At 64.2% G+C, this 48,693-nt stretch carries 53 protein-coding genes, 1 pseudogene and 1 riboswitch; of the genes and pseudogenes, 28 read left to right on the top strand and 26 right to left on the bottom strand.

What is annotated here, in order from left to right:
* The first annotated feature begins 1 nt into the window (after nucleotide 1).
* Nucleotides 2-1,105, top strand: coding sequence for a glycoside hydrolase family 172 protein (locus Q2941_RS32740; protein WP_458194992.1), 1,104 nt, complete (start codon nucleotides 2-4; stop codon nucleotides 1,103-1,105).
* Between the two features lie 188 nt (nucleotides 1,106-1,293).
* Here the strand turns inward: Q2941_RS32740 and Q2941_RS32735 are convergent, their stop codons facing one another.
* Nucleotides 1,294-2,235, bottom strand: a complete 942-nt coding sequence (locus tag Q2941_RS32735) for a helix-turn-helix transcriptional regulator (protein ID WP_458194991.1) — start codon at nucleotides 2,233-2,235, stop codon at nucleotides 1,294-1,296.
* Between the two features lie 90 nt (nucleotides 2,236-2,325).
* On the opposite strand from Q2941_RS32735, the gene Q2941_RS32730 reads away from it, so the two are divergent.
* The 5 genes from Q2941_RS32730 to boxB all read left to right on the top strand — a co-directional run bounded on the left by Q2941_RS32730 (nucleotide 2,326) and on the right by boxB (nucleotide 8,764).
* Nucleotides 2,326-3,867: a benzoate-CoA ligase family protein gene (locus tag Q2941_RS32730; protein ID WP_254109289.1), complete on the top strand. Its 1,542-nt coding sequence runs from the start codon at nucleotides 2,326-2,328 to the stop codon at nucleotides 3,865-3,867.
* A gap of 112 nt (nucleotides 3,868-3,979) precedes the next feature.
* Nucleotides 3,980-4,816, top strand: a complete 837-nt coding sequence (locus Q2941_RS32725) for an alpha/beta fold hydrolase (RefSeq protein ID WP_254109288.1) — start codon at nucleotides 3,980-3,982, stop codon at nucleotides 4,814-4,816.
* Nucleotides 4,817-4,837: 21 nt separating this feature from the next.
* On the top strand, nucleotides 4,838-5,359 hold the full coding sequence (locus tag Q2941_RS32720) for a DUF309 domain-containing protein (protein WP_027521529.1): 522 nt from the start codon (nucleotides 4,838-4,840) through the stop codon (nucleotides 5,357-5,359).
* 119 nt (nucleotides 5,360-5,478) lie between these two features.
* Complete coding sequence (boxC, locus tag Q2941_RS32715; RefSeq protein WP_254109287.1) at nucleotides 5,479-7,167, top strand: 2,3-epoxybenzoyl-CoA dihydrolase; 1,689 nt, start codon at nucleotides 5,479-5,481, stop codon at nucleotides 7,165-7,167.
* 145 nt (nucleotides 7,168-7,312) lie between these two features.
* Nucleotides 7,313-8,764: a benzoyl-CoA 2,3-epoxidase subunit BoxB gene (gene boxB / locus Q2941_RS32710; RefSeq protein WP_027521527.1), complete on the top strand. Its 1,452-nt coding sequence runs from the start codon at nucleotides 7,313-7,315 to the stop codon at nucleotides 8,762-8,764.
* 216 nt (nucleotides 8,765-8,980) lie between these two features.
* Here boxB and Q2941_RS32705 read toward each other — a convergent pair whose 3' ends face one another.
* Both Q2941_RS32705 and Q2941_RS32700 read right to left on the bottom strand, forming a co-directional pair.
* Complete coding sequence (locus Q2941_RS32705) at nucleotides 8,981-9,790, bottom strand: SDR family oxidoreductase (protein ID WP_254109286.1); 810 nt, start codon at nucleotides 9,788-9,790, stop codon at nucleotides 8,981-8,983.
* Nucleotides 9,791-9,913: 123 nt separating this feature from the next.
* A complete protein-coding gene (locus tag Q2941_RS32700) occupies nucleotides 9,914-10,972 on the bottom strand; it encodes a polysaccharide deacetylase family protein (RefSeq protein WP_254109285.1) in 1,059 nt (352 codons plus the stop codon).
* Nucleotides 10,973-11,136: 164 nt separating this feature from the next.
* On the opposite strand from Q2941_RS32700, the gene Q2941_RS32695 reads away from it, so the two are divergent.
* The 10 genes from Q2941_RS32695 (at nucleotide 11,137) to phoB (ending at nucleotide 21,120) form a co-directional block, all read left to right on the top strand.
* Nucleotides 11,137-12,531 carry an OmpA family protein gene (locus Q2941_RS32695; RefSeq protein WP_458194989.1) on the top strand — a complete coding sequence of 465 codons (1,395 nt, stop codon included), beginning with the start codon at nucleotides 11,137-11,139 and terminating at the stop codon, nucleotides 12,529-12,531.
* 1 nt (nucleotide 12,532) lies between these two features.
* Complete coding sequence (locus Q2941_RS32690; protein ID WP_027521523.1) at nucleotides 12,533-12,829, top strand: hypothetical protein; 297 nt, start codon at nucleotides 12,533-12,535, stop codon at nucleotides 12,827-12,829.
* A gap of 474 nt (nucleotides 12,830-13,303) precedes the next feature.
* Nucleotides 13,304-14,359 carry a putative bifunctional lysylphosphatidylglycerol flippase/synthetase gene (locus Q2941_RS32685; protein ID WP_027521522.1) on the top strand — a complete coding sequence of 352 codons (1,056 nt, stop codon included), beginning with the start codon at nucleotides 13,304-13,306 and terminating at the stop codon, nucleotides 14,357-14,359.
* A gap of 34 nt (nucleotides 14,360-14,393) precedes the next feature.
* Nucleotides 14,394-15,692: an ATP-binding protein gene (locus Q2941_RS32680; RefSeq protein WP_027521521.1), complete on the top strand. Its 1,299-nt coding sequence runs from the start codon at nucleotides 14,394-14,396 to the stop codon at nucleotides 15,690-15,692.
* Between the two features lie 142 nt (nucleotides 15,693-15,834).
* Complete coding sequence (gene pstS, locus Q2941_RS32675; protein ID WP_027521520.1) at nucleotides 15,835-16,845, top strand: phosphate ABC transporter substrate-binding protein PstS; 1,011 nt, start codon at nucleotides 15,835-15,837, stop codon at nucleotides 16,843-16,845.
* Nucleotides 16,846-17,015: 170 nt separating this feature from the next.
* Nucleotides 17,016-18,005: a phosphate ABC transporter permease subunit PstC gene (pstC, locus tag Q2941_RS32670; RefSeq protein WP_027521519.1), complete on the top strand. Its 990-nt coding sequence runs from the start codon at nucleotides 17,016-17,018 to the stop codon at nucleotides 18,003-18,005.
* A 4-nt stretch (nucleotides 18,006-18,009) separates the two neighbouring features.
* Complete coding sequence (pstA, locus tag Q2941_RS32665) at nucleotides 18,010-18,855, top strand: phosphate ABC transporter permease PstA (RefSeq protein ID WP_027521518.1); 846 nt, start codon at nucleotides 18,010-18,012, stop codon at nucleotides 18,853-18,855.
* On the top strand, nucleotides 18,852-19,670 hold the full coding sequence (gene pstB / locus Q2941_RS32660) for a phosphate ABC transporter ATP-binding protein PstB (protein WP_027521517.1): 819 nt from the start codon (nucleotides 18,852-18,854) through the stop codon (nucleotides 19,668-19,670). The genes pstA and pstB overlap by 4 nt, the downstream gene beginning before the upstream one ends.
* An 11-nt stretch (nucleotides 19,671-19,681) precedes the next feature.
* Nucleotides 19,682-20,398 (top strand): phosphate signaling complex protein PhoU, encoded by a 717-nt coding sequence (gene phoU / locus Q2941_RS32655; RefSeq protein ID WP_027521516.1) that lies wholly within the window; start codon nucleotides 19,682-19,684, stop codon nucleotides 20,396-20,398.
* A 14-nt stretch (nucleotides 20,399-20,412) separates the two neighbouring features.
* A complete protein-coding gene (gene phoB, locus Q2941_RS32650; protein WP_027521515.1) occupies nucleotides 20,413-21,120 on the top strand; it encodes a phosphate regulon transcriptional regulator PhoB in 708 nt (235 codons plus the stop codon).
* 82 nt (nucleotides 21,121-21,202) lie between these two features.
* Here phoB and Q2941_RS32645 read toward each other — a convergent pair whose 3' ends face one another.
* Complete coding sequence (locus Q2941_RS32645) at nucleotides 21,203-21,715, bottom strand: GcrA family cell cycle regulator (RefSeq protein WP_027521514.1); 513 nt, start codon at nucleotides 21,713-21,715, stop codon at nucleotides 21,203-21,205.
* Between the two features lie 457 nt (nucleotides 21,716-22,172).
* On the opposite strand from Q2941_RS32645, the gene Q2941_RS32640 reads away from it, so the two are divergent.
* The 3 genes from Q2941_RS32640 (at nucleotide 22,173) to Q2941_RS32630 (ending at nucleotide 25,533) form a co-directional block, all read left to right on the top strand.
* Nucleotides 22,173-23,381 carry an aspartate aminotransferase family protein gene (locus Q2941_RS32640; RefSeq protein ID WP_458194988.1) on the top strand — a complete coding sequence of 403 codons (1,209 nt, stop codon included), beginning with the start codon at nucleotides 22,173-22,175 and terminating at the stop codon, nucleotides 23,379-23,381.
* Nucleotides 23,381-24,304: an ornithine carbamoyltransferase gene (gene argF, locus Q2941_RS32635; protein ID WP_027521512.1), complete on the top strand. Its 924-nt coding sequence runs from the start codon at nucleotides 23,381-23,383 to the stop codon at nucleotides 24,302-24,304. The genes Q2941_RS32640 and argF overlap by 1 nt, the downstream gene beginning before the upstream one ends.
* Nucleotides 24,305-24,525: 221 nt before the next feature.
* Entirely contained in the window at nucleotides 24,526-25,533 is a 1,008-nt protein-coding gene (locus tag Q2941_RS32630; protein ID WP_027521511.1) for an Hsp33 family molecular chaperone, read from the top strand.
* Nucleotides 25,534-25,671: 138 nt separating this feature from the next.
* Here the strand turns inward: Q2941_RS32630 and apaG are convergent, their stop codons facing one another.
* On the bottom strand, nucleotides 25,672-26,067 hold the full coding sequence (gene apaG / locus Q2941_RS32625) for a Co2+/Mg2+ efflux protein ApaG (RefSeq protein WP_027521510.1): 396 nt from the start codon (nucleotides 26,065-26,067) through the stop codon (nucleotides 25,672-25,674).
* A gap of 178 nt (nucleotides 26,068-26,245) precedes the next feature.
* On the opposite strand from apaG, the gene Q2941_RS32620 reads away from it, so the two are divergent.
* Genes Q2941_RS32620 through Q2941_RS32610 form a run of 3 tightly spaced genes read left to right on the top strand, consistent with a single transcriptional unit; the run spans nucleotide 26,246 to nucleotide 29,304 of the window.
* Nucleotides 26,246-27,505 (top strand): OpgC domain-containing protein, encoded by a 1,260-nt coding sequence (locus Q2941_RS32620; protein WP_027521509.1) that lies wholly within the window; start codon nucleotides 26,246-26,248, stop codon nucleotides 27,503-27,505.
* On the top strand, nucleotides 27,505-28,284 hold the full coding sequence (locus Q2941_RS32615) for an SGNH/GDSL hydrolase family protein (RefSeq protein ID WP_027521508.1): 780 nt from the start codon (nucleotides 27,505-27,507) through the stop codon (nucleotides 28,282-28,284). Before Q2941_RS32620 ends, Q2941_RS32615 begins: the two co-directional genes overlap by 1 nt.
* A gap of 12 nt (nucleotides 28,285-28,296) precedes the next feature.
* On the top strand, nucleotides 28,297-29,304 hold the full coding sequence (locus tag Q2941_RS32610; RefSeq protein ID WP_027521507.1) for an SGNH/GDSL hydrolase family protein: 1,008 nt from the start codon (nucleotides 28,297-28,299) through the stop codon (nucleotides 29,302-29,304).
* A gap of 118 nt (nucleotides 29,305-29,422) precedes the next feature.
* Here Q2941_RS32610 and Q2941_RS32605 read toward each other — a convergent pair whose 3' ends face one another.
* Nucleotides 29,423-30,619, bottom strand: coding sequence for an O-succinylhomoserine sulfhydrylase (locus Q2941_RS32605; protein WP_458194987.1), 1,197 nt, complete (start codon nucleotides 30,617-30,619; stop codon nucleotides 29,423-29,425).
* Nucleotides 30,620-30,689: 70 nt separating this feature from the next.
* Nucleotides 30,690-30,769: riboswitch (SAM riboswitch) on the bottom strand.
* 79 nt (nucleotides 30,770-30,848) lie between these two features.
* On the opposite strand from Q2941_RS32605, the gene Q2941_RS32600 reads away from it, so the two are divergent.
* Complete coding sequence (locus tag Q2941_RS32600; RefSeq protein ID WP_156944108.1) at nucleotides 30,849-31,985, top strand: 2'-deoxycytidine 5'-triphosphate deaminase; 1,137 nt, start codon at nucleotides 30,849-30,851, stop codon at nucleotides 31,983-31,985.
* Between the two features lie 339 nt (nucleotides 31,986-32,324).
* Nucleotides 32,325-33,626 carry a site-specific integrase gene (locus Q2941_RS32595; RefSeq protein ID WP_458194986.1) on the top strand — a complete coding sequence of 434 codons (1,302 nt, stop codon included), beginning with the start codon at nucleotides 32,325-32,327 and terminating at the stop codon, nucleotides 33,624-33,626.
* Between the two features lie 12 nt (nucleotides 33,627-33,638).
* On the opposite strand, the gene Q2941_RS32590 is transcribed toward Q2941_RS32595, so the two are convergent.
* The 17 genes from Q2941_RS32590 to Q2941_RS32510 form a co-directional block, all read right to left on the bottom strand.
* Entirely contained in the window at nucleotides 33,639-34,025 is a 387-nt protein-coding gene (locus Q2941_RS32590; RefSeq protein WP_458194985.1) for a hypothetical protein, read from the bottom strand.
* 498 nt (nucleotides 34,026-34,523) lie between these two features.
* Nucleotides 34,524-34,871, bottom strand: a complete 348-nt coding sequence (locus Q2941_RS32585) for a hypothetical protein (protein WP_458194984.1) — start codon at nucleotides 34,869-34,871, stop codon at nucleotides 34,524-34,526.
* A gap of 12 nt (nucleotides 34,872-34,883) precedes the next feature.
* Nucleotides 34,884-35,249, bottom strand: a complete 366-nt coding sequence (locus tag Q2941_RS32580; protein ID WP_458194983.1) for a P27 family phage terminase small subunit — start codon at nucleotides 35,247-35,249, stop codon at nucleotides 34,884-34,886.
* Between the two features lie 125 nt (nucleotides 35,250-35,374).
* Entirely contained in the window at nucleotides 35,375-35,626 is a 252-nt protein-coding gene (locus Q2941_RS32575) for a hypothetical protein (RefSeq protein ID WP_458194982.1), read from the bottom strand.
* A 13-nt stretch (nucleotides 35,627-35,639) separates the two neighbouring features.
* The gene (locus Q2941_RS32570) at nucleotides 35,640-35,864 is read right to left on the bottom strand and encodes a hypothetical protein (RefSeq protein ID WP_458194981.1); all 225 of its coding nucleotides are present in this window, start codon (nucleotides 35,862-35,864) and stop codon (nucleotides 35,640-35,642) included.
* Nucleotides 35,861-36,334 (bottom strand): hypothetical protein, encoded by a 474-nt coding sequence (locus Q2941_RS32565; protein WP_458194980.1) that lies wholly within the window; start codon nucleotides 36,332-36,334, stop codon nucleotides 35,861-35,863. Before Q2941_RS32565 ends, Q2941_RS32570 begins: the two co-directional genes overlap by 4 nt.
* Before the next feature lie 4 nt (nucleotides 36,335-36,338).
* Complete coding sequence (locus Q2941_RS32560) at nucleotides 36,339-37,271, bottom strand: phage major capsid family protein (protein ID WP_458194979.1); 933 nt, start codon at nucleotides 37,269-37,271, stop codon at nucleotides 36,339-36,341.
* A gap of 127 nt (nucleotides 37,272-37,398) precedes the next feature.
* The gene (locus tag Q2941_RS32555; RefSeq protein WP_458194978.1) at nucleotides 37,399-37,656 is read right to left on the bottom strand and encodes a hypothetical protein; all 258 of its coding nucleotides are present in this window, start codon (nucleotides 37,654-37,656) and stop codon (nucleotides 37,399-37,401) included.
* 10 nt (nucleotides 37,657-37,666) lie between these two features.
* Nucleotides 37,667-38,011, bottom strand: a complete 345-nt coding sequence (locus Q2941_RS32550; protein WP_458194977.1) for a hypothetical protein — start codon at nucleotides 38,009-38,011, stop codon at nucleotides 37,667-37,669.
* A gap of 152 nt (nucleotides 38,012-38,163) precedes the next feature.
* The gene (locus Q2941_RS32545) at nucleotides 38,164-39,582 is read right to left on the bottom strand and encodes a primase-helicase family protein (protein WP_458194976.1); all 1,419 of its coding nucleotides are present in this window, start codon (nucleotides 39,580-39,582) and stop codon (nucleotides 38,164-38,166) included.
* Nucleotides 39,579-40,445 carry a DUF7146 domain-containing protein gene (locus Q2941_RS32540; protein WP_458194975.1) on the bottom strand — a complete coding sequence of 289 codons (867 nt, stop codon included), beginning with the start codon at nucleotides 40,443-40,445 and terminating at the stop codon, nucleotides 39,579-39,581. The genes Q2941_RS32545 and Q2941_RS32540 overlap by 4 nt, the downstream gene beginning before the upstream one ends.
* A gap of 140 nt (nucleotides 40,446-40,585) precedes the next feature.
* A complete protein-coding gene (locus Q2941_RS32535; protein WP_458194974.1) occupies nucleotides 40,586-41,119 on the bottom strand; it encodes a hypothetical protein in 534 nt (177 codons plus the stop codon).
* A gap of 72 nt (nucleotides 41,120-41,191) precedes the next feature.
* Nucleotides 41,192-41,389, bottom strand: coding sequence for a hypothetical protein (locus Q2941_RS32530; protein WP_458194973.1), 198 nt, complete (start codon nucleotides 41,387-41,389; stop codon nucleotides 41,192-41,194).
* A 17-nt stretch (nucleotides 41,390-41,406) separates the two neighbouring features.
* Nucleotides 41,407-41,706 (bottom strand): hypothetical protein, encoded by a 300-nt coding sequence (locus Q2941_RS32525; RefSeq protein ID WP_458194972.1) that lies wholly within the window; start codon nucleotides 41,704-41,706, stop codon nucleotides 41,407-41,409.
* A gap of 71 nt (nucleotides 41,707-41,777) precedes the next feature.
* Entirely contained in the window at nucleotides 41,778-42,101 is a 324-nt protein-coding gene (locus Q2941_RS32520; protein WP_458194971.1) for a hypothetical protein, read from the bottom strand.
* A 126-nt stretch (nucleotides 42,102-42,227) separates the two neighbouring features.
* A complete protein-coding gene (locus tag Q2941_RS32515; RefSeq protein ID WP_458194970.1) occupies nucleotides 42,228-42,503 on the bottom strand; it encodes a MerR family transcriptional regulator in 276 nt (91 codons plus the stop codon).
* 106 nt (nucleotides 42,504-42,609) lie between these two features.
* Nucleotides 42,610-42,957: a hypothetical protein gene (locus Q2941_RS32510; RefSeq protein ID WP_458194969.1), complete on the bottom strand. Its 348-nt coding sequence runs from the start codon at nucleotides 42,955-42,957 to the stop codon at nucleotides 42,610-42,612.
* 227 nt (nucleotides 42,958-43,184) lie between these two features.
* Between Q2941_RS32510 and Q2941_RS32505 the strand changes: the two genes are divergently transcribed.
* The 4 genes from Q2941_RS32505 to Q2941_RS32490 all read left to right on the top strand — a co-directional run bounded on the left by Q2941_RS32505 (nucleotide 43,185) and on the right by Q2941_RS32490 (nucleotide 47,276).
* Nucleotides 43,185-43,607 carry a PAS domain S-box protein gene (locus Q2941_RS32505; protein WP_458194968.1) on the top strand — a complete coding sequence of 141 codons (423 nt, stop codon included), beginning with the start codon at nucleotides 43,185-43,187 and terminating at the stop codon, nucleotides 43,605-43,607.
* Between the two features lie 105 nt (nucleotides 43,608-43,712).
* Nucleotides 43,713-44,765, top strand: coding sequence for a hypothetical protein (locus Q2941_RS32500; RefSeq protein ID WP_458194967.1), 1,053 nt, complete (start codon nucleotides 43,713-43,715; stop codon nucleotides 44,763-44,765).
* Between the two features lie 208 nt (nucleotides 44,766-44,973).
* Nucleotides 44,974-46,440, top strand: coding sequence for an MATE family efflux transporter (locus Q2941_RS32495; protein WP_458194965.1), 1,467 nt, complete (start codon nucleotides 44,974-44,976; stop codon nucleotides 46,438-46,440).
* 143 nt (nucleotides 46,441-46,583) lie between these two features.
* Nucleotides 46,584-47,276, top strand: coding sequence for a hypothetical protein (locus tag Q2941_RS32490; protein WP_458194963.1), 693 nt, complete (start codon nucleotides 46,584-46,586; stop codon nucleotides 47,274-47,276).
* 96 nt (nucleotides 47,277-47,372) lie between these two features.
* Here Q2941_RS32490 and Q2941_RS32485 read toward each other — a convergent pair whose 3' ends face one another.
* From Q2941_RS32485 to Q2941_RS32475, 3 genes and pseudogenes are all read right to left on the bottom strand, one after another.
* Complete coding sequence (locus tag Q2941_RS32485) at nucleotides 47,373-47,840, bottom strand: hypothetical protein (protein WP_458194962.1); 468 nt, start codon at nucleotides 47,838-47,840, stop codon at nucleotides 47,373-47,375.
* A 114-nt stretch (nucleotides 47,841-47,954) separates the two neighbouring features.
* Nucleotides 47,955-48,347: an SRPBCC family protein gene (locus Q2941_RS32480; protein WP_458194961.1), complete on the bottom strand. Its 393-nt coding sequence runs from the start codon at nucleotides 48,345-48,347 to the stop codon at nucleotides 47,955-47,957.
* 220 nt (nucleotides 48,348-48,567) lie between these two features.
* Nucleotides 48,568-48,693, bottom strand: a pseudogene (locus Q2941_RS32475) (VOC family protein); the annotation flags it as partial.

Below are 48,693 nucleotides of genomic sequence, written 5' to 3'. Positions count from 1 at the left end.
GATGTGTATAAGAGACAGCCTGTCGAACGCGCAGTCGCGCTCGATCAGTCCGGAAAATTTCACCGGCGAGAAAGGCAAGGGCGGCATGGCCGTCGATGGCCCGGCGGCACCTCAGGCGCGTGACCTCGGACGAGGCTGGAAGATCTCACCTTACGTCGTCATCGAGCCCGGCGCGACCTTTACGCTCGCCGACATCGAAGGCGCGGGCGCGATCCAGCAGATCTGGATGACGATTTCGCGCGGCCGTCTGCGCCGTTCCATCCTGCGCATCTATTGGGATGACCAAGCGCTGCCCAGCGTCGAATGTCCGATCGGCGATTTCTTTGCCTGTGGCTGGGAGGAATTTGCGCAGGTGTCCTCGCTCGCCGTCTGCGTCAATCCGGGCCGCGGCTTCAATTGCTATTGGGAAATGCCGTTCCGCAAGCGCGCGCGGGTCACGCTGGAGAATCGCAACGAGGAAGCGCAGACCATCTACTACCAGATCAACTACACGTTGACGGACGTGCCGGAAGATTGCGCCTATTTTCATGCCCAGTTCCGCCGCAGCAATCCGGTACCGTACAAGGAGGTCCACACGCTGCTCGATGGCATCACCGGCCACGGCCACTACATCGGCACCTACATGGCCTGGGGCTCGAACAACAATGGCTGGTGGGGCGAGGGCGAGATAAAATTCTTCATCGACGGCGACGGCGAGTTTCCGACCATCTGCGGCACCGGCACCGAGGATTATTTTGGCGGCGCCTACAATTTCGATCCGCGCGTGCCGTGGCAGCTCGCCAATCCCGGCGCGAGCGGCGGGCCGGCCTCGCGCTATCTCGAATTCACCACGCCCTATGCCGGCCTGCCTCAGGTGATCCGCCCCGACGGTGTCTACAAGTCGCAGCAGCGCTTTGGCCTATACCGCTGGCACATCCCTGACCCCGTGCGCTTCCAGAGCGATCTGCGCGTGACGATCCAGGCGCTCGGCTGGCGCTCCGGCGTAAAGGAGCCGAAATACCTGCCCCTGCAGGACGACGTCGCATCAGTCGCGTTCTGGTACCAGACGCTGCCGACGGCGCCGTTTCCGGAAATGCCGGCCGCGGATTATCTCGAGGTGGACTGAACCTGTGCTTCCTCGATGTCGTCCTGGCGAAAGCCAGGACCCATACCGCGGAATCTATCGATTGGGGACGGTAGGAGTACCGAACGACGAATCTTCGCCAAACCACTTCCTGGGCTAATGGGTCCTGGCTTTCGCCAGGACGACGATGAGGAGATGGCGGGAATTACGTCGCCGGCGCCGCCGCGCGCCTACAACGCCACGCTGCGCAGCCCAAACGACCGTGCTTCGTTCTGCAGCACAGGCCGCACCGCATCGATCAGCCGTGCGGCGGCCGCATCGACTGACAGCCCCGCGGTATCCACCACCGCAGTCGCCCGCGAATAGAGCGGCTCGCGGCTCACCAATATGTTGCGCAGCTCCGTCATCGCCGAGCGGTCGTCCGCCATCGGCCGCAGGTCGCCCTGGCGGCGCACCCGGGCCATGTGCTCCTCCGGCTCGGCCTTCAGCCAGATCGTGTAGAACGAGGACAGGATCTGGTCGAAGGTCAGCGGCTCCGAGACGATGCCGCCGCCGGTCGCGAGCACCATCAACTCGTGGCGCGCGAGGAGCTGTTGCAGCGCCGCCTGCTCCATGCGGCGAAAGCCTTCCTGGCCGTAGAGCGCGATGATCTCGGCGATCGAAAGCCCGTTCTGCTCCTCGATCGCCTTGTTGAGCTCGACGAAGCTCCAGCCGATCTTTTTCGCCAGGATCTTTCCGAGCGTGGACTTGCCGGCGCCGCGCAGGCCGATCAGCGCGATACCGCAGAACGGCGCGCGCCGCGGCGCCGACGCGCTGCCGCCGGCGAGCAGGTCCTTGGCCTGCGCGATCTGGCCAGGCGTCGCCTTGCGCAGGAGGTCGCGGAACATCTGCCAGTCCGGCACCGGCTCGATCGTCGGCAGGAGGTCTTCCAGATGCGCGCCTATCGCGTTCGACACGCGCCTGAGCAGCACGATCGAGACATTGCCTTTGCCGCTCTCGAGCTGGGCGATGTAGCGTTCGGAAATGCCGGACACCTTGGCGAGCACTTTTCGCGACATGCCGCGCAGCGCGCGCATGGTGCGCACGCGCTGGCCAAGCTGTTCGAGGAATTGGGATTCGGCGTCGGGACTTTCGGTCATTTGCCTTCTTTTAGCGGATGTCCGGCGGCGCATTTGTCGGAAACATAATGCCTGATGGCATTGACAGCAAGCCGACGGAGTGTCTTTCTATGAATTATAATTCAAAATTCGGGGGAGAAGTCCGTGAGCGAGGGATCCTACAACGCGGTGACCTGGCTGCTCGACCGTAACGTCGCGGAGGGCAGGGGTAACAAGCTCGTCTTCGACGACACCGTCTCCCGCCTGACCTATGGCGAGCTCCAGAAACAGACGCGCCGCGCAGCCAACATGCTGCGCCGTCTCGGCGTTCGCCGCGAGGAGCGCGTGGCGATGATCATGCTCGACACGATCGATTTCCCGATCGTGTTTCTGGGCGCGATTCGCGCCGGCATCGTGCCGGTGCCGCTCAACACGCTGCTGACTGCGGAGCAATACGCCTACATCCTCGCCGACTGCCGCGCGCGCGTGCTGTTCGTCTCCGAGGCGCTCTATCCCGTCATCAAGGACATCGTCGGCCGCATGCCGGATCTCGAGCATGTCGTCGTCTCCGGCAACAAGCAGAACGGTCACAAGCAGCTTGCCGAAGAGCTCGCGGGCGAGAGCGATGATTTCGCCACTGCCGCGACGCATCCGGACGAGCCGGCGTTCTGGCTCTATTCGTCCGGTTCGACCGGCATGCCCAAGGGCGTGCGCCATCTGCACTCGAACTTGCAGGCGACCGCGGACACCTATGCCAAGCAGGTGCTCGGCATCCGCGAGGATGACGTGTGTCTGTCAGCCGCAAAACTGTTCTTCGCCTATGGCCTCGGCAATGCGCTGACCTTTCCGATGTCGGTCGGCGCCACCACTGTGCTGAACACCGAGCGGCCGACGCCGGCGCGCATGTTCGAGCTGATGAACAAGTACAACCCGACCATCTTCTATGGCGTGCCGACACTGTTCGCGGCCATGCTCAACGACGAGGCCGGCAAGCAGGAACGCGGCGGCAAGAAGCTTCGCATTTGCACCTCGGCCGGCGAGGCGCTGCCGGAATCCGTCGGCAATAGCTGGAAGGCGCGCTTCGGCGTCGACATCCTCGACGGCGTCGGTTCGACCGAGCTGTTGCACATCTTCCTGTCGAATGCGCCCGGCGATATCAAATACGGATCATCCGGCAAGCCGGTGCCGGGCTATGCGGTGCGGCTGGTGAACGAGGCCGGCCAGGACGTGCCTGACGGCGAGGTCGGCGAGCTCCTGGTCGATGCACCCTCGGCCGGTGAAGGCTACTGGAACCAGCGCCACAAGAGCCGCCGCACCTTCGAAGGTCCGTGGACGCGCACCGGCGATAAATATGTCCGCGACGCCGAGGGCCGCTACACCTTCTGCGGACGCTCCGACGACATGTTCAAGGTCTCCGGCATCTGGGTGTCGCCGTTCGAGGTCGAGAGCGCGCTGATCACACACCCGGCCGTGCTGGAAGCCGCCGTCGTGCCCGAGGCCGATCCGGAGGGCCTGTTGAAGCCGAAGGCATTCGTCGTGCTGCGCCCCGGCGCAAAGACCAGCGATCTCCAGGAGATGCTGAAGGAGCACGTCAAGCAGAAGATCGGCCCCTGGAAATATCCGCGCTGGATCGACGTGGTGGAGTCATTGCCGAAGACGGCCACCGGCAAGATCCAGCGCTTCAAGCTGCGCGACGGGGCTAATTGACGAGTTCGTCATTCCGGGGCGATGCGAAGCATCGAACCCGGAATCTCGAGCGGCAAACGACAATCTCGAGATTCCGGATCAGCTCGCGTTGCGAGCAGTCCGGAATGACGGAATGAACGGGAACGACAGCATGGCCAACCTCACCCCCACAGGCTTCCTCACCATCGGCGGGGCCAGCCTCGAATACAAATGGCTCGCACCGCGCGCCGCGGATGCGCCCACCATCGTCATGCTGCACGAAGGCCTCGGCTCGGTCGGGCAGTGGGGAGATTTTCCGGAAAAACTGCAAGCGGCGACCGGCGCCGGCATCTTCCTCTATTCCCGCGCCGGCTATGGTCAGTCGAGTCCCGTGACGCTGCCGCGGCCGCTGGACTACATGCATCGCGAGGCGCTGGACGTGCTGCCGAAGCTGCTCGATGCGATCGGCTTCAAGCGCGGCCTGTTGCTCGGCCATTCCGACGGCGCGTCGATCGCAACTATTTACGCCGGTTCACATCAGGACCATCGCCTGCAAGGCATCGCGCTGATCGCACCGCATTTCATCGTCGAGGACATCTCGGTGAAGTCGATCGCCGAGATCAAGACGGTTTACGAGACCACTGATCTAAGAGTGAAACTGGCGCGCTGGCACAAGGATGTCGACAATGCCTTCCGTGGCTGGAACGGCGCCTGGCTCGATCCCAAATTTCGCAACTGGGATATTTCCGAGTACCTTGCCTATATCCGCGTACCGGTCCTCATGGTGCAAGGTGTGGATGACCAGTATGGCACCATGCGACAGGTCGAGATTGCGCAGGAAGAATGTTATTGTCCGGTAGATTTGAAAGTCATTTCAGAGGCGGGGCACGCTCCGCATCGTGAAGCGCCTGGGGCGACGCTTGACGCTATTGCAGAATTTGCCCGGGCGGCCTTGCGCGCCGACCAGGGCCTTGAGGGACATGCCGCATGAATCATCGGAGGCTCCGCTCCGATGACTGCGCGACCATCCGCGGGCGGCTCCTTGCCATGGCCGCAATGGGCCTATGTGCCCGGCGAAACCGACCTCGACGCCGATTGCGAGACGCTCGACATCGCCAAGGCGCTGGTGCCGCCGGCGTTCCGCGGCTATGTCCCGGCACGGCATCCGGCGCTGCGCTATGGGCTCGAGCTCAACGATCGCGGCTACTTCTGGGAATCGCAGGAGATCCTGGAAGCGGTGTGGGCGGCGGCTCCCCAGCGCGGCCGCGAGCGCATCCTGCTCCGCGCCTGCATCTATGTCGCCAACGCGAACTTGCGGCTGCGCATCGTCAGGCCGCATTCGGCCTCGCGCCTGTTCGGCGAGGCTCTGGAGGAACTGGGCGAGCTCCGGACACGCAAGGCGTCCGCCGGCGGGGACGGCTTCGTCGACCGCTTTCCGACCGAGGCGCTGGTTGCTCGTCTCCAAGCCAAACTCGGCCGTCCCCAGCTGTCCAAGGCTGATTGGGTCCCACTCGGGACGATTCCGCGTTCCTGAGCAATCATGAAGCAAAATGCATATATGGTCCGCGGAGGACTAGACGCGCCCAAAAAGATGCATTATTGTGCATGTAACGGTTAAAACCAGACGCGCATAATCAAGCTCAAGGGTGGCCCATGGCCGGGGAAGATCGTCGCCTCGCAGGCGGTGCGAAATTCATCGATTTCCAGACCGATCCGTCGCGCTACCGGCACTGGAAGCTCGCGATCGACGGCGACGTTGCGACGCTGACCATGGACGTCGACGAGAATGGCGGCCTGTTCGAGGGCTACCTGCTCAAGCTCAATTCCTACGACCTCGGCGTCGACATCGAGCTCGCGGATGCGATCCAGCGGCTGCGCTTCGAGCACCCGGAAGTGAAGGTCGTGCTGATGCGCTCGGCCAAGAACCGCGTGTTCTGCGCCGGCGCCAACATCCGCATGCTCGCCGGCTCCACCCACGCCCACAAGGTCAACTTCTGCAAGTTCACCAACGAGACCCGCAACGGCATGGAGGACTCCTCGGAGAATTCCGGCCAGCGTTTCATCACCGTCGTGAACGGCTCGGCCGCCGGTGGCGGTTATGAGCTCGCGCTCGCAACTGACCACATCATCCTTGCCGATGACGGCTCTTCTGCTGTTGCATTGCCCGAAGTGCCGCTGCTCGCGGTGCTGCCGGGTACCGGCGGGCTCACGCGCGTCGTCGACAAGCGCAAGGTGCGCCGCGACCATGCCGATTTCTTCTGCACCATCGAGGAAGGCGTGAAGGGCAAACGCGCCGTCGCCTGGCGGCTGGTCGACGAGATCGCACCGAACTCGAAGCTGGAAGCGAGGATTGGCGAGCGCGCCAAGGAGTTTGCAGCGTCATCCAAGCGCAAGGGCAGCGGCCAGGGCATTGCGCTCACCCCGCTCAAGCGCATCATCGACGAGACCAGCATCCGCTACGGCTTCGTCAGCGTCGATATCGATCGCACTGCCCGCATCGCCACCATCTCGATCAAGGCGCCGGAGGCTGCACCGCCAGCCGACATCGACGGCATCCTGGCGCAGGGCGCGTCCTTCTGGCCGCTCCAGGTGGCGCGCGAGCTCGATGACGCGATCCTGCACCTGCGCATCAACGAGCTCGAGATCGCGATGCTCGTGTTCAAGAGCCATGGCGAGCGCGCCCATGTGCTTGCGTCCGATGCCTTCCTCGAAGCCAACAAGGCGCACTGGCTGGTCAACGAGATCCGCCACTACTGGAAGCGCGTGCTCAAGCGCATCGATGTCACCTCGCGCACGCTGGTGACGCTGGTCGAGCCCGGCTCCTGCTTCGCCGGCACGCTGGCCGAGCTCGTGTTCGCCGCCGATCGCTCCTACATGCTGATCGGCACGCGCCAGGGCGACAACCGCCCACCGCCCTCGATCGAACTTTCCGCGATGAATTTCGGTCCCTATCCGATGAGTCATGGGCTGACCCGTCTGCAATCGCGATTCCAGGCCGATCCGTCCGATGTGGAGCGCGCGGAAGCCACCGTCGGCACCAGCCTCGACGCCGAGGAGGCCGAGGAGCTCGGCCTCGTCACCTTCGCGCTCGATGACATCGACTGGGATGACGAGGTCCGCGTGTTCCTCGAGGAGCGCGCGAGCTTCTCGCCCGACAGCCTCACCGGCATGGAAGCCAGCCTGCGCTTCGTCGGTCCGGAGACGATGGAGTCAAAAATCTTCGCGCGCCTGACCGCGTGGCAGAACTGGATCTTCCAGCGCCCGAACGCGGTCGGCGAGGAGGGCGCGCTGCGCCGCTACGGCAGCGGCCAGAAGCCGAAATTCGATATGACGCGGGTGTAACTCTCATGTCCCGGGCGCGCCGCGGCACGAAGTGACGCTGCGCAGAACCGGGACCCACGTGGACAAGACAATAGGTCCCGGCTCAGCAGCGCATCGCTTCGCGCTGCACTGCGTCCGGGACATGAGACGGACAAGGAGCACGGCCATGAACATGAACATCATGAACGTCGACTACTCGACCAAGATTCCCAACAACGTGAATCTCGCCGAAGACCGCCAGGTGCTGAAGGCGCTGGAAGGCTGGCATCCCGGCTACATGGACTGGTGGAGCGACATGGGCCCGGACGGCTTCCAGGAATCGCTGGTTTACTTGCGCACCGCTTACTCCGTCGATCCGCGCGGCTGGGCCAAGTTCGACTATGTGCGCATGCCCGACTATCGCTGGGGCATCCTGCTTGCGCCGCAGGAGGAGAACCGCGTCGTGCCGTTCGGCGAGCGCTATGGCGAGCCGGCCTGGCAGGAGGTCCCTGGCGAGCATCGCGCGATGCTGCGCCGCCTGATCGTGATCCAGGGCGACACCGAGCCCGCCTCGGTCGAACAGCAGCGTCACCTCGGCAAGACCGCGCCCTCGCTCTACGACATGCGCAACCTGTTCCAGGTCAATGTCGAGGAAGGCCGTCACCTCTGGGCGATGGTCTATCTGCTGCAGAAATATTTCGGCCGCGACGGCCGCGAGGAGGCGGACGAACTCCTGCGCCGCCGCTCCGGCGATGCGGACGCGCCGCGCATGCTGGGCGCCTTCAACGAGGCGACGCCGGACTGGCTGTCCTTCTTCATGTTCACCTATTTCACCGACCGCGACGGCAAGATGCAGCTGCACTCACTGGCGCAGTCGGGCTTCGATCCGTTGTCGCGCACCTGCCGCTTCATGCTGACCGAAGAAGCGCATCACATGTTCGTCGGCGAGACCGGCATCACCCGCGTGGTGCAGCGGACCTGCGAGGCGATGAGCGAGGCGGGCATCTCCGATCCCACCGACATCGCCAAGGTGCGAGCGCTCGGCGTCATCGACCTGCCGACCATCCAGAAGAAGCTGAACCTGCACTATTCGCTGTCGCTCGACCTGTTCGGCTCGGAGGTGTCGACCAACGCCGCCAACGCGTTCAACGCCGGCATCAAGGGCCGCTACAAGGAAACGTCGATCGAGGACGATCACCAGCTCAAGAGTGCGACCTACCCGGTCATGAAGTTCGTCGACGGCCAGATCAAGATGGTCGACGAGCCCGCGCTGACCGCGCTCAACATGCGGCTGCGCGACGACTACACCCAGGACTGTGTCAAGGGCATGCTGCGCTGGAACAAGGTGATCTCGACGGCCGGCTTTGACTTCAAGCTGACGGTGCCGCACGTTACCTTCCATCGTCACATCGGCGAGTTCAAGGATGTGCACGCGACGCCCGAGGGCATCCTGATCGACGACGCCACCTGGGCCAAGCGCAGGGACGACTGGCTGCCGTCAACAAACGACGGCGATTTCATTGCCTCCCTGATGAAGCCCGTCACCGAGATCGGCCAATTCGCCTCCTGGATCTCGCCGCCGAAAGTCGGCATCGACAACAAGCCCGGCGATTTCGAGTACGTGAAGATCGAGTCGTAAGGGCTCAGTGCCGCGCGGTCAGGGGCTAACACCCTTGCAACATTGAAGCTGTCATCACCCGCGAAAGCGGGTGATCCAGTGCTCCACAGACAGTGACGTATGCCGAGAAGCCGCGGCGTACTGGATGCCCCGGTCTATACATCAAGCCGGGGCATGACAGCGAATATTGGGTGAGCGTACGGCCCGGGCCGTAAGCAGCTTGGTCGAAAACTGCCCTCAGCTATCCCACCCGTCTCCTTTGATCCCCGCATTCGCGTAGACGATGCCGCCGTCGACCGCGATGGTCGCGCCGACCACGTAGTCGCCGGCGCGCGAGGCGAGATAGATCGCCGCACCCGCCATGTCCTCGTCGGTGCCGATCCGGCCCGCGGGCACGCGGGTTGCGACCTCGTCGCCGTGGTCGCGCGCGGCGCGGTTCATGTCCGATTTGAACGGGCCCGGCGCGATCGCCGTGACAACGATGTGATCGGGGATCAGCTTCACCGCCATCCGCCGCGTCAGGTGGATCAGCCCGGCCTTGCTCGCCGCATAAGAATACGTCTCCATCGGATTGACGAAGATGCCGTCGATTGAGGCGATGTTGATCACCTTCGCCGGCCGCCGTGCGGACGCCGCCGCACGCAAGGGGCCGGCGAGCGCCTTGGTCAGGAAGAACGGCGACTTGACGTTCAAATTCATCACCTTGTCCCAGCCGCTCTCCGGGAATTCGTCGAACTCCGCGCCCCAGGCTGCGCCTGCATTGTTGACGAGGATGTCGAGCTTGGGTTCGCGCTTCTTGATCTCGCCTGCCAGCATCTCGACGCCGGCGAGGTTGGAGATGTCGATCGGCAGCGCGATGCATTCGCCGTCATATTGCGCGGACAGCTCGTTCGCAGTCGCTTCGCAGGCCGCCGCCTTGCGCGCCGTGATGTAGACTTTTGCCGCGCCCTGGCTGAGGAAGCCTGCCGCGATCATCTTGCCGATGCCGCGCGACCCGCCGGTGACGAGCGCGATGCGGCCCTTGAGTGAGAACAGATCCGTGAACATGACGTCTCCCTTGGTTGCCGCTCGTTGTGGGCGGGGTGATGGGGGGAGTCAAGGAAGTGCAGCTGCCTGACCCGCGCTCCTTCGGAGCGCTCCTCAGGATGAGGTCGGAGTAACTGGATCAATTTAAGCCGCCGCAAACCGGCGGAAGCCGTTCCACATCGCAGTGGCGGCGCCCGAAGTCAGCACTGGCAGGATGCGGGCGTCCTGGTAATTGCCGTTGAGCGAGACGCGCGGCAGTGCGGTCGGGTGGCCGGCATTCTCGGCGAACAGCATGCCCGGGCGCGTCGTCACGGCGGTCTTGAAGCCGCTCGCCGCGGCCAGCGCGAATTCGCGATTCCCCGCGGCATGCCGGTCGCCATAGGGATAGGCGAAGTGCTGCACGGGGCGGCCGAGCGCGTGCTCGATCCGCACGCGGCTCGCCGCCATCTCCCGCGCGACGATCTCCTCGCTCTGCTTGGCGAGATTGCAATGGGTGATGGTATGGGCGCCGATCGCGACTTGCGAATCCGCGGCCAGCGCCTTCAGCTCGTCCCAGGACAGGCAGAGGTCGCGGCAGAGCGCTGGCATGCCGACATCATACCTCGCGCAGAGCGTGGTGATCTCGCGCTGGAGGTCGTGCTCGCCCGGCAACGCGCGCAGCCAGTCATGCAGGCGGTCGAATGCCGCCTGCTTCGCCGGCGCGGTCGTGGCATCGAGACGCAATGCGGCGTTGCCGATTTGCACCTCGACATGGCTCGCCTTGGCAATGACGGCCTCGAGCGCGATCCACCAGAGACGTCCGGTGCCCTCGGCGAAATCGGTCGCGACATAGATGGTGGAAGGTGCGCCGAATTCGCGCAGCACGGGGAGCGCAAAATCCCGGTTGTCGCGGTAGCCGTCGTCGAGCGTGAAGGCGGCGAAGCGGCGGGTGAACCGGCCCTGCACCAGCCGCTCATGCAATTCGTCCATCGAGACGATGTCGATGTCGTGCGAACGCAGATGGCGCAGCGTGGTGCGCAGGAAGTCCGGCGTGACCTCGAGATGCCGATTGGGCTGAAACGCATCCTCCCGGGGCGGCCGCACATGGTGCAGCATGAAAATCGCGCCGACGCCGGCGAGCAGCGGCCGCAGCAGGTGGTGCGCCCCGCTGAAATAGAGTGCTTCCAGCCCGACGCGGATGACGTTGTTGCGCAGTTGTTTCATTGAAGGCTGGTTGACCCCGGCATTCCACGGTCAACCTAGGGGGGAACCCTTGAAGAAAAAGTTAGTCCGGTTGCTCACCCCAAGCCTTCACAACGCCGCCATTTCCGGTTTGACAGCCCGCCAAGGGTTTGTTTTGTCTCCGGTTCCAGAGTTCGGGTCGTCGAATGCAGAAGCTTTTCAGGTGGGCCAGCAAATGGTGGCCGGGATTGATCCCCTTGGCCGTCATGTGGGGAATTGCGGCCTGGAATAACACCTTGCCGCTGGAGGCCGACCTCTCCGCCCGATCCGCCGCCGCCCTGAAAAATACCGTCCTGGACAAGACCCGGATCGCGGTGGCCGGCCGCGACGTCAGTTTTGCCGCCGAAGCGTTCTCGGAGGAGGGCCGCCGCGACGCCGTCATGGCGGTCGAAACCGTGCCGGGCGTGCGCCTGGTCGACGACCAGACCCGGCTGGTTCCCGAGGCCAAGCCTTTCGTCTGGAATGCGGAACGGGACGTCGTCCGGGTCACCCTGTCCGGCAGCGCGCCGCTGCCGGGGGTCAAGGGCCGGCTGATGGAGGCCGCCCGCAAGGACCTCGGCGGCATCGAGGTCGCCGATCAGATGGGATTGGCGCGCGGCGCGCCGCCGCGCTTCGAGAATGCCGCGATGCTCCTGCTCGACCAGGTCGGCAAGCTCAAGGACGGCAAGATCACGATCTCCGATACCAACGTCAGCCTGTCCGGCATGGCGCGCGAGCTCGGCGGCCGCGAAGCCATTGCGGCGGCGTTGAAGAATTTGCCGGAGGGTTTTTCGGTCGTGACCAACGACATCAAGGCGCCGCCTTACATCTTCCAGGCCTACAAGGATCCGGTCGCGGCCACCGTGACGCTGACCGGCTACGTGCCCGACAACACCATCCACGCGGCCATCGCCACGGCGGCTGGGCGAAAATTCTTCGGCGAGAAGATCGTCGACAATCTCAAGGCCAGTGTCGGCGCGCCTGCTTCGTTCGGCAATTCGGTGGTCGCCGCGCTTGGCGCATTGTCTCGGCTCTCGACCGGCACGCTGGTTGTGACGGATCGCGAGGTCAAGCTGTCGGGCGATGCGCTCTATGAGGGCGCGGCCGCCGATATCCGGGCAGGCCTTGGCAAGGATTTTCCCAAGACCTGGCAGTACAAGCCGGAAATCACGGTGAAGCCTGCCGCAGGTCCGGTCGACGGCACGGTCTGTCAGCAGTTGTTCTCCGAGCTCCTGACCAAGGGCAAGATCCGCTTCGAGCCGAAGCGCGCCACGATCGACCCGGATTCCGCAGGCCTGCTCGATCACCTCATCGAAACGGCGCTGCGCTGCCCGAACGCCATCATCGAGGTCGCCGGCCACACCGATTCCGACGGCGAGGACGCCTTCAACCAGGCGCTGTCGGAGAAGCGCGCCCAGGCCGTGATCGACTATCTGGTCAAGGCGGGCCTTCCGGCCGATCGCTTCACGGCGGTCGGCTATGGCAGCACGCAGCCGGTCGCCGGCAACGATACCGACGAAGGCAAGGCGCAAAACCGCCGCATCGAATTTCTGGTGAGATGACATGTCCTTTCTGCTGTCGTTCCATTGGGGTTGGCTGGTCGGATCGCTGCTGCTCGGGCTGGCGATGGGATGGATCTCGGTGGTCCAGCGCGGTAGCGGCACCTCGAAGGTGCTGGCCCGCTGGCTTGCGGTCCTCGTGGCCGCGTTGGTCGCGGTCTCGCTCGCCCGCGTGGTCCCCGGCCGTTTCGGCTACTGGCTCGACCTCGGCCTTGTCATGTTCGGCTGCTATCTCGTCGGCTGCACCATTGGCGCCTGCCTGCGCAACTGGGTCGTCTCGCGCAGCGCACCCGCGGCCTGAGCTTTGCGCTTGCACCCCTGCCTATCCGCAAGGCGCGTTGACTGTCCCAGTGGCTGCGCCTTGGGCGCCGCACACGGCCACGGCGCTTCGGTGCATGCCAAAACTGCGTCCCGCCTTGCCTTTCCGCCGCCGATCGAAGGCCCGAAGATTGACGCCGGCTTAAGCCGCGGTGGAACATTGCCCCGGGCGAGATCATCAAAACTTCACGGCCCGTACGCAGGATCGCGATAGAGATTCGGCAACGGCCGTCGCGGAAAAGAACCAAACGGTGCAGGGCAAACGCGGGTACCCGCCTAAAATATTGAAGAAACGCGTTTTTGTGCTTATTGGCGAATTCCACTCCGGCTCAAAACGCGCTACTGGAGGGGTGGGGGGCAAGCGCGAAACTGGAGCCGGCGCCAAGGGTTCGCCGACTGCCTGTTCGTTTGCCACTTCGCGGCCGCCACGGCCGCGGAAGCGTAGTTCGAGGTCTAGATGCTGGAAGCCATACGCAGGGCGATGACGTTGCTGCGCCAGAAGCAAATCCTGCATAAGCTTGGCGTCGTGATCAGCGTGACGGTCATCGGCATCGCTTGCTACGTGCTTTACCACATGCTGCGCGGCATCGACTTCAACGAGGTGGTCGAGGCGATCAAGAGCACCGAGCCGAGCCAGATCGCGATGGCGGCGCTGTTCGTGGCCGCCGGCTATTTCACCCTGACCTTCTACGATCTGTTTGCGACGCGCGCGATCGGCCACGCCCACGTTCCCTACCGCATCAATGCGCTCGCCGCCTTCACCAGCTACTCGATCGGTCACAATGTCGGTGCCAGCGTCTTCACCGGCGGCGCGGTGCGCTATCGCATCTACTCGGCCTGGGGCCTCAATGCGATCGACGTCGCCAAGATCTGCTTCCTCGCCGGCCTGACCTTCTGGCTCGGCAACGCCGCGGTGCTCGGCCTCGGGATCAGCTATCACCCCGAAGCCGCGGCCTCGATCGACCAGCTGCCGCCCTGGCTCAACCGGCTGGTCGCGATGGCGATCATCGTCGCGCTGGTCGCCTATGTCGTCTGGGTCTGGACCCAGCCGCGCGTGGTCGGTCGTGGTCCCTGGACGGTGGTGCTGCCGGGCGGGCCGCTGACGCTGCTCCAGATCGCGATCGGCATCGTCGATCTCGGCTTCTGCGCGCTCGCGATGTACGTGCTGGTTCCGGACGAGCCCAATCTCGGCTTCGTCGTGGTCGCGGTGATCTTCGTGTCCGCCACGCTGCTCGGCTTCGCCAGCCACTCTCCCGGCGGGCTCGGCGTGTTCGATGCGGCCATGCTGGTCGGGTTGTGGCAGATGGACCGTGAGGAGCTCCTTGGGGGAATGCTCCTGTTCCGCGTCCTCTATTATCTTTCGCCCTTTGTCATATCTGTAATCTTGCTGACGTTTCGAGAGGTTATTATCGGCGCCCGATCCAAACGCCTGCAACAGGCGGCCCTCAAGCTCGATCCCGGCCCTGCGCGCGAAGCCGCTTATGTGAGAGAGCGCAGCGACAAGAGCGCCTGACCGGCCGACAACTCCTAAGGAGAAGCCTGCCCCGATGGCGATCGACGCCCACCCTTCTCCCTCGGTCCAGCCCTGGTCCGACCGGCTGCGGCATTCTGCGATCATCCTGATCGCGGCGGCGCTGGCGCTGTCGGTGGTGGTCTCGCTCGGGGAATTGTCGGTGACGCGGGCGGTCGCGGTCTTCCTCTGCATCGCGGCCGCGGCGCTGATCCCCTGGCGACTGCACGATACCGCAGCCTCGCGCGACGACGTCCGCCGCATCAACCCGGTCGAAAGCGCAGCGGTAGCCGCGGTGGTCTCGGGCATGCCGGACCCGGCCGTGCTGCTCGACCGCGCCGGGCGCGTCATCCATCTCAATGCCGCCGCAGCCCAGCTTGCGCCGGCGCTGCGCAAGAACGAGCTCGCCCAGTTCGCGTTGCGCTCGCCCGAGATCATCACTGCGCTGCGCGAGGCGATCGCTACATCCGAGCCACGCCGCGCCGATTATCTCGATCACGTTCCGGTCGATCGCTGGATGGAGCTGATCATCACGCCGGTCCCGGTGCCGACCACGTTCGGCGGCGCCGACAAATGCATGTTGATGACCTTCCATGACCAGACGCCGCTGCGCCGGGTCGAGGAGATGCGCGCCGATTTCGTCGCCAATGCCAGCCACGAGCTGCGCACGCCGCTGGCCGCGCTCTCCGGCTTCATCGACACGCTCCAGGGCCAGGCCAAGGACGATCCCAAGGCGCGCGAGCGCTTCCTCGGCATCATGCACACCCAGGCGACGCGCATGGCGCGGCTGATCGACGATCTGCTGTCGCTGTCGCGGGTGGAATTGTCGGCGCATGTGCGGCCCGACACGCTGGTCGATGTCGTGCCGATCATCCGCCAGGTCGCCGACGGGCTCGAACCGCTGGCGCGCGAGCGGCAGGTGGACGTCGAGATCGATCTGCCGGAGACGGCGGTGATGATCGCGGGCGACCGCGAGGAGCTGTTGCGCCTGTTCGAGAACCTGATCGAGAATGCGCTGAAATACGGCGCCTCGGGCGGGCGGGTGATCGTCTCGCTCACCATGGTCACTGCGGCCGACGGCTCGCCGGAGATCCGCGTCATGGTGCGCGACTTCGGGCCCGGGATTGCACCGGAACACCTGCCGCGGCTGACCGAGCGCTTCTATCGGGTTGACGTCGGCGACAGCCGCTCGCAGGGCGGGACGGGCCTCGGATTATCGCTGGTGAAACATATTGTTAACCGGCATCGCGGCCGGCTTTTGATCGAAAGCGTGCTCAAACAGGGCGCCACTTTCACCGCCTGTTTTCCCCAGGCGAAGCCCCCGGCTTCGAGCTGAAATCAAAGTTATTTCAGTAGCTTAAACCTGTCATCCGACTGTCACGAAACCTTCGTAAAAGCACTACCGACCGCTCCTAAAGGGGCGGCGCGGGAGCGCGATCGGGCGCGCATGGCGCTTCGCTCCCCCTATGGAGACCAGCATGAATTTCATCAAAACTATCGTCGCTGCTGGCCTGGTGGCCGCATCGACGTCGGCCTTCGCTGCCGATATCACCGGCGCCGGTGCGACCTTCCCGTTCCCGATCTATTCGAAGTGGGCTGACGCCTACAAGAAGGAGACCGGCAACGGTCTGAACTACCAGTCGATCGGCTCCGGCGGCGGCATCAAGCAGATCCAGGCCAAGACGGTGACCTTCGGCGCGACCGACGCTCCGCTCAAGGCAGAGCAACTCGACAAGGACGGTCTCGCGCAGTGGCCGATGGTCATGGGCGCCATCGTTCCCGTGGTCAACATCGAGGGCGTGAAGGCCGGCGAACTGGTGTTCGACGGCGAGACGCTCGCCAGCGTCTATCTCGGCAAGATCACCAAGTGGGATGATCCGGCCATCAAGAAGCTCAATCCGAACGTGAAGCTGCCCTCCGAGGCGATCACGGTCGTGCGCCGCTCCGACGGTTCGGGCACCACCTTCAACTTCACCAACTATCTCTCCAAGGCCAGCGCGGACTGGAAGAGCAAGGTCGGCGAGGGCACTGCCGTCGAATGGCCGGTCGGCGTCGGCGCCAAGGGCAACGAAGGCGTGTCCGGCAACATCAGCCAGACCAAGAACTCGATCGGCTATGTCGAGTACGCCTATGCCAAGCAGAACAAGCTGACCTACACCGGTCTCGTCAACAAGGCCGGCAAGCCGGTGCAGCCGACCGTCGAGGCGTTCCAGGCGGCCGCGTCCAACGCCGACTGGTCCAAGGCGCCCGGCTATTACGTGATCCTGACCGACCAGCCCGGCGACAAGTCCTGGCCGATCACCGCGGCGACCTTCATCCTCATGCACAAGGATGCGACCGACAAGGCGGCCTCGCAGGAAGCCATCAAGTTCTTCCGCTGGGCCTTCAAGAACGGCGGCAAGGCGGCCGAGGAGCTCGACTACATCCCGATGCCGGACAGCGTCGTCCAGCTGATCGAGAAGACCTGGGCTGCCGAGATCAAGAGCTGAGATGCTTGTGTCCCGGACGCGGTGCGGCATGAAATGCCGCGCCGCTGAGCCGGGACCATCACAACTTCGGCCCCGGATCAGCGTCGCACCGCTTCGCGCTGCGCCGCATCCGGGGCACGAGACCGACAACAGGCGCAACTAAATTGGTGCAGGGGATCGGCGTGGCAGAGATGGCCGTTCAGAGCGATATCGTCGACGACGCCGGACCATATGACCGCGCCAAGGCCTTGAGCGCGTTCAAGCTCGGCGACATGACCTTCTACTGGATCACGCGGCTCAGCGCGATCTCGGTGCTCCTGATCTTAGGGGGCATCATCCTGTCGCTGATCGTCGGCGCCTTCCCGGCGATCAGGGAATACGGCCTTTCGTTCCTGTGGACGCAGCGCTGGGCGCCCTCGGCCGATCCGCCCGTGCTCGGCGCACTCGGGCCGATGTACGGCACGCTCGTTACCTCCTTCATCGCGATGCTGATCGCCATCCCCGTTGGGCTCGGGATTGCGATCTTCCTCACCGAGCTCTGCCCGCAATGGCTGCGCCGCCCGATCGGCATGGCGGTCGAGCTGCTCGCCGGCATTCCCTCGATCATCTACGGCATGTGGGGTTTCTTTGTGCTGGGTCCGTTCCTGGCCAACACATTCCAGCCCTTCATGATCAAGCTGTTCGACGGCGTTCCCGTGCTGGGCGCGATCTTCGCCGGCCCGCCGTCCTATCTCAGCCTGTTCAACGCCTCGCTGATCCTGGCGATCATGGTGCTGCCCTTCATCACCTCGATCTCGGTCGACGTGTTCAAGACCGTGCCGCCGGTCCTGAAGGAAGCCGCCTATGGCGTCGGCTGCACCACCTGGGAGGTCGTGCGCAGCGTGGTGATCCCCTATACGCGTGTCGGCATCATCGGCGGGGTCATGCTGGCACTCGGCCGCGCGCTCGGCGAGACCATGGCGGTGACCTTCATCATCGGCAACTCCTTCCGTATCTCCTCCTCGATCTTCGCGCCGGGCACCACGATCTCAGCGGCGATCGCATCCGAGTTCGCCGAAAGCGACGGCCTGCACCAGTCCGGCCTGATCCTGCTCGGCCTCCTGCTGTTCGTACTCACGTTCTTCGTGCTGGCCGGTGCGCGGCTGATGCTGCTGCGGCTGGAACAGAAGGCGGGGAAGTGACGCCATGAACCCGATCTACGCACGCCGCCGCCGCAAGGACATCGTGATCCGCGGGCTCTGCATCGCAGCCGCCGCCTTCGGTGTGACCTGGCTCGCGCTGATCCTGATCACGCTGCTCTACAACGGCCTCACCGGTCTGAACCTTCAGCTCTTCGTCGCGGACACTCCGCCTCCGGGCTCGACCGAAGGCGGCCTGCGCAATGCCATCATCGGTTCGATCATCATGACCGTGATCGGCGTCGGCATCGGCGCGCCGCTCGGCCTGTTCGCCGGCACCTATCTCGCCGAGTACGGCCGCAACGACAAGCTGACCTCGGTGATCCGCTTCATCAACGACATCCTGCTCAGCGCGCCCTCGATCATCATCGGCCTGTTCATCTATGGCGCGGTGGTGGTGCCGATGCGCGGCTTCTCCGCGATCGCCGGCTCCCTCGCGCTGGCCGTCATCGTGATCCCGGTGGTGCTGCGCACGACCGAGGACATGCTGCTGCTGGTGCCGAACGCGCTGCGCGAAGCGGCCTCCGCGCTCGGCCTGCCGCGCTCGCTGGTGATCAAGCGGATCGCCTACCGCGCGGCGCGCTCCGGCCTCATCACCGGTGTGCTGCTCGCGACCGCCCGCGTTGCCGGTGAGACCGCGCCGCTGCTGTTCACCGCCTTGTCGAACCAGTTCTTCAGCCTCAGCCTGAACAAGACGATGGCGAATCTGCCGGTCACCATCAACAATTTCGTGCAGAGCCCCTACGCCTACTGGAAGCAGCTGGCCTGGAGCGGGGCGCTGCTGATCACCCTGACCGTGCTTGCCCTGAACATTGGCGCGCGCATTCTTGGCGCCGAGAGGACTGCAAAATGAGCGATCTGTCCGTTTCCGTAAGTTCCACCGGACGTCAGGCGTCGCCGACGCTGCCTGAGGCTCCGGCCAAGGTGACGGTGCGCAACCTCAATTTCTATTACGGCGAGCACCACGCGCTGAAGAACATCAACCTGACGCTCGGCACCAACCGCGTTACGGCGTTCATCGGTCCGTCGGGCTGCGGCAAGTCGACCCTGCTGCGCATCTTCAACCGGATGTACGATCTCTATCCGGGCCAGCGCGCCACCGGTCAGCTCATGCTCGACCAGACCAACATCCTCGACACCAAGCTCGACCTCAATCTGCTGCGCGCTCGCGTCGGCATGGTGTTCCAGAAGCCGACGCCGTTCCCGATGACGATCTACGAGAACATCGCCTTCGGCATCCGCCTCTATGAGAAGATCTCCAAGTCCGAGATGGACGACCGGGTCGAGAAGGCGCTGCGCGGCGGCGCGCTGTGGAACGAGGTCAAGGACAAGCTCAACGCCTCCGGCCTGTCGCTCTCCGGCGGCCAGCAGCAGCGTCTCTGTATCGCCCGCACCGTTGCGGTGCGTCCTGAGGTGATCCTGTTCGACGAGCCCTGCTCGGCGCTCGATCCGATCTCGACCGCCAAGGTCGAGGAGCTTATCCAGGAGCTCGCAGAGAACTACACGATCGCGATCGTCACCCACAACATGCAGCAGGCGGCGCGCGTCTCCGACAAGACCGCCTTCATGTATCTTGGCGAGTTGATCGAGTTCGACGAGACCAGCAAGATCTTCACGTCGCCCAGCGACCGGCGCACCCAGGACTACATCACCGGCCGCTTCGGCTGAGGAGACAGGAAATGGCTTCTGAACATACCGCAAAGGCCTTCGACACCGACCTCCAGGAGCTCACGCGACTCGTTGCGGAGATGGGCGGCCTTGCCGAGCGCATGATCGTCGATTCCGTCGATGCGCTGATCCGCCGTGACGTCGCGCTCGGCCAGCGCGTGGTGGCGACCGACGCCGAGATCGACGCGCTCCAGAAGAAGATCGAGGAGCGCGCCGTGCTCACGATCGCACGCCGGCAGCCGATGGCGGTCGACCTGCGCGAGATCGTCGGCGCCATGCGCGTTGCGACCGATCTGGAGCGGATCGGCGACCTCGCCAAGAACATGGGCAAGCGCGTCGCCGCGCTGGAGACTGATTTCCATCCGCTGAAGCTGTTCCGCGGCCTGGAACACATGACCGACCTCGTGCAGCAGCAGGTCAAGTCGGTGCTGGACGCCTATGCCGCGCATGACCTGCCGGCTGCGATGATGGTGTGGAAGGGCGACGAGGAGGTCGACGCGATCTGCACCTCGCTGTTCCGCGAGCTCCTCACCTACATGATGGAGGATCCGCGCAACATCTCGTTCTGCATCCATTTGATGTTCTGCGCCAAGAACATCGAGCGGATCGGCGACCATGCGACCAACATCGCCGAGACCGTCTTCTACATGATCGAAGGTCAGGCCATCGCGGACAAGCGGCCGAAGGGCGATATGACGACCTTCGCCACGACCGTGCCGAACACTTAAGGAGCGACGACGCTATGGGCGCACGCATTCTGGTTGTTGAGGACGAGGAAGCGCTGACCGAGTTGTTGCGCTACAACCTCGAAGGCGACGGCTACGATGTCGAGACGGTGATGCGCGGCGACGACGCCGACACCCGCCTCAAGGAGCACATTCCCGACCTGATCGTGCTCGACTGGATGCTGCCGGGACTGTCCGGCATCGAGCTGTGCCGCAGGCTTCGCGCCAGGCCCGAGACCAAGCAGCTGCCGATCATCATGCTCACCGCGCGCGGTGAGGAGAGCGAGCGGGTGCGCGGGCTTGCGACCGGCGCCGACGACTACATCGTCAAGCCGTTCTCGGTGCCCGAATTGCTCGCGCGCGTGAAAGGCCTGCTCCGGCGTGCAAGCCCCGAGCGGCTCGCGACCATACTCGCCTTTGGCGACATCGAGCTCGACCGCGAGAAGCGCCGCGTGGCGCGCTCCGGTCGGCCGATCGACCTCGGCCCGACCGAATATCGCCTCCTGGAGTTCTTCCTGGAGCATCCCGGCCGGGTGTTCTCGCGCGAGCAGCTGCTCGACAGCGTCTGGGGCCGCGACATCTATATCGACGAGCGCACCGTCGACGTCCACATCGGCCGCCTGCGCAAGCTGCTCAATCTCGGTCGCGAGCAGGACCCGATCCGCACCGTCCGTGGCGCCGGCTACGCGCTGGATGATCGTTTCGCGAAGGCGGAGCAGACGTAAAAAAGCGCGCCGGATGGCGTGCTGACGTTTCTCGATCAAGCGTCCCGGCCTTGCACCGGGACGTTGTCGTTTGTGGCTGAACTCAGCGCGTGCCGGGCTTGGCCGGTGCGCGGCGGCGGTCGGCGGCCGGCTGGTAGGCGACGCGCGAGTGCTGTGCGCAGTAGGGCAGGCCCGAGAGCGACTTGCCGCCGCAGAAGAAGAAATCCGGGCTCGAGGGATCGCCGACCGGCCAGTGGCAGGTCGCCTCGTTGAGCTCGAGCAGCGACAGGCGCTGGCTCATCGGAACGACATTGTCATAGGTGATCGGATCGGGCTCGACCTCGACCTCGAAGGCCTGGGCGAGGGCGGTGTTGCCGCGCGAGATCGGGCGGCTCACCCGCATCATGTGCTGCGCCGGGCGCGCCTTGCGCGGCCGGGGAGCCGCCGAGGACGGGCTCTTGGCGCGGCCGGACAGGCCCAGCCGGTGCACCTTGCCGATTACGGCGTTGCGGGTCACATTCCCGAGTTCGGCAGCGATCTGGCTGGCCGAAAGCCCGGCTTCCCAGAGCTTTTTCAATTGCTCGACGCGATCGTCGGACCAGGTCAAAACCGTCATTGCACCCTTCCCCTCGCCGCGCGCCTGCCAATCCCTTGGGGCCGCGTGGCGATGTCTAAGCCTCGAAAAACCCGTGCCGCCAGAATCCCTTAAGGCTCGCCGGGCGCGAAAACGCACCTGAACGCTACGCCGGTACATGAGGACTAAGAGGATCAGAACTGCTGCACGAGATGTCGTATCTGACAGGGGAAACGCTACAATATGGCGTGACTCCCGCGCAAGAGTCTGCGGCTCCGCGTCCACATGTTCCGTCGCTAAAAGAACTCAAAAATGCCACCGCAAGACTACGGCCGCACGCCTTGCAGGGCCTTCTGGCGGCATTGACAGCGGTTTTTCCAAGCATAAAATGGTGACACGTGCCGCCCTTAAAAGGCGGCACGTTTCGTTTTCCGGGCAGGTCAACGATGCGCTGCGCAAGGCAGTCTCGTGAGCCAGCCTCAACATTCAAGTGACCGTCATGACCAAAAGCGCCGCGACGCATTTGCTTCCCGTTTTCGCCAGGGCCGAGCTCGGCTTCGAGCGCGGCGAAGGCTGCTGGCTGGTCGCGACCAATGGCGAGCGCTATCTCGATTTCACCTCGGGTGTCGCCGTGAATGCGCTGGGCCATGCACATCCCGCTTTGGTCAAGGCCTTGCAGGAGCAGGCCACGAAGCTCTGGCACATGTCGAACCTGTTCCAGAGCCCGGACGGCGAGAAGCTGGCAGTCAGGCTCTGCAACGAGAGCTTTGCGGACTTCGTGTTCTTCTGCAATTCGGGCGCCGAGGCGATGGAATGCGTAATCAAAGTGGTGCGCCGCTATCACGCCTCCAAGGGCCATCCCGAGCGCTACCGCATGATCACTTTCGAGGGCGCCTTCCATGGCCGCACGCTGGCAACGCTCGCGGCGACCGGCTCGGCAAAATATCTCGAAGGTTTCGGCCCGCAGCTCGACGGCTTTGACCAGGTGCCGCATGGCGACCTCGAAGCCGTCAAGAAGGCGATCGGCCCACAGACTGCAGGCATCCTGATCGAGCCGATCCAGGGCGAGGGCGGCGTACGCTCGGCTCCTCCCGCCTTCTATCGCGCGCTGCGCCAGCTCTGCGACGAGCATGGTCTTCTGCTTGCCTTCGACGAGGTGCAGACCGGCATGGGCCGCACCGGCGATCTCTTTGCCCATCGCCGTCTCGGCGTGACTCCCGACGTGATGTCGCTTGCGAAGGCACTCGGCGGCGGCTTTCCGATCGGCGCGTGCCTTGCGACCGCCGAAGCCGCCTCAGGCATGACGCCTGGCTCGCACGGCTCGACCTTCGGCGGCAATCCGCTCGCCGTGTCCGCGGCGAACGCCGTGCTCGACGTCATGCTCAAGCCCGGTTTCTTCGATCACGTGCAGAAGATGTCGCTGCTGCTCAAGCAGAAGCTGGCCTCCGTGATCGACCGCCATCCCGATGTCGTCAGCGAGGTGCGCGGCGAGGGGCTTTTGATCGGCCTCAAGGCCGTCGTGCCCTCCGGCGATCTCGCCACCGCGCTGCGCAACGAAAAGCTGCTCACCGTCGGCGCCGGCGACAATGTGGTGCGCTTCCTGCCGCCTTTGATCGTCACCGAGGCGGAGATCGAGGAGGGCGTCGCGCGGCTCGAGCGCGCCTGCACGGCGATCGAATCAAATCTCAAGGCACGGGCGGCAGGCTGATGAGCAAGACGCCCAAGCACTTCCTGGACATCAACGAGCTGCCGCTGTCGGAGCTCAAGAGCATGCTCGCCGCTTCCTCCGCCATGAAGGCGAAGCAGAAGGCGCATCAGCCGGTCAAGCCGCTCGAAGGCAAGACGCTGGCGATGATCTTCGAGCGTCCGTCGACGCGGACGCGGGTGTCGTTCGATGTCGCCATGCGCCAGCTCGGCGGCGAGCCCATCATGCTCACCGGCGCCGAGATGCAGCTCGGCCGCGGCGAGACCATCGCCGACACCGCGCGCGTGCTGTCGCGCTATGTCGATGCCATCATGATCCGCATCCTCAATCACGATGCGCTGCTCGAGCTCGCGGCGAATGCGACCGTGCCCGTCATCAACGGGCTGACGCGGCGTTCGCATCCCTGCCAGGTGATGGCCGACCTCATGACCTATGAGGAGCATCGGGGGCCGATCGAAGGAAAGACGGTGGCCTGGACCGGCGACGACAACAACGTTCTCGCCTCCTGGGCGCATGCCGCCGAGCGCTTCAAGTTCAACCTCAATGTCGCGACCCCGCCGGAGCTCGCGCCGAAAAAGGCCATGCGCGACTGGGTGAAGGCGACGGGCGCTCCGATCATGCTGGGTACCGATCCGGAAGCCGCGGTGCGCGGCGCCGATTGCGTCGTCACCGATACCTGGGTCTCGATGGGCGACAAGGAAGGCGAGCGCCGCCACAACGTGCTCAAGCCCTACCAAGTCAACGCCAAGCTGATGTCGCTCGCCAAGCCCGATGCGCTGTTCATGCACTGCCTGCCCGCCCATCGCGGCGAGGAGGTTACCGACGAGGTGATCGACGGCCCGCAATCCGTCGTGTTCGACGAGGCCGAAAACCGCCTGCACGCGCAGAAGGGCATTTTGGCCTGGTGCTTTGACGCGGTGAAGTAGGTTTGGATCGTCGTCCTGGCGGACGACAGTGCCGTGGCGATGGCGGCGTGGCGCTGCTTTCGCCCTAACGTTGGTCGTCGTCTCGGACAAGCGCAGCGAAGCGGAGCGCAGATCGGGGACGACACCGAATATGGTGTGCTGTGTACGATCCATTCTGCATCCGAAACGGAGCGTCTCGTCACCCCTTCCATTTCACCTCCTCCGACCCCAGATAGAGCGCCATGGTCTCCCAATCCCCTGACATCAAAGCCGGGCCCGAAAGCCCGGTTCGCGCGCCGTCTTCCGTTCCCGTCGACGATGCCGTGCTGCCCTTCGAGGTCGATGCGCTCGACGTGCGCGGGCGCTTGACCCGGCTCGGGCCCACGCTCGACGATATCCTCACCAAGCACGATTATCCCGCGCCGGTCGGCAAGCTGCTTGGCGAGGCCATCGTGCTGACGACGCTGCTCGGCTCGGCGGTGAAATTCGAAGGTCGCTTCATTCTTCAGGCGCAGACTGACGGCCCGGTGTCATTCCTGGTGGTCGACTTCAAGGCACCCGACCGCCTGCGCGCCTATGCCCGCTACGACGCCTCGCGGCTCGGCGAGGCGAAGGACTCCGGCTCGCTGCTCGGTCGCGGCCATCTCGCCATGACCATCGACCAGGGCGCGGATATGAGCCGCTACCAGGGCCTCGTCGCGCTCGACGGCGGCAGCCTGGAAGACGCCGCGCATGAGTACTTCCTGCGCTCGGAGCAGATCCCGACCCAGGTGCGCCTCGCCGTCGGCGAGGAATGGCGCTCGAGCGACGGCGGCAAGCACCGCTGGCGCGCCGGTGGTCTCTTGATGCAGTTCTTGCCGAAGGCGCCGGAGCGCGCGCGACAGGCCGACCTGCATCCCGGTGACGCGCCCGAAGGCACCACGCCGCATACCGTCGCCGAGGACGATGCCTGGGTCGAGGCGCGCTCGCTGATCGGCACGGCCGAGGACGTCGAGCTGATCGATCCCGATCTCTCCGGCGAGCGGCTGTTGTACCGCCTCTTCCACGAGCGCGGCGTGCGCGTGTTCAAGCCGCACGGTCTGAAGGCGGAATGTTCCTGCTCGCGCGATGCGGTGGCAGCGATGCTGAAGAGCTTTTCGCCGGATGATCGTGCCGCGATGGTCAAGGACGACAAGGTCGTCGTGACCTGCGAGTTCTGCAGCTCGGTGTATCAATTCACGCCGCACGAGGCGGGCGTGGAAAACGCGTAGCCAAGCGCTCGGAAATCGTAGGTGGGCAAAGCGAAGCGTGCCCATCAACTTCTGTCGCATGATTGGAGAGATGGTGGGCACGCTTCGCTTTGCCCACCCTACGGCAGCTACAGTCGCGATACCGCAGCTCGCCGCCCCTCAATTCAACACCCGCTTGCCGCCGTCCGGGCTGTCCAGCGAGAACGTCGGCACGTCGATCTCAAATCGCTCGCCGCTTTCGTTGACCATCTGGTAGCGGCCGGTCATGAAGCCCGAGGCGGTCGAGAGCGGGACGCCGGAGGTGTATTCGTAGCGCTCGCCGGGCGCGAGGATCGGCTGCTCGCCGATCACGCCTTCGCCTTTAACCTCCTGCTGCCGCCCCGTCGCGTCGGTGATGATCCAGTGCCGCGTCTTGAGCTGCACGGTCTCGTCGCCGGAATTGGTGATCACGATGGTGTAGGACCAGAAGTAGCGCGAGCGCTCGGCCGACGACTGCTCCGGGACAAAGTTCGGCTCGACGGTCACTTCGATCTGGCGGGTCACGGCACGGTACATGGCTGCCATCATAACGAAAAGCTTGCCGGGAACCAATCGTGGCTCGCGGCGTCAGCGACATCGTGCCGCCCGAATTGGCACCGTAGTTACACCCCAATGTGATCCGATCGCTTTGCGAGCAGGCCACCGGCCCGGTACACTCCTCAAACGCTGCGATTTGCGCAAGGGTTTTGGCCCGATGACCATTGCCGACCAAGTGACGGGATCACCGGTCGCCGGAACCGCGGATGCCAAGTCCACCGTGGAGGCGAAGCCGCGCGCGGCGGCGCCCGCCATCACGCTGCCCGTCATCGGCGAGCGCGAGCTTCGCCTCGACCTTTTCCGCGGGCTGGCGTTGTGGCTGATCTTCATCGACCACTTGCCGCCAAATCTGCTGACCTGGTTCACCATCCGCAACTACGGCTTCAGCGACGCCACCGAGATCTTCATCTTCATCTCCGGCTACACCGCGGCCTTCGTCTACGGCCGCGCGATGCTGGACTCAGGCGTCGTCATCGCCACGGCGCGGATCCTGCGTCGGGTTTGGCAGATCTATGTCGCCCACGTCTTCCTGTTCACGATCTTCCTCGCGGAAATCTCCTATGTCGCGACCAGCTTCGAGAACCCGCTCTACACGGAAGAGATGGGCATCATGGATTTCCTCAAGCAGCCCGACGTCACCATCGTGCAGGCGCTGCTGCTGCGCTTCCGGCCCGTCAACATGGACGTGCTGCCGCTCTACATCGTGTTGATGCTGGCGCTGCCGCTGATCCTCTGGCTGATGAAATGGAAGCCGGATCTCACGCTCGGCCTGTCGGTCGTGCTCTACGTGGTGACTTGGGAGTTCGATCTCTATTTTTCGGCCTATCCGAACGGCTTCTGGGCGTTCAACCCGCTGGCCTGGCAATTGCTGTTCGTGTTCGGTGCCTGGTGTGCGCTCGGAGGTGCACGGCGCATGTCACGGATCCTGGCATCACCCGTGACGATGTGGATCTCGATCGCCTATCTGGCCGCGGCGTTCTACGTGACGTTGACCTGGTACGTGCCGCAGCTCTCCCACTTCATGCCGAAGCGGATCGAGCAGTGGATGTATCCGATCGACAAGACCGATCTGGACGTGCTGCGCTTCACGCATTTCCTGGCGCTGGCCGCGCTCACCGTGCGCTTCCTGCCGCGGGACTGGCCGGGCCTGAAATCGCCTCTCCTGAGGCCGTTGATCCTCTGCGGCCAGCATTCGCTGGAGATCTTCTGCCTCGGCGTGTTCCTGGCCTTTGCCGGCCATTTCATCCTGGCCGAGGTGTCCGGTGGCCCGGGCATGCATGCGCTGATTAGTCTCTGCGGAATCCTGATCATGTGGGCCATGGCCTGGGTGATTTCGTGGTACAAGCAGGTGGCTGACAAGAGCGGTTCGAAAACCAAAAACGCCGTCGGCAACGCCGATCTGGCGGGAGGGGGCTGATGAAGGCGAAGGTTCTCCGGAGCCTGATCCTGCTATGCGGTGTGCTCGCCGCGCCTTCCGCGCGCGCCGAGGATAATGCTGCGCCTCAAGCTCCCGCAGGGCCTGCGGCCTGCGAGGTGCCGTCCTATCTGCTCGCCACCGAAAGCCAGCTCCCGAAGGTCGCCGAGGCCGTGAAGAGCGAAAAGCCGCTCGAAATCCTGGTCGTCGGCAGCCGGTCGACCACCATCCCGTCGTCGGAAGAGAGCTCCTATCCGGCCCGGCTGCAGGCGATCCTGAAGGAGAAGCTGCCGTCGGAACCGGTGCACGTCTCCGTAGAACTACAGAGCAAGAAGACCGCAGAAGAGGCCGCATCCACCTTCGTTAAGCTTATGGAAGCGAAAAGGCCTACTTTGGTCATCTGGCAGACCGGGACCGTGGATGCTATCCGATCCATCGATCCCGATGAGTTCCGCGGTGCCGTCACGGATGGCGTTACTGCGCTGCAAAACGCTGGGGCCGACGTTATATTGATGAACTTGCAGTATAGCCCGCGGACCGAAACCATGATCTCGGTGCCGCCCTACCTAGATAATATGCGCGTGGTCGCGCAGGAGCATGATATTCCGCTGTTCGACCGTTTCGCGATCATGCGTCAATGGAATGATCAGGGGCAGTTCGACCTGTTCAATTCGTCGCGTGGACCGGAGTTGGCGAAACAGGTCCATGATTGCCTTGGCCGGGCGCTGGCGCAGTTCGTCGTCGATGCCGCCCATCTGGGTCCGGCCCAGCAGCAAAATTGAGGTTCAGCGTAAATGAGTTCTTTCCGCCCTTTTGGCCTGACGGCATGGCTGGCTGCGCCCATAGCGGCCGCGCTGCTGATGCCTGTGGCGCTGTCACCCGCCCACGCGCAGGCCGTGGCGGTCGCGCCGACGGCCCCACAGGCCGCTGGTCCGGCGCCCGCACCGCAGATCACGACCCCCGCGACCAGCCAGCAAGACTTTCCCGAGCAGCGCGGCCTCACCGCGCGGGCCATTGACAGGGTCAAGCAGGTCGCCAAATCCGCCGGCGACATCTTTAGCCGCGTGCCGTGCCTGCCGCCCAAGGGCAGCGCGAACAAGGGCAGCGCGAAATCGATGGGCTCGCTGCCGCATGTCGCGGGCAAGCTGGTCGCCGGCAAGCCGGTCGTGATCGTCGCGTTCGGATCGTCGTCGACGGCGGGCTTCGGTGCGAGCTCGCCCGATTTCAACTATCCGAACCGCCTCGCCGGACAGCTTCGCCGGCAATATCCGACTGCCGACATCACCGTCATCAACGCCGGTGTCGGCGGCGAGGACGCGCCCGAGATGATGAAGCGCCTCCAGAAGGAGGTGATCGACGTGCATCCGGACCTCGTGATCTGGCAGGTCGGCACCAATGCGGTGCTGCGCAACCTCGATCCGGGCGACACCGCAAAGCTCGTCGAGGACGGCATCACGCGCATCCAGGCGGCCGGCGATGCCGACATCGTGCTGGTCGATCCGCAATATTCGCCGCGCGTCACCGAGCGCCCCGAGAGCGCCGGCAAGATGGTGAAGCTGCTCGGCCGTGTCGCCGAGCTCCGCCACGTCGGGATCTTCCCGCGCTTCGAGGTGATGCGCGACTGGCACGAGAAGCAGGCCATTCCGGTCGAGAGTTTCGTGATCTCCGACGGCCTGCACATGAATGATTGGGGCTACGCCTGCTTCGCGCAGCTCCTCGGCGACGACATCATCCGCTCCGTCGGCCAGATCAAGTTAGGGGTCAACGTGCCTGCCGACGTGCGGACGTATAGGCCGATGTAGCTGCCGTAGGGTGGGCAAAGGCGCGTTAGCGCCGTGCCCACCACTTTATCTAACTCAAACGTCGGCAGAAGTGGTGGGCACGCTTCGCTTTGCCCACCCTACGATTTCGAGTGCGTGGTTACGCCTTCTCCAGCGCCGCGGTGAGATCCTCGATCAGATCATCGGCATGCTCGAGCCCCACGGAGAAGCGTATAAAGCCCTCGCTGATGCCGAGCGCAGCGCGGTCTTCCGGCTTCAGGCGCTGATGCGTCGTGGTCGCCGGATGCGTCACCAGACTCTTGGCGTCGCCGAGATTGTTCGAAATCTTCGCCAGCTTAAGCGCATTGAGCACGCGGAATGCCGCCTGCTTGCCGCCCTTGACCTCGAAGCCGACCAGCGTCGAGCCGCCGCGCATCTGCTTCTTCACCAGCGCCGCCTGCGGATGATCGGCGCGGCCGGGATAGACCAGCCGCGAGATCTTTGGATGGCTCGCGAGCACCTCGGCAACGCGGGCCGCGGTGTCGGTCTGCGCACGCACGCGCACGCCGAGCGTCTCCAGCCCCTTGAGCAAAACCCAGGCGTTGAACGGCGAGATCGACGGCCCGGTCTGGCGCATGAAATTGTGGATGTGCTCGGCGATGAAGGCTTCCGACGACAGGATGACGCCCCCCAGGCACCGACCCTGGCCGTCGATATGCTTGGTCGCGGAATAGACCACGACATCGGCACCGAGCGCGAGCGGGCTCTGCCAGATCGGGGTGGCGAACACGTTGTCGACAACGAGCCGTGCGCCGCCCTTGTGCGCGATCTCGGCGATGGCCGGGATGTCGAGCACGTCGAGCGTCGGATTGGTCGGGCTCTCCAGGAAGAACGTCTTGGTGTTCGGCTTGACCGCGCGCTGCCACTGGTCGAGATCCAGACCATCGACCAGCGTGGTCTCGATGCCGTAGCGCGGCAACAGATCCTGCACCACGTAGAGGCACGAGCCGAACAGCGCCTTTGATGCCACCACGTGATCGCCAGACTTCAAGGGCGCCAGGATCGCGGTTGTCACCGCGGCCATGCCGGTCGCTGCCGAGCGGGCGGCTTCGGCGCCTTCGAGCTCGATCATGCGCTGCTCGAACATCGCGATCGTCGGGTTGGAATAGCGCGAATAGATGAAGCCGGGATCTTCGCCCTTGAACCGCGCCTCGCATTCCTCGGCGCTCGCGTAGACGTAGCCCTGGGTCAGGAACAACGCCTCGGACGTCTCGCCATATTGCGAGCGCAGGGTGCCGGAATGGACCAGGCGGGTTTCGGGACGGTATTGCGCGGCGGACGCCGGGGACTTCGACATAGGACCTCCAACGTGACCACTTGCAAATGGTCACAAAAAAAACCGGCCTGGATATCTCCACTGGCCGGGATCACAGAGGTCCCCGGCCTGTTTAGCGATTTATTTAACGTGGCTGCAAGCCGGCCGGCTCAAATCACCACGGGATAAGTCATGCTCATATTCCGCCATGCCCTTTTCGTCAAGGCATCCATCGGATAGCGGTAAAAGGTTCGTTTTTCCGCATTTTTGGATGCGTTTGACCCGAGATGAGGACCACCGGTTGACGTTCACGGTCGCCGCCGACGCCAATGGTATTCTGCCCGACCGCATGATCGCGGCGATGGCGGATGACGGGCTCATCCTGCCCGCCTACGACTTCGTCGAAAGCCAGATCCAGCCGGCGAGCCTCGATTTGCGTCTCGGCGATATCGCCTACCGCGTCCGCGCGAGCTTCCTGCCCGGGCCGGGCGCGACCGTCGCCGAGCGCATCGATGAGCTGAAGCTGCATGAGTTCAGCCTTGCCGACGGCGCGGTGCTGGAGACCAATTGCGTCTACATCGTGCCGCTGCTAGAGAGCCTCGCGCTGCCGCCGGAGATCGTCGCGGCCGCCAATCCGAAGAGCTCGACCGGCCGGCTCGACGTCTTTACCCGCGTGATCGCCGACGGCACCCGCCGCTTCGACATGATCGGCGCGGGCTATCATGGCCCGCTCTATGCCGAGATCAGCCCAAAAACGTTTCCGGTGCTGGTGAGCGAAGGCTCGCGGCTATCGCAGGTGCGCTTCCGCACCGGCGATGCCATCCTCAACATTGACCAGCTCGAGGCGCTGCATGCGACCGAGCGTCTCGTCGATATCGACGAGGCCGATCTCACCGGCGGTGTCGCCGTCTCTGTCGATCTCTCCGGCGAGAAGGGCGGCGGCTTCGTCGGCTATCGCGCCAAACGACACACCGGCGTCGTCGACGTCGATCGCCGCGCCGGCTACGCGGTCGAGGATTTCTGGGAGCCGATCTCGGCGCGTCCCGACGGCAGCCTCATTCTCGATCCCGGCGAGTTCTACATCCTCGCCTCCAAGGAAGCCGTGCAGGTGCCGCCGGACTACGCCGCGGAGATGGTGCCGTTCGATCCTCTGGTCGGCGAATTCCGCGTGCACTATGCCGGCTTCTTCGATCCCGGCTTCGGCTATGCCGGTGCGGGCGGGCAAGGCGCGCGCGCGGTACTCGAGGTGCGCTCGCGCGAAGTGCCCTTCATCCTCGAGCACGGCCAGATCGTCGGCCGCCTCGTCTACGAGAAGATGCTGGCGCGGCCCGACGCAATGTACGGCCAGCGCATCGGCTCGAACTACCAGGCGCAGGGCCTGAAGCTGAGCAAGCATTTCCGGGTGTAGCCGCATCCTCCGATGTCATGCCCCGGCTTGATCGGGGCACCACTACGCCGCGGCCCATTGTTCAGGCTCGACCGCCTCTGGAATACCGGATCGCCCGATCGAGGTCGGGCGATGACACCGAATGTGCGTCAGGTTGCGAAGCGAAATCCGGGAACTCTCGCCACCAAAAAGATCCCGGATTGCGCTGCGCTCCATCCGGGCTACGTTTGCCCCATCGAGATACCGATTTGACCGGTGTAAGCGACTGATATCACTTATAGAATGTCGTTGAATGTCGGTCTCTGTCGGTGTATGTCTGAAGATGTTTTAGGACTTTTAGGACCTCGAAGGGGTATCACCGTGTCGCGCAAGCCAAGGCAGAAGGCAGCCAAGACCACCAGTACGCAACTGCAGTCGCCGACCGCACGCCTGAAGCTGGCGGCGCAGCCGCGTGCCTATTTCATCAAGATCGCGGACGGGGCATGGCTCGGCTATCGCAAGCCGCTCAGCGGTGCCGGTTCATGGGTGGTCCGCTCCGGCGGCAGCGACGGTAAGGGCTGGGAGAAAACGCTCTGGCAGGCCGATGACAACAGCCTGAAGGCGGACGGCGAGAAGGTTCTCAACTTCTGGCAGGCGAAGAACAAGGCGCAGCAGATGACCGGGCGCAAGCCCGGCACGGATACGTTGCCTGTGGCTGATGGCGCGCCGATCACGCTCGACGACGCAACGAAGATACACGAGGCGGACCTGCTGCGACGCGGCTCGAACGTCTACAATTCGCGCCGCGCACGCTGTCACCTGACCGAAGCGCAGTTGTCGAAGCCGGTCGCGGTGTTCACCGAGGACGAGTTGACGATCTGGCGCGATGGGCTCTTGAAGAAGGGTCTCGCACCATCGAGCGTGAACCGCACCATCAGCACGGTCAGGACCGCGTTGACGCTGGCGGACAAGAGCCGTGCTCACATCTGGCGCTCGGCGCTGAAGGCGCTGCCGGGCGCGGTGGAGGCGAACAACGTCATCATTGAGGACGAAGCCAAGGCGCAAGCGTGGGTCGCCGAGACCTATCGGCTCGATCATCAGTTCGGCCTGCTCACACATACCATCGCCGAGAGTGGTGCGCGGCCCTCACAGCCGGTGCGCTTGCGCATCCGCGACCTGATCACCACCGACCCGAAATCGCCGAGGCTGATGATGCCGCGAAGCGGAAAAGGTGGCACTCGGCATCCGGGACAACGCAAGCTGGAGCGCTATCCGGTGGCGATCTCGCCGGAGCTGGCGAAGCTGTTGAAGGCGGCGGCGAAGGGCCGGCCGAGCCACGCGCCGCTACTGGTGCGCCAGAACGGGCAGGCATGGGACGAAGGCAACCCAAATCCGTATGACCGCTACAAGGACATGCTGAAGCTCGTCCTGCAGGCCATCGACCTCGATCCGCAGGTCTACGGCATGTACGCCTTCAGGCACACGAGCATCACCCGGATGCTGCTCAAGGGCACGCCAACATCGGTTGTCGCCAAGGCGCACGACACCAGCGAGGCGGAAATCCGCAAGCACTACGCCGCCAGCATTCTCGACCACAGCGACGCTCTGACACGCTCCACCCTGCCGTCATTCGGACCTGCCAAGCCGGCCGCCAGCAACGTGGTGCCGATGACGAAGCGCTGATCCGATCAGGCTTCACCGCGCGCGAAGCGCCCGCCGTAAGGGCTGGTGCGGGCCTCGAATCGGATGCGCGCTCGGGTGAACGGTCGGAGCCGTTGTTGCTGGTGCCGGCCTCGGGACTCGCTTCGCCAGCAGCGCCTCGATGTCGTCGATGTCGCGCGGCTGGAGCCGGCGCAATTTGCCGAGCTTTCGCCGCGCCTGCGACCAGAACGCCTCCTGCGCATGGGCCTCGCCGACGCGGTCCTCGTCGATCGCAGCGAGCCGACCGATGATCCGCATCTGCGGTTTGCCATCGAGCAATGTCCTTTCGAGCAGGATACATTCGACGATCCACGGCGCGTTCTCCGGTCGGTGCCGCCATTCGAGATGCCGGCGATTCCAGACGACGTCGAAGGTCCCCATGGTCGGCGCTCCTCTCATGCAAAAGGTTGTCGCCACGACAACCTTTTCGTTACGGCGGTTTAGATCGGCAGCGGAGGCCGCTGAGGCGGCTGGCAGGTCGGCGGGTGTTCGGAGCGGCCGGGCGGATTTAGCGCATGGGCGAGGCCGGCTCGCAAGGTGGTGGTGGAATTTTCGATGGATGTCGCGCGGATGGTAGACGTAGACGTCCACGTCGATACGATGCCGCGCAGGAGCGCGGCGAAGTGGCGACGCGAAAAGTTGATTGTACAATCGAGTTTCAGGTCGGCGCGCATCGTTTCCCGCGATTCCACGGGAAACCAAAAACGTCTCGCGATACCGCGAGACAAATACGGCAATTTGTCCCACGGCACCGTGGGACAAATGCGGCACCTGAATTGTGTCGTGACACCACGACACAAATCGCAATTGTCCCGTGGTGCGGTGGCGGCAACAGCGCCGCCTACCTGCTGCTGCGGCTGGCGCGGCTTCTCAAACTTCTCACTTTGAGATTCTTGTGAGCGATTGTCGTTGATCGAGCGCGGCCAGCAGGAGCTGGCGGTCGCGCTGCATCAGCGGCCAATCGATGGCCATCTGGTAGCCGGGGCCGTAAGGACACTCGCAGTCGAGCATGGGATCAGCCGGCGAACCGCAGGCAAAGGCCCAATGCTCGCCGAAGGTCTTGCGCATCAAGGTGTCGAGCCTGTACTCGACGTCGCGCAGCTCGGCGCGCATCGCCTCGGTCGCGTCGTGCTTGTTCGCGCCCTGCTTGAGCAGCTCGATGTTGCGATCGAACAGGACCATGATCTCGTCGGTGATCTCGCCGCCCCGGACGGGTGGTCGTGGCATGGATCAGTACCCTTAGTACCCTTGTCTCGGCGGCCGGCCGGGTTTGTCGCGCTTGGCCGCCTCGTCGAACAGGCCAAGTCGTGTGAGGAATTGCGCAACGCGTTTCTGCGCCGCGCCCTCGGCAGCGATCAACGGGTTGACCACCATCTGACCGGCCGCACCGGGGACCATCTGACCGGTTTGCACGATCTCAAGGCGGGCGGATTCGGCGCGATCAGCGGCCAGACAGGCGAGCTTCAAAACCTCAGCGTGCGCGTCCTCGATGACGTAGCGGGCCATGACCGTGCGCCATAGCGCGGAGCCGACGGAACCGAGTTCCGGTGGGGGTTCCGGGACGGCTTTGGCCGGAAAGGGCGCGATTTTCGAGGGTTTTTCCATGGTTCGGCGGTATTTTCGCCCCGGTTTTCGGATTTTGCAATTAATTCCGCTAACGTCGCAGCGTGCAGCCGCTCGGTTCCTCCCGTTCGGCAAATCCGCAGGACCGCCCCCCGGCCCCAGAACATTCACCAGATGGTCTGTCCGCTCAACCTCGCGAGATGGAGCAGCGCGGCCTCCGCCGTCTGCCTTGCCCGCACGCGATGCATCGGCTCCGACAGGGGGCCGTCTGGATACCGGACACAGTACAAGCGGCGCTCACCGGGCTTAGGCGCGGCACCGGGGATGATCTCGATCACCGTGCCCTTGGGCTCGGCGTCGCCGGCCATCCGAAGCCGGTTGCCTTCCCACTGAAGATTGTTCGCGCGATAGAGCATCATCACACGGAACTCCTCACCGTCCGGTGGTGTCGCGAGACGGTTTGCGCTCCTCGTCGAGCCGCTCCCGCAACCGGCTGCAGGCAAAGTAATGCTCCGCCACTTTGGCCGGCGTGCCGTGCGTGACCAGATCGGCATAGGCCGCGCTGGTTTCAGCGGCCAGCCGGCGCAGGCCGATCAGGTGCGACTCGATCTTGATGCTCTGCGCGATCCGGCGGACCTGTTCGTCGCGCGTCATCATTGCACAGCTCGCAGCGATGGCAGGTCGATCGTCCTGCCGGCGGTGACCAGCTTCAGCTCCAGCTCGGCGAGCCTCGTTTCGAGCTTGGCCTGTGCGAGCTTCAGCTCGGTGTTCTCGGCGCGCAGTTCGTCGATCCTGCGGCGATGATCAGCGATATGCTCGGCGGTTGCCTCGGCGATGGCGCGGCAATGCCGATCGGCGTCGCTTTTGACGTTGGCGATGCGCTGATCGACGTTGGCGACGATGCGCTGTTCGAGGCTGGCGACATCGGCACGGCCTTGCCCGGCGTGCCTCTGCCGCTCGCTGCGCGTCGCCTCGTCTTCGGCGACGTCGCGTCGATAGCGTTCATCCGCCATCTCGGCGCGGGATTTGCGGCGGACTGGTGGATCGCCGGCAGGCTCGGGCGCGGGCTCCGGCTGCTCGGCGATCGGCTCGGAAGCGTTCATCAATTCGTCGATGGTCCGCTGCATGATCTCACCACTTGGTCCCGGTGACGTAGCTGATTGCGCGGCTCTCGCGCACCGCCCAGCTCAGCGGCCAGCGCAATCGCAGGGAAACGAGATCAGCTTGGAAATCCGAGCGGCTCGGCGCGGCGCTGTTGATCGGGCCGGGAGCGGTGTCGTCCTGCGTTGTCGCCTCCTTCGACGTCATCACCTCCGGAGCATCGAGCCACGCCGCGACCGCATTGACGACGGCGCAGATCACGACACCGGGGTTGACGACCGACGACGGCAGCACCGGATACGGCAGCCGTTCGGCGCGCAAAAACAGCCGCAAGACCTGTGCCGGGGCCGCGACAAACAGGACGTTGCTGTTGCCGGCGTAGGGCGAGACGGCCTGCAGCAGCGCGCACAGATCGTCCGCCATGGCCTCGCTCGGCGTCGCGTTGACCGAGGCGGCGATCGGCGCGATGCCGCTCAGGATGCCGGCCGGCGCGGCGGCGGTGGATGCATTGGCCGAGAACATCACGCGATCGATGGCCGGCGCGGTGCTCTCGACCAGTGCCGCGCGAACGATTGTCTCGGCATTAGAGGCCTCCAGCATTTCCCGTGAGAGCTTCGCGATCTCGGCGAGCTTGAAGGGCACGAGCGACGGCCCGGCGCTGGTGAGCAGTTGAACGACGGGAGCCGGCTGAAGCTCGGCGACAAAACCGGCCTCGCCCGGCGCAATCGCCGGCAGCAGCGCCTTGGCGCGGTTGTCGAGCGAGACCTGCAGGCAGCGCCGCAAGAGATCGGCACCGGCCGAGAGCCCGACCAGATCGGCGAGAAAGTCCATGCCCGTGAGGCCCAGCGCTCCCGCCCATGCCGGCGGCGCCAGACTAGCCGGAGCCACGGCACCGCGCGTCACCGTGTGACGGTCGAAATGGGCCAGACCACGCTCGACGATGTCGCGGACGAAGCCCTGCATGCCGCGCTCCTGTAGGGCGCGCGGATCGGGTCGGAACGGGATTCCTTGGCGGACCATGGCTCGGACCTCGCTACGATCAAAACGAGGCCGATGATGCCACGATGCGGCGGCGAATGACCGTTATGCGTTACGGTTTATTTTCGTCGTCGGCGAGCAGCAACTCGATGGCGCAGGCAACCGCCTTGCGGTCGCGCAGCTCGTGCTCGTCGAGCCATTCGGTGCGGGCAAGTTTCCTGCGCATCGACTTGGTAGTCCTGACCAACACCGTCATGATGCCGTCCCGGCGATCCTGCCGATATTTGTGCTGACGATCGGCGTTGCGCCGCCGCTCGGCGTCGGCGTCACCGGGCGACGGGCGTGGCGGATGTGGCGGGCGGCGGAGCATCAGCCCCCCCTTAAGTGTTGCTCTGGGATTTGGAAAAACCCAGAGCAACACTTATCCTTCGCTCCAGCTCATCGTTTTCGCGGACAAGAGCTTCACGGACATCGCAACTGGACGCGAGCGGCCCAGCGAACACGATGACCGGCCTTATCAAACCCGGCGTCCAACTTTGAAACCCGGTACGCTCGGCGACGCGGTGAGCCGCACGCAGCACAGAGACGCGTTGCTTGCGCGCGAAACTGCAGCCGTGTCCGGGCCAGACCAGCCCGCATAGCTCCGGCACGGTCCAAATGCGCCGGGCGTCAGCACGAAAGGCCTGCTCGACGATGCGCTCGATGCGTCCCGGTCCACGGCTCATCGGTTCTCCCCTTCGCTCGGTTGCCGGGAAACCGTCCCGGCGCGGTGAAAATTTAATGGAGGTGGAAAATCACTGACTTCGGCTACTCACTGACGGGCATCGCTGGTTCCCCTAGTCAGTCAAAAGGTGAAATCAGTGGTTTTCCACCTCCATTAAATTTGGCCCTGATCCCCGCAGTTGCCGGTCAGCCGTTGCGCGGCGCTAAGCCGCTCACTGACCGACATTGACGCCTTGGCGTAGACGACCTGACGGGCACCCTTGATCTTCCAGAGGCCGTCCTTGGCGGCATCGTTGCGCACCGGAACGTACCCACATTGTTCAAAGCGATGGGGCAACTGACGGCGATGTCGTCGATCGTTGATCCAGTCCTTGAAGTCGCTTCGATCGACACCATCAACCGTGAGCACTTCCGCCTTCTTCTGCACCGTTGCGAGCGTCAGCGCGTTCGGATTGCCAAGCTGGTCAAGCACGTCGGCAAGTTCGGCGTTCTCGGGCGCGCGGTTGGCATCAACAACGTCCCAGAATGCTGGCGTCTTGGGTGGCGGGGCCTTGGCGTCGAATGTCGAGATGTCGAGCGCGGCCAGATAGGCGGCAACGTGGCCATAGCCACCGTCGTACTCGTACCAGCCCCACAGCTTGGGCCAGTAGTCTTCGGCGAACGTCTCCTTCTCCGCGTCCGACCACGCGACATAGTGGCGGCGATCATCGGCGGGCAGGAAGATACCATCGGCCTTGTGGTTGGTGGTGATGATGACGCCGCAGCAGTTCAGCACGCTATGTTCGCGCAAGTTCTTCTCGTCCACGCGCAGCACGTCCGGCGGAGACGCGCAATAGCTCTTCATGTGATCGTAGAACGCGAAGCGGTTCACGTCGCCGAGATCGCGCGCCTCGCTGATGCGCAGGATCACAGATTTCACGAAGCCGTTGAAACGTCCGAGCAGATGCATCGGCGTCACCTCGGTGAAATTCCACGGACCCACCGCATACTTGGCCGGCTCCAGCAACGTGTCCTTGCCGACGCCCTGCGCGCCGCCGAGCACCAGCGCGTGGTTGATCTTCTCCTGCGGTCGCTGCACACGGTGCGCCAGCCACGCGATGATGTGCGCGGCCTGTTCCTCGCCGAAGACCTTGCGCACATGGTCCAGCCAGACACTGGCCTTGGCGGCATTGCCTCGTATGATCTGGGGCGGCCGGTACAGATTGAAGCAACTGACGCCACGACGCTCAATCCAGCCGCCGGCCGAGACAAGACGATCAGGGATGATCATCTCCAGACCCGGTGCCCACGTCATCTGCTCCACGGGCTTGTTCTGGTCCAGCCATGTCGAGGCATTGATCTTGATTGGCTCGCCCTCGTCGTCGGTGCCGACCTGTATCGGCGGGATGCGGGCATTGACGCTCGATCCCGGCCATGGCTCCCGCGAAGGCGCGTAGATGTAATTGTGCGCCGGCATGAAGGCATGGAAATCGTCGAGGCTGACGGGCTTGCGGTGCGCCGCGTCGAGCCGCTCGCGGACGGCTTCAGCGCCTTCGGCCTGCAGTGTCTCGTTGATGTCGGGCTTCTTCTTCATAGTCCCTCCAGCACGATCTCGATGTGACGGTCACGAAGTGCGGCAGCGAGGGTGCTCGCGTGATGCCGGCCGGCCTTGTCGTCATCGACAATGACCGTGACGCACTCGACGTAGGTCGGAATGGCGGCGGCGAGCGCCGGCAACCGCGATGCCGATCCGGCGGCCCATGCACCGAGACCGGTGGCCTGATGCACGCTCAGGGCCTCCTCGATGCCCTCGGTGATGGCGAGGCCGAGCAGGTCGTTCGGAGGGGCAAGCACGATCGGCAAGCTCGCGGAGCCGACGATGATCTTCGACTTCTCAACTTCGGCCTTGCCGGAGCCGTCCGGCTTCAACAGCGTGAGGTGCACGGCCTCGACGTTGCGCGGCTGGCCAAGCACTCCCGGCTCGATCTCGTCGGCCAGTGCGAAGGCCGCGATCATCGCCGGCCGGTGTTCGGCCTTGCGTGGCGGCAGGAACCCCAACGTCGGCGGCAGCGGACAGGTGATGCCGCGCGCCTCCCGCAGATACATCTCGGCAATGGTGCCGGCGATGGGCTGGCGATTCGACCAGAGCCACGACGCCTTGCGACGCTGCTCGCGCAATTCGGCGGCTTCGCGGGCCTTGCGGGCGCGCCGCGCTTTCTCGCGCTTGGCGTCATCGACAGGCGATCGTTGACCCTCGCCATGCCAGAGCCCGCGCGACCGGAGCACCGCGATGATGTCGGCCGGATCGCAGCCGCTGAGGCACCGGACCTGCGGCGCGGTGTGGCCCTCGAAAATAATCAAGCTCGGGTTACGGTCCTCGTGGACGATGCAGCGGCAAACCCATTGCCGGCCGGATCGACGGGCACCCAGAGCTTCGGCGAGTTGTTCGGCGGTCATGTCCGGCTCCTTCCACCTTGACGTGGAGCCGGCCGGGACTACGTTTCGGGCTGTGTACTGACGCCCGACCCTGACCCGGTCGGCCCCTTGCTTGGAGCCCTCGGCCGCGCCCCCTTCGGCCGAGGGCTTCGTCGTTTTTTTCAGGAGACCTCGGCCTCGGCGATGCCGAGCGCAGCCTTCACCTCGGGCGCGTAGTCGAAGTACTCAAGCAGGCTTTCGCGCCACGCCGGTTCTGGCTCGGGCAGCTCGGAACAGTCGGGTCCGCCCCACTCATCCTCTCGCTCGCCGTAGTAGACACCGTAGGCGTGGTAGCTCTCGGGGATTTGGTGGAAGATCAGTGCGACGTTTGCGCTCCACCACGCCTCCTCCAGTTGGTCCTTGCGCCGCTCGTAGGGACCGAACGGATCGGCGGATAGTGGCCGACAGAAGAGGTCCGGGACATGGAAGCTCTCGACGAGCCATTTGTCGCCGTGATCGAAGGTGAACCCTTCCTCGATCCAGATTGCATCGATGCCGGACGCGGAGGTGTGGAGACAAGCCTCCCACCATTTGTCGTGGAGCGTCGATTTGTAGAACCCATGCACCCACGGCGCTGGATGGGTCGCCATGATGGCCTTGAGTTCGTCGTCGGTCTTCGGGTCCTTGCTGAGGATCAGAGCTTTTTTGATTTGCATTTGTCGTCTCCTTTCTCGGGTTTTAGTCGAGTGCCCTCGGCCAAGATGACCAAGGCCGAGGGTATTCTCTCGTCAGATCACAGGCTGTTCTGGTTCTGCCAACAGCTCAGAGAGCTGCATCTTCACCGCCAGCAGCTTCGTCTCGATGCGGGCGGCGTCCCGTCGTCGTGGATTGCCGATCGCGCTGGCGATAACGGCAACCTCGTTGATGGCGGTCTGCAGTTCTTTTAGACAGGCCTGCAGTTGCCTTCGCTCGCCGTTCCGGGTCATTTGAGTTGCTTCCTTTCTCATACTCGATCGCAACCTGCTCTCATGAAGCCACAGCCATTGTGCTCATCGTGGACGTTGCCCCGAACGGAGTTCTTGACCTTCAGATTTGGTCTCTTCCAACCATCGGGCCTCAGGACGTTGCCGTTCGTCAGGTCCACGAAGCAAAAAACAGAACGGCCGCTATCGTTGAAGCCGGGTTTGTGGATGCGCGCGTAGCGCTGTCCGATTTCGTATCCCAATTCGAGATTGGTCTTCTCTCGCGCCGTCGCCACGAAGAGCCTCAGGTCGGTGTCGCTGACGTTGATGTGCTTATTCATGCTGTTTCCTTCCGTGATCGTTCTCCTGATGTGAAAAAGGGCGCCGCCCTCACGAGCGACGCCCGTGTGATCTACTCAGCCGCTTGCGCGAGCGGTGCGGTCAAGCGATCGAGCCCGGCCCAGATCGCGTCCACGCCGAATTTGGCGATGAGGCGATCGACCTGTTCGTCGGTCGGCGGCTTGCGGGAGCCACGACGCGCGCGGTTCATCGACGCGACGCTGACGCCGAACGCCTGCGCGATCATTTGCTTGCTGAGCTTGAGGAAGACGTTGCCCTCGTCGGCTTCGAGAGCAAACCGGACCCGGTGCTGTTTCGACATCTTGCAGCGGCTCATGCCGCGAGTGTCGATGATCACCGGGGTTGAGAACGTCGGGCCGTTGGTGTACTGGAGCATAGCTGAAATCCTTTCTGCTCCTTCCGGCCCGGCTCCTCGTCTCACCGAGGGCCGGGCCTTCTGCTGTCACCTGTTGTGACCGCCGCGCGGGGCCGGTGACCCGCACACCTTCGCGGCGGGTCTCTGTCAGGCGACTGCGGCCTCGGCTGTCTCGCGCTCACGATCGCGACGCCACTGCTCGGCAGCCTCGAAGGAAATGAGACGGCGCTTCCCGATCAGCATGCATTGCGGGGCCTTGTTCGCCCTCAACATTGCGTAAAACAGGTCGCGGTGGATGTTGTTGAGGTCGCAGAACTGATCGACGCTCATGGCGAGCGGCGGCATGTCGATCTTGCGGAGACGCTTCTGCGTCTTCTTGGCGCGCGGCTTCCGCGCAGGCACAGGGGGTTGCTTGCGGGCCACGGTGGTCCACCTCTCTTCGCGTTGAGCATCTGTTATTGTCGGCGTGTGGTTATGAAGCGCCGCGAGAGGCGGATCGGCAAGCGTCGAAAAAGTAGATGAAAGTAAGTTACTTTTTGCGCCGGAGGCCGCGCCGATCGAGCACGGGGATGACGACCTCGTCCTCGACGGTCTGCCAGCTTCTCTCGGGGAGCTTCAAGAATTCCACCGTGATGCGCTTGGCTGCCGCCTGTTGCGAACGCCAGCGGCGCAGGTCCTCGTCGAGCCTGTGCTCGTAGTAGGCCCGCGCCTCATCGATCTGTGTTGGTGAAAGAAGCCGCGCTGCTTCGCGTCTCGCCGGCTGGCTCCGCATCCGGGCTGACGTTTCGATCAGCTCCTGCATCTCCTGCATCTTGCGTTGATGTTCGCGGTGCAGCTCTTGGGCGTCGTACCATTTCGGCGTCGATGGCCTGTGCATCCTCATGCGCTCCTGACCGGAAGCGCCCCTCAACCCCTCTCAGCCCGCCCGCAAATGGGCGCTGACGTTATGGCGCTTGTTTGTCGGCAGGCGTCGGCAAACGTCGGTTGGTCTCGACTACTGTCGGCCGGTGCTTTAGGACCTCCCTAGGACTTATTGCGAAAAGTCCAATGATTTCAATGGGCCGCTGCGCTCCATCCGGGCTACATTCCGTCCGAGGTGACGACATGACAGATCAATCCGACCTCGACACAAGAATTCTCGAAGACGCCGCGGATGCGCTGATCTATTCGGATCGGGTGGGCACGATCGTCCGATGGAATCGCGCCTCGAGCGCGCTGTTCGGTTTCTCCGCGCAGGAGGCGCTCGGCCAGAACCTCGACCTGATCGTTCCCGAGCATTTGCGCGCCGCGCATTGGAAGGGCTTTGAGACTGCGACGTCGAGCGGCGCGCTGAAGCTCGCCGGCCGCCCTACGCTGACCCGCGCGCTGCACAAGAGCGGGCGCAAGCTCTACATCGAGATGACGTTTGCGCTTGTCAGAGACGCTGGCGGCGCCGTGCAGGGGGCGGTGGCAATGGCGCGCGATGTGACCGAAAGGGTCGAACGCGAGCGCGCGGCCAAGGCTGCGTCGCCGCCGCCAACTTCGTGATCCGGAATTGGGCTAGGAAGCGTGCAGGGCGCCCTGCACGAGCGTCAGCTTGCTCGTCACTGGGGGCAGTGACACACTCGATCAAAACAACGATCGGGAGCGAACATGGCCGCTGCAGCAGACTCCGCGCAGGAAGCCCGGTGGCAACGCTGGCGCGCCATCGCCGATCTCTACCACGCCTATTTCACCGGCCTCATCCTCACCGTGGTGACGCGACGCGGCACGGCGGATGCTGCCGAATTCGTCTTCCGCGTGTTTCGCCACCAGCAGCAGGAGCGTTTCCTTCCCGGGCTCGACAAGCTCGGGCTGCGTCATTTGCCGCCGGCGGTGGCGGCTGCGCAATATCACTATCTCTCCAACTGGATCGGCGGCGTGCATGTCGAATACATGTATGAGAGCGATGCTAAGGCCTGGATCCGCTATCCGCCGCCACGCTGGATCTGGAAGGGCCCCGCGATCTGCGGCATTCCCGGCGAGGTGTCGCGCGCGATGCTGCGCGGCTGGCACGCCAACAACGGCGCGGCGCTCGGTGATCTCAGGCTCGGCTTCGTCTGCACCAAGCAGAGCGTCGACGGCCAGGACGGGCTCGAAGGTTACTACTACGAATATGATCATCCGCTCGAGGTCGACCAGCGCCTGGTATTCGCGCGCCATCTCGAAGCACCGCTGTTCGATGCGGACAGCGCGCCGGCACTGCCGGTCGCGAGCTGGCCAAAGCCGCGGCTGGAAAAGGCCTATCGCAACTACGCGATGGAATATGTCCGCACGGCCGCGCCCGTGATGGTGCAGTTGTTCGGTCCCGAGGGTGCCGGATATCTCCTGCGCCTCACAGGCAAACTGATCGGCATGCAGAGTTTTGACGAGGTCGCGGCGGCGCTGGGGAAGAGCCGCGGCGGCGCGAAGGAGTTTGCATCCTTCCTGAACGCCCTGCTCGCGGCACAGGACGATGCGACCGATCTTGCGGAGTCCGAAGGCGGCTTCGAGATCAGTCAGCAAAGCTGGAAGCTGATGGATGATGTCGCCGATTATCATCCGGCTATCGTGAAGGTACTGGAAGGCCTGTTCGAGGGGCTTGCGGCCGGCTGCGGGCGTCATATCGGCGTCAGGCTGCAAGCGGGTGCAGGCGGCAAGCCGCCGCTGCTCTGGAGCATCGGTTAGCGAAGCACCTTCCATGCGCCGAAATGCGCTCCCGCAGGGCACGCTTGCGCCTGACGCAGGTGGAATCGGTCATCGCCGTGCTAACACTGGCCATTCATCAAGTTCGTTCATGGGTTGAATCGGTCAATTGACGGTGAACGTGATCATACTCACAGACGCTGCGATCCAATCGTCGTAGCACCTTCTTAGAGAGTCATTTGGAGAGGAAATGTCCGACGTCGGCGTCGCCGAGATTCCGGTCGATGAGGAGGAGCGTCCCAAGCCGCCGCAGTCGCGGCCGGTGCGATCTGCTGCGCCGCGGAGCGCGCTGGTCGACGGGCCGATCCTGCGCACGCTGCTCGGGCTTGCCTGGCCGAACGTGATCGGGCTCTCCGCCGGCACCTGCGTGGTGATCGCGGAGACCTCCTATATCGGCCGCCTGGGCGTCGAATCCCTCGCCGCGATGGCGCTGGTGTTTCCCTGCGTGATCCTGATGATGACGATGTCCGGCGGCGCCATGGGCGGTGCCGTGGCTTCCGCGATTGCGCGTGCGCTGGGTGCGGGCGACCGCGAGCGCGCCGGCACGCTTGCCGCGCACGCGCTCCTGATCGGCATTGCCTTCGGCCTCGTCTTCATGCTGGGCATGCTGATCTTCGGGCCGCGTCTGCTCGAGCTGCTCGGCGGCCGCGGCAATGTGCTGGCGCAGGCGGTCGCCTATACGCAGGTGTTCTTCGGCGGCGCGGTGCTGCCCTGGCTGCTCAATACTTTGGCTGGCGTGCTGCGCGGCACCGGCAACATGAAGCTGCCCTCGCTGTTGATGCTCAATTCGGCGGTGTGCCAGATCATCCTGGGCGGCACGCTGGGCCTCGGGCTCGGCCCCGTCCCGCAATTCGGCATGCGCGGCGTCGCCGCCGGCGCGCTGATCGCCTACACGATCAACATCGGCGTGATGGGCTGGTATTTGTTTTCCGGCCGCGCGCGCGTCGTGCCCAAGCTGGCCGGCCTGAAGATCCAGTGGGCGATGTTCTTCGACATCCTGAAAGTGGGCGCCATCGCCTGCTTCTCGCCGCTGCAATCAGTGCTGACGATCTCGATCTTCACCCATATGCTGGCCAAGTTCGGCACCGCGATCCTCGCCGGCTACGGCGTCGGCGCGCGGCTCGAGTTTCTGCTGATCTCGATCGCGTTCTCGTTCGGCATCGCCTCGGTGCCGATGGTCGGCATGGCGATCGGCGCCGGCAAGATCGCACGCGCACGCCGCATTGCCTGGACGGCCGGCGTGGCAGCATTCTTCGCGGTGGGCACGCCGGCGAGCCTGATTGCGATCTTCCCCGATCTCTGGGTCAATATCTTCACCGACAGCGCGACCGTGCGCGCGACGAGTCATCAATATCTCTCCACCGTCGCGCCGTTCTACGCCTTCATGGGCCTCGCCACGGCAATGTATTTTTCATCTCAGGGCGCGGCCAAGGTGCTGGGCCCGGTGCTGGCGCAGACCGCGCGGCTCGTCTTCATCGCGACGATCGGCTGGTGGCTGTCGACGCATGAAGCGACCGCGCAAAGCTACTTCTGGCTCGCCGCAAGCTCGATGGTCTTGCTTGGAACGCTGTCCTGTTCCAGCGTCGTGCTGACGCGCTGGGGACCGCGCGAGACGAAGCCCGCGATCAGGCCGGTTCTTTCGGCCGCCGCGGACTAGGGCGCTTGCCGCATTTTGTTTCCAAATGTTTCTATCCATCGCCAAGCAATATCGAGTAACTGGAGCTGCTCTCTGCCGAAGGCCCCGCGCAAGCTCTTGAGGACAACGTCGCCTCGAGTCCAGCTAAAGCACGGAAAGCCACCATGACCTCGATTTCGGCGCTCTCCTCCCGCCACCACCACACATCGCCGTTGCAGCGACTACAAGATGAGCTGCAAGCGGAAGTGAGTTCGGGCGCGATCAATTCGTCCGATCAGTCGGCGCTGTCGTCCGCCCTCAACGACATTGATACCGCCTTGCAATCGAGCAGCGCGAGCGATCAATCAAGCGGTAGCAGACCATCGACCGACGCTTTCAAGTCAAAGATCGATGATCTTATCCAGCAGGAAGTTTCGGCCGGCAAGCTGACCGACCAGCAGGGCACCGAGCTGCAAGGTATCTTCAAGGCCGCGTTCTCCCATGGGCCGGGTGGAGCAGGTGGACCGCCGCCACCCGACGGGCCTCCTCCCGCCAACGGCACGGATGGTTCGTCGAGCGGCAATTCCGTGGTGGACCTGCTTCAACAATTCCTTCAGTCGCTGACGAGCTCGCTCACGGATTCGAGCTCTTCCAGCACGACGGGATCAAGCGACACGGCGAATGCAAGCGGATCTTCTTCGGCCGACGGCACGAACAGCTCGTCAAGCGGCAATTCGGCGACGGACCTGCTTCAACAATTTCTTCAGTCGTTGAAAAGCTCGCTCGCGGATTCGACTTACAGCGCGACGCGATCAGGCGACCCGACGAATGCAAACGACCCGTCGCTTTCCGGCGTCCTCATCAACGACCGGATCTGACATCGGCGAAGCATCATCCGACCGGCTCGGTGCAATCATCCTTCGGGTCCCTGAAGGGTGGTTGTCCTGTTGCTACGGTTGCCACGCCGACGCGATCTAGTGATGCCTGTGGCGGCGATGGCCGCTACCGCCGACATTCGCAAGCCGCATCAGTTGCGGGATCATCGCCATCATGTCGCCGCCGCCTGCGCCGCCGAGCATGCCCATGATGTCGCCGCCGCCCATGCCCACGGCGCCCATTGGCGCGTAGCCGCCATAGCCGCCGCCGAGACTGCCACCGGCAAGACCGCCGCCTCCGCCCGTCATGCCGCCGAAACCGCCGCCGTTCTCCATCATGCGGCTCATCATCGGGCCCATGGTCTGCATCAGCATGGCGAAGCGTCGCTTGCCCATCTTCGCCTTCATCATCTCCAGCATCGGCGCCATCTGCGTCATCATGTCCTGACCGCCGGCGCCCCCGCCGCCACCGAGACCTGCGAACTGCGCGCGGGCCGGCGTGCTCGTGATGGAAAACAGCAGCAGCACGGCGGCTACCAGGCAGATCAACTTGTCAGCACCTCTCATTGCTCGCTCCCTGCATGCGTGGCGCCGCCGGGAGAGCGGAGCCAAACGGACGCATGGCGCCATGATTAGAGCCGGCGCGGGGAGGGCTCTGTGAAAGTCGTCACAGAGGAACCGCTAACCCGGGAACGCCCTGTGCATGGCATGCACCGCTTCCCTGGTCTGACCCTGCACGTAAGGTGCGAGCTCGTTCGGCAGCATGTCGATGGTCCAGACCAGCCGGCACGTCGCCTCGCCGTCGGCGATCACCTGAACCGAGGCGCTGTAATGCTTCAGCCGCTCGTTGTTGATCGCATAGACCAGCCGCTGCCGCGCGTCGTCGGCGTCGACCAGCACCTCGCGCGCGACCGAGCCGTTGGAGAAGGTGACGATGCGCGCATCGCCCTCGAGCGTGCACGCCGTGACGAAGCCCGGCACGAGACGCTCGTGCAGGGCACCGAAATCGCGCACTGCGTCCCACACTTTGTGTGCGGGAGCGTTGAGAGGAACGTCGTTGTGGATGGAGGCCATGGATGTGTCCTTTTGATTGGGAAAGACGAGCCATAAGGCCGTCATTGCGATGACGAGCCTTGGGCACGCGCATGCCGTACTCTCAGATGTCATCGCCCGACTTGATCGGGCGATCCGGTATTCCAGAGACGGGCGTGATTGAATCGAGAAGTCGCGGCGTACTGGATGCCCCGGTCAAGCCGGGGCATGACAGAGTGTGTGTGGTGCTGTGGTCACCACCTCACGTACACACCGCTTCCACATTGTTGCCGTCGGGGTCGATCAAAAACGCCGCGTAGTAGGTCGGGCTGTAGTCCTTGCGCGGACCCGCGCCACCATTGTCGCGTCCGCCGGACTTCAGGCCTTC

This window comes from Bradyrhizobium sp. UFLA05-153 (genome assembly GCF_054185185.1).
Note: the sequence above shows the minus strand (reverse complement) of the source record. Positions and strands in the feature narration are given on the sequence as shown.

Bases quoted from the DNA above. Each gene is read 5' to 3' on its own strand.
- boxC (WP_254109287.1), top strand. From the start codon at position 5,479: ATGGCCGGGGAAGATCGTCGCCTCGCAGGCGGTGCGAAATTCATCGAT.
- Q2941_RS32505 (WP_458194968.1), top strand. From the start codon at position 43,185: ATGACAGATCAATCCGACCTCGACACAAGAATTCTCGAAGACGCCGCG.
- Q2941_RS32480 (WP_458194961.1), bottom strand. From the start codon at position 48,347: ATGGCCTCCATCCACAACGACGTTCCTCTCAACGCTCCCGCACACAAA.
- Q2941_RS32490 (WP_458194963.1), top strand. From the start codon at position 46,584: ATGACCTCGATTTCGGCGCTCTCCTCCCGCCACCACCACACATCGCCG.
- Q2941_RS32555 (WP_458194978.1), bottom strand. From the start codon at position 37,656: ATGCTCCGCCGCCCGCCACATCCGCCACGCCCGTCGCCCGGTGACGCC.
- Q2941_RS32690 (WP_027521523.1), top strand. From the start codon at position 12,533: ATGTCCTTTCTGCTGTCGTTCCATTGGGGTTGGCTGGTCGGATCGCTG.
- Q2941_RS32500 (WP_458194967.1), top strand. From the start codon at position 43,713: ATGGCCGCTGCAGCAGACTCCGCGCAGGAAGCCCGGTGGCAACGCTGG.
- Q2941_RS32700 (WP_254109285.1), bottom strand. From the start codon at position 10,972: ATGAAACAACTGCGCAACAACGTCATCCGCGTCGGGCTGGAAGCACTC.
- argF (WP_027521512.1), top strand. From the start codon at position 23,381: ATGAGCAAGACGCCCAAGCACTTCCTGGACATCAACGAGCTGCCGCTG.
- apaG (WP_027521510.1), bottom strand. From the start codon at position 26,067: ATGTACCGTGCCGTGACCCGCCAGATCGAAGTGACCGTCGAGCCGAAC.
- boxB (WP_027521527.1), top strand. From the start codon at position 7,313: ATGAACATGAACATCATGAACGTCGACTACTCGACCAAGATTCCCAAC.
- Q2941_RS32495 (WP_458194965.1), top strand. From the start codon at position 44,974: ATGTCCGACGTCGGCGTCGCCGAGATTCCGGTCGATGAGGAGGAGCGT.
- Q2941_RS32645 (WP_027521514.1), bottom strand. From the start codon at position 21,715: ATGACGGTTTTGACCTGGTCCGACGATCGCGTCGAGCAATTGAAAAAG.
- Q2941_RS32525 (WP_458194972.1), bottom strand. From the start codon at position 41,706: ATGAATAAGCACATCAACGTCAGCGACACCGACCTGAGGCTCTTCGTG.
- Q2941_RS32680 (WP_027521521.1), top strand. From the start codon at position 14,394: ATGGCGATCGACGCCCACCCTTCTCCCTCGGTCCAGCCCTGGTCCGAC.
- Q2941_RS32550 (WP_458194977.1), bottom strand. From the start codon at position 38,011: ATGAGCCGTGGACCGGGACGCATCGAGCGCATCGTCGAGCAGGCCTTT.
- Q2941_RS32590 (WP_458194985.1), bottom strand. From the start codon at position 34,025: ATGGGGACCTTCGACGTCGTCTGGAATCGCCGGCATCTCGAATGGCGG.
- Q2941_RS32575 (WP_458194982.1), bottom strand. From the start codon at position 35,626: ATGATGCTCTATCGCGCGAACAATCTTCAGTGGGAAGGCAACCGGCTT.
- Q2941_RS32720 (WP_027521529.1), top strand. From the start codon at position 4,838: ATGACTGCGCGACCATCCGCGGGCGGCTCCTTGCCATGGCCGCAATGG.
- Q2941_RS32640 (WP_458194988.1), top strand. From the start codon at position 22,173: ATGACCAAAAGCGCCGCGACGCATTTGCTTCCCGTTTTCGCCAGGGCC.
- pstA (WP_027521518.1), top strand. From the start codon at position 18,010: ATGAACCCGATCTACGCACGCCGCCGCCGCAAGGACATCGTGATCCGC.
- phoU (WP_027521516.1), top strand. From the start codon at position 19,682: ATGGCTTCTGAACATACCGCAAAGGCCTTCGACACCGACCTCCAGGAG.
- Q2941_RS32570 (WP_458194981.1), bottom strand. From the start codon at position 35,864: ATGATGACGCGCGACGAACAGGTCCGCCGGATCGCGCAGAGCATCAAG.
- Q2941_RS32560 (WP_458194979.1), bottom strand. From the start codon at position 37,271: ATGCAGGGCTTCGTCCGCGACATCGTCGAGCGTGGTCTGGCCCATTTC.
- Q2941_RS32705 (WP_254109286.1), bottom strand. From the start codon at position 9,790: ATGTTCACGGATCTGTTCTCACTCAAGGGCCGCATCGCGCTCGTCACC.
- Q2941_RS32600 (WP_156944108.1), top strand. From the start codon at position 30,849: ATGCGTTTGACCCGAGATGAGGACCACCGGTTGACGTTCACGGTCGCC.
- Q2941_RS32735 (WP_458194991.1), bottom strand. From the start codon at position 2,235: ATGCGCCGCCGGACATCCGCTAAAAGAAGGCAAATGACCGAAAGTCCC.
- Q2941_RS32630 (WP_027521511.1), top strand. From the start codon at position 24,526: ATGGTCTCCCAATCCCCTGACATCAAAGCCGGGCCCGAAAGCCCGGTT.
- Q2941_RS32740 (WP_458194992.1), top strand. From the start codon at position 2: ATGTGTATAAGAGACAGCCTGTCGAACGCGCAGTCGCGCTCGATCAGT.
- Q2941_RS32585 (WP_458194984.1), bottom strand. From the start codon at position 34,871: ATGCCACGACCACCCGTCCGGGGCGGCGAGATCACCGACGAGATCATG.
- Q2941_RS32535 (WP_458194974.1), bottom strand. From the start codon at position 41,119: ATGCAAATCAAAAAAGCTCTGATCCTCAGCAAGGACCCGAAGACCGAC.
- Q2941_RS32545 (WP_458194976.1), bottom strand. From the start codon at position 39,582: ATGAAGAAGAAGCCCGACATCAACGAGACACTGCAGGCCGAAGGCGCT.
- Q2941_RS32685 (WP_027521522.1), top strand. From the start codon at position 13,304: ATGCTGGAAGCCATACGCAGGGCGATGACGTTGCTGCGCCAGAAGCAA.
- Q2941_RS32510 (WP_458194969.1), bottom strand. From the start codon at position 42,957: ATGCACAGGCCATCGACGCCGAAATGGTACGACGCCCAAGAGCTGCAC.
- Q2941_RS32485 (WP_458194962.1), bottom strand. From the start codon at position 47,840: ATGAGAGGTGCTGACAAGTTGATCTGCCTGGTAGCCGCCGTGCTGCTG.
- Q2941_RS32725 (WP_254109288.1), top strand. From the start codon at position 3,980: ATGAACGGGAACGACAGCATGGCCAACCTCACCCCCACAGGCTTCCTC.
- pstC (WP_027521519.1), top strand. From the start codon at position 17,016: ATGGCCGTTCAGAGCGATATCGTCGACGACGCCGGACCATATGACCGC.
- Q2941_RS32580 (WP_458194983.1), bottom strand. From the start codon at position 35,249: ATGGAAAAACCCTCGAAAATCGCGCCCTTTCCGGCCAAAGCCGTCCCG.
- Q2941_RS32540 (WP_458194975.1), bottom strand. From the start codon at position 40,445: ATGACCGCCGAACAACTCGCCGAAGCTCTGGGTGCCCGTCGATCCGGC.
- Q2941_RS32610 (WP_027521507.1), top strand. From the start codon at position 28,297: ATGAGTTCTTTCCGCCCTTTTGGCCTGACGGCATGGCTGGCTGCGCCC.
- Q2941_RS32615 (WP_027521508.1), top strand. From the start codon at position 27,505: ATGAAGGCGAAGGTTCTCCGGAGCCTGATCCTGCTATGCGGTGTGCTC.
- Q2941_RS32695 (WP_458194989.1), top strand. From the start codon at position 11,137: ATGCAGAAGCTTTTCAGGTGGGCCAGCAAATGGTGGCCGGGATTGATC.
- Q2941_RS32520 (WP_458194971.1), bottom strand. From the start codon at position 42,101: ATGCTCCAGTACACCAACGGCCCGACGTTCTCAACCCCGGTGATCATC.
- pstS (WP_027521520.1), top strand. From the start codon at position 15,835: ATGAATTTCATCAAAACTATCGTCGCTGCTGGCCTGGTGGCCGCATCG.
- Q2941_RS32565 (WP_458194980.1), bottom strand. From the start codon at position 36,334: ATGCAGCGGACCATCGACGAATTGATGAACGCTTCCGAGCCGATCGCC.
- phoB (WP_027521515.1), top strand. From the start codon at position 20,413: ATGGGCGCACGCATTCTGGTTGTTGAGGACGAGGAAGCGCTGACCGAG.
- Q2941_RS32530 (WP_458194973.1), bottom strand. From the start codon at position 41,389: ATGACCCGGAACGGCGAGCGAAGGCAACTGCAGGCCTGTCTAAAAGAA.
- Q2941_RS32605 (WP_458194987.1), bottom strand. From the start codon at position 30,619: ATGTCGAAGTCCCCGGCGTCCGCCGCGCAATACCGTCCCGAAACCCGC.
- pstB (WP_027521517.1), top strand. From the start codon at position 18,852: ATGAGCGATCTGTCCGTTTCCGTAAGTTCCACCGGACGTCAGGCGTCG.
- Q2941_RS32620 (WP_027521509.1), top strand. From the start codon at position 26,246: ATGACCATTGCCGACCAAGTGACGGGATCACCGGTCGCCGGAACCGCG.